Here is a 55,051-nt window from a genome sequence, read left to right as displayed (position 1 = left end):
GCCGCTGAGAGCGAGACCGAGATCGCGACCCCCAGCAAGGTGACGACGGTGGCCGCGCCGATCAGCCCGAGCAGCCAGAGCCGCGCCGGGCTCTGGTACCCCTTCTCGATCACGAGCAGGTCGTCGTGGCCGAGCACCCTGGCCACGGCCGCGAACTCGTCGTCGGTCGGCTCCCGCTCGAGGACGTACTGGGCCTGCAGGACCTGGACCGTGCCCAGCTTGTTCGCGGTCTCGGGACTGACCAACGACGCGAACCGCAGCCGACCGACGTCGGGCGGTGAACTCACCACCGCGCCCGGGAAGGGCTTGGCCAGCTTGCCCTCGTAGTCGGTCTCCGAGGTCAGCCGGGCCATCGAGCCCTTCAGCGCCGCCTGGTCCGGTACGACGACCTTGCCCTCCCGCAGCGCCGCGGCGGCCTTCGGCCCGTACTCCGGGAACCGGGCGATGTAGTCCGGATCGATGACGAGCACGGGGTAGCCCGACATTCCCTCCATGCCGGCCGGACCCATCGCCATCAGGCCCGGCGTGTAGCCGCCGCTCGACTGCTGCCCCCGCAGGGCCACCGCTCCGAGCTCGTACGTCGCCTTGGCCGGGATCAGTTCGGCCACCTTCCCGACCGTGGAGGCGGAGTACGGAACCTCGCCGCCGAAGTCGATGATCCCGTCGCCGGACAGGCTCTCCGGCCGGTAGTCGACCGCGTCCGCGGCGATGCTGTTGGCCGCGGCGAACGCGATCGCCGCGGTGGCCGCGACGGCCATCATGATCGCCGCGGTCGCCGGGCCGGTGCGGTGGCGGTGCCTGGCCGCGTCGCGTAGAGCGAGCCGTCCGCTCAACGGGAAGATCCTGGCGATCCCGGCCGTCTTGGCCACCAGGCCGGGCAGCAGCCAGACCAGCCCGATGATCGTGGCGGTGATCCCGAGCAGCACCAGCGCGATCGGCCCGGTCGGGGTGAGGGTCGTCCGGCCCGATCCCTCGGTGGCCAGCTTCTTCGCCGCCTCGAGCATGCTGGCCATCCAGCCGCTTCCGCCGACGGTCAGCACGACACCGGCGATCACCATGACCAGGGCGGGCCGGCGGATCCGGACCACCCCGGCGGTCACGGTGAACCGTCCCGCCAGCGCCGCCATCGGCATCTGCCGGCCGGCGCTGATCGCCGGTACGACGGCCGCCGCGAGCCCGGCGAGCAGACCGAGCACCGCGATCACCAGCAGGTTCGTCCACGGAACCTGGAAGCCGACGATGACGGAGTTGAGCATCTTCTCCCACAGCGGCTTGCCGACGACCATCAGCAGCAGGGCGATCACCAGACCGCCGCCGGCGCCGAGGACGCCCGCGAAGAGCCCCTGCAGCAGCACGATCCGGCGGACGTCGCGTGGCCTGCCGCCGGTCGCGGTGACGAGCCCGAGCTCGCGTGTCTGGCGGCGCGCGCCGACGGCGAACGCCGTACCGGCGAGCAGGACGATCTCGAGGATGCCGAACCCGACCACCAGCGCCATCACCGCGACCGCGCCGGCGTCGCCGGCCCCGCCGTACAGGGACGGCGGCGGGTCGATGATGTTTGCCCTAGGCACCAAGTACATGCCGTTGCGGAGCAGGTCGTTGCTGACCGCGTCCGGGTTCGCCGTGGCGGGCAGATCGACCAGGTAGTAGTACCTGGCATCGGAGTCGGCGTCGACCAGCCGGCTGTCCGGGGTGGTGAAGAGCGCTCTGGTGTCCGGGCCGAAGAGCGTGCGGGCAAGCCCGACGATGACGAGCTCTTGATTGTCCGCGGTCCGGACGGTGGCGCCGGGCTTCAGCTGCTTGCCGTCCAGCAGGGCGAGGAACTTCGCGAGCTCCGGCGACACGGCGACCTCGTTGGGCTTGCCGGGCATCCGTCCGCTGTCCAGCTTGAAGGTCCCGTCCAGCAGCTTGCTCTGGCCGTCGCCTGTCAGCAGCCGGACCGAGGTGTTCGTCTCCGGGCCGCGCACCTCGGTCGAGCCCATCTCGTACAGAGAACGGGCCGCCGTACTGCCAGGGGGCAGGTAGGCCAGCGGGTCGACCTTGGCGGCATCGCGCGACGCCACGACTCCCGGCGGCGGGGCGGGCTCGCCCCCGTTCAGCTGCGGTTCCTGCTGCTGCGGACCGTACTTCGCGTACGGCGACACCATCAGCTGGGCGTCCGACGTACCGATCGTCGTCTTCGCGAGGGTCTCCCCGGTCGGGCTCCCGGCGACGTTGGTCAGCCCGATCCAGGACGCGGCCAGCACCGGTACGCCGATCAGCGCGGCGACCAGCAGAGTTCTCCCCTTGGCGCGGCGAGCCGTGCGGACCGCGATCCGCAGCGGTGGTCCCCAGCCGCCCATCAGTGCGCTTCCAGCAGGATGTCGGCCTCGGGCAGCGGACCCGACTGGCCTACCAGGAGACCATCACGCAGGTAGACGACGCGGTCGGCCCAGGAGGCGTGCCGGGCGTCGTGGGTGACGAGGACGCCGGCGATCCCGTGCTGGTCGCACCGGTCGCGGAGGAGCTGCAGGACCGCTTCTCCGGTCTCGGAGTCGAGGGCGCCGGTGGGCTCGTCGGCGAGCAGCAGCCGCCGTTCGCCGACGATCGCCCGCGCGATCGCGACGCGTTGCCGCTGGCCACCGGACATCTCGTCGGGAAACCGGTCGGCCAGCTCCGCGATCGCCACCTCCGTCAACGCGGCCTCGGCGAACTTGCGTGCGGTCTTGGCCCGGGTGCCGTCCAGCTCGAGCGGCAGCATCACGTTCTCGGCCGCGGTCAGCGCGGGGATCAGGTTGAAGTCCTGGAAGACGTAGCCGATCCGCCGCCGGCGCAGGGCGGCGACAGCGTTGTTGCCCAAGGTAGCGAGGTCGTTCCCGTCGATCAGGATCTGGCCGGAGGTCGGCCGGTCGAGACCGCCCGCGCAGGTGAGCAACGTGGACTTGCCGGAGCCCGACGGGCCCATCACGGCGACCAGCTCACCGGCGGCGACGGTCAGGTCGACGTCGCGCAGCGCGTGCACGGCCTGCTCGCCGGATCCGTGCACCCGGCTGAGATTGCGGATGTCCAGAATGGTGTTCATCGCTTGGCCTCCGCCTGGTGGGTTCGATCGGGCTGCTCGGCCGGGGTCGCCGTACCGGAAGTGCTGTCGGTGCTCGGGGTGCGGCGGGCGCGGGACAGCATCGCCTCGCAGTGGTCCAGCCAGCGGATCTCCGCCTCGGCGGAGAAGATCATCGACTCCAGCACCAGCAGCCAGGAGATGTCGCCGTCGCGGCTGTTGCGCTTCAACCGGGTCAGCTCCTGCATCGACCGCATGGTCGAGCTCCGCTGCAGCTGCACCACGGCGGGCACGTCGACCCCTGGGACGGCCAGCGCCAGCGCCAGCTTGATCGCCAGCTCGTCACGCGGCCGCGACTCCCGGGTCACCGGTGTCGTGAACCAGCCGGCGAGCTCGGCCCGGCCGGCCTCGGTGATCGCGTACCGCGAACGCCCGTCGCCGTCGTCCTGACCCGCCTCGGCGACGACCGGCTGGACGAGTCCGTCCCGCTCGAGCCGGGTCAGGGTCGTGTAGACCTGCCCGATGTTCAGCGGCCAGGTCGAACCGGTGGCCGTCTCGAACTCGCCGCGCAGTTGGTATCCGTACTTCGGTTCGGCTCGGAGCAACGCGAGCAGACCGTGCTTGATCGACATGGATACTGAGTATGCATACCGAGTATGCGCCTGGTCAATCCGGCGCCGGGCTCAGGGGGTGAAGAGGCGGGCCAGGTGAGCGTCGAGGGAATCGGTCAGGAACCGCGCGCGCAGCGGCTCGGCCAAGGTGAGCGCCTGGACGACCAGGCCGTCGACGACCGCGAGCAGGAGGCCGGCCTCGGTCTCGGTGTCGGTGACCTCCGGCAGGGTGCCTTCGGCGGCGGCCGCGTCGAGCAGGCGGGCGAACGCGACCCGGAGCTCGCTGTCGGTGGCCGCCGCGATCTCCTTCAGGGTCGGTGAGATCGCGGCGGCCGCACTGAAGGCCAGCCAGACCCGGGCGTCACGGGCGCGGGCGGCGTCCAACGGCAGCCAGAGCTCGAGCGCTTCCCGCAGCACCTTGCGCGGCGGGCCGGACAGGTCGACCGTCGCCAGCTTCTCGTCGAACCGCTCGGTGACGTGCCGGAACGCCGACGCGACCAGTTCGTCCTTGCTGCGGAAGTAGTACTGCACCTGCGCGAGCGAGATCCCGGCCGCCGCCGCGACCGTCCGCATCGTCGCTGCCTCGAGGCCACGCTCGGCGATCACGTCGAGCACCGCGTCCAGCACGTGCGCACCGCGCCGCTGTTCCCCAGTCACCCCCTGACGGTAGCCCTTGGCAACGACATTCGGGGGTCAATTCATGTTACGAACCAGGTGCGTGACGCCGGCCGGGTTGGTGATCCAGCGCCCGTCGCTCCCCTCGGGCAACGGCTCCAACTCGTCCTGGGCCTCGATCCCGTGGCTCTTCAGGTGCTCCATCGCCGCGGCCACGTCCGGCGTCATGAGCTCCAGCCACAGGTCGGACCGCGCGTAGTTGTCCACCTGGTCGAGCCAGAGCGTCACGGGTCCGTACTTCAGCGACGCGCACCGCGGCACCGCGTCCACGACGTGCGGCCCGGACTCGTCGGTGACCTCGAACCCCAGGACGTCGCGGTAGAACGCGACCGTCCGCTCGAACTCGGCCTTGGGCAGTTTCATCGCGATGTTCAGTCCACCAGTGAATTCCATGCCTGGCAGTCTATATAAGTTGCGACTAATAGTCACGCGACAATCTGCGCACGAGTTGCGCGACGGCCGCGTCGACGTCGTACGGGTGTCCGACGCCAGGCGTCAGCTGGTCGAGCACCAGTCCGTCGATCGCGAAGTGCAGCAGCCGAACCTCCTGAGCGCCGCCCGGCAGCTCGGCGTTGACGTGGAACGCGACGTCGGCGTCGAACCCCTGCCGCAGCGTCCGGGTCAGGATCTCGTGCAGTCCCGGCCTTCGCGCCGCTTCGAGCCGAAGCTCGAACAGGGCCAGCGGAAGCTCGGGATTCCCGAGCAGCCGCTCGACGATGTACCGCACGTAGTCGACGACCAGGTCCGTCGACGGCTCGCGCGCGGCCAGCGGTCGCAGTCGATCGTCGGTCGGCGCGAGGCGCTCGAAGATCCGCTCGCCGAGCGCGCCCAGCAGGGCGTCCCGCGTACGGAAGTAGTTGGAGGTCGTCCCGGCGGGAAGTCCCGCGGTGGCGTCGACGGCGCGGTGAGTGAGGCCGCGGGCGCCGGCCTCGGCCAGGACGGTCAGGCCGGCGTCGGCGAGCTGGTCGCGGCGTTCCGGGTTTCTGGGCATGTTGACAAGGTTACAGCCATCCACTACAAATGTCGTACTCAACCACGACAGCTGTAGTAAAAGGAGACCAGATGCAACCCGCCGCCTTCGGCGCCACCGTCGTCACCGCCCAGCCCGCGCGGGTCGCCGCGTTCTACACGGAGTACTTCGACCTGGAGATCACCGTCGACCTCGGCTGGTTCGTCTGCCTGCGCCGCGGCGACGCGTCGTGGGAGCTGGCCATCTGCGAGCGCGGCCACGCATCGGTCCCGCCCGCCGTCTCGGCGACCACCGACAGCTCGAACGTCTTCGGCTTCGTCGTCGACGACGTCGACAAGCTCGCCGCTCGCCTCGTCGAGGGCGGCGTCGAGCTGGCGATCGACCTGGTCACCGAGCCGTGGGGACAACGGCACTTCTACGTCCGCGACCCCGAAGGCACCTGGCTGGACGTCATCCAGCTCGTCGCGCCCGACCCGGAGTGGATCGCCGCGAACACCCCGTCCTAAAGCGTGAGGAGGATCTTGCCGCTCTGCGTCGACTGCTCGAGCTCCTCGTGCGCCGTCGCGACCTGCTCCAGCGGGTAGGTCGCGTGCACGATGGGCCGGACCTTCTTCGCCTCGACCAGCGGCCAGACGTGCCCGACCACCTCGGCCAGGATCCGGCCCTTGTCCTCGACCGAGCGGCTGCGCAGGCCGGCCGCGGTGATCGAACCGCGCTTGGCCAGCAGCCGGCCGAGGTCCAGCTCGCCCTTCGCGCCGCCCTGCATACCGATCACGACGATCCGGCCGTCGTACGCGAGCGACTTCACGTTGTCGGTCAGGTACTTCGCGCCGATGATGTCGAGGATCACGTCCGCGCCGGCCTTGCCGGTCGCCTCCCGCACCACCGAGGCCCACTCGGCTTCCTTGTAGTTGATCGCGACGTCCGCGCCGAGCCGGGTGCAGAACTCCATCTTGTCCGCGCTGCCGACCGTGCAGAGCACCCGCGCGCCGTGCGCGACGCCGAGCTGGATCGCCATCGTGCCGATGCCGGAGGCGCCGCCGTGCACGAGCAGCGTCTCGCCGTCCTTGAGGTGCGCCTTCATGAAGATGTTCGACCAGACGGTCGCCACGACCTCGGGCAACGCCGCGGCGCTGACCAGGTCGATGCCCTCCGGCACGGGCATCACCTGCGGTGCCGGTACGACGACCTTCTCGGCGTACCCACCGCCGGCCAGCAGCGCGCAGCACTCGTCACCGACCGACCAGCCCTCGACCTGCTCGCCGACGGCGCTGATCCGGCCGGACACCTCGAGGCCGATCGTCCCGGGCGCACCGGGCGGCGGAGGGTAGTGGCCCTGCCGCTGCAGGAGATCGGCCCGGTTCACCCCGGCCGCGACGACCTCGATCACGACCTCGTCGACGTTCGGCGTGGGGTCCTCGATCCGGCCGATCGTCAGGACCTCGACACCACCGGCTCCTTCACACACCACAGCTCGCATACTCGCCACCGTACTGCGTCGGCTCAGCGCGCGACGCTCCGTGTGCCGAGGATCTCGGCGATGTCGCCGGCGATCGAGTCCAGGGGATCGGTCACGCCTATCAACGTGAACCAGTCCCATAGCTCGAGGGCGTGGTAGAGCCGGTACGTGGTGGTCCGCTCTTCCCAGTCGGCGGGGAGTTCGCCGTACCCGTCGAGCAGGCCGTCGAGCTTCGCGCGGTCGTCCTTGATCGAGTAGTAGAACGCCTTCGCCAGGTCGAGCAGCGGGTCCGCGGCGATCGCGTTCTCGACGTCGATGATCCCGTTCAGCTGCCAGGTCTCGGGATCGACGAGCAAGTTGCCCTCGTGGAAGTCGTTGTGGCACAGCACGGGCTCGACGTCCGGCGGCACGGGATGCTCGGCGACGTACTCGGTGATGCGTGCCTGCAACTCCGGATCGCCGCCGAGCTCCTCGAACTCCTTCAGTTTCTTCGCGAACTGCCGCGCCATGTACTGGTCGTTGGACGGAAGCGGCTCGAGCACCTGGTCCGTCAGATACCCGTACGCCGGCTGCGGGATTCGGTGGATCCTTGTCAGCAAGGCGCCCGCCTGCGCGTAGATCGGCCGGTAGTCCGCCGGCGTCACCTCCGACAACGGCACGCCGTCCACCTTCGACAGCACGGTGAACGCGTGCGTCTCACCCGCGGGCTCCGCGTGAATCACCGACGGCACCAGCTCCCCGAGCTCAGGCGTCAGTACGCCGTACACGTACACCTCTTTGGCCTGCTTCCAGGCCCACTCCGGGTCGTAGACCTTCACGATCACCGCCCGGCCGTCGACGCCCCGAACCTCGAAGACCGTCGACAACTGCCCGCCCGACCGCGGCAGAATCTCGGCCACGTCCCATCCCGGCAACGCCGTGCGCACCATCCCGGCAACGTCATGATCCATCCGGTCAAGGTAGGGCGCGGACGGCCGGTAAGCGACTGGTTATTCCCCGGTCGGGCGGACCTCGAGGACTGCGATCAGTCGCAGTACCCGGTGCCGTTGACGTGGAACCAGCGGGACCAGTGGGTGCGGTTACGGATCGCGTCGCCCTTCTGTTCGTACAGCTGGAAGCGGACGCACTTGTCCTCGACGTGGTCGAACTTGCAGACTCCCCAGCCTTCCGCGGCCGGCATCGCCTTGCAGGTCCTGTCCTTGAGATAGTTCAGCTGCACGTGGACGACAGCGGCCCAGCCGTTGGCCACCAGGTCCCTGATCCACTGGTCGTCGCCGTCGCTCTCGAAGCAGGTGTCGGCGAACGACGTGTTCCAGAAGAACGAGCACCTGACGCCAGGAGGAGCATCCCCCAGCGTGGCGACGGGCGCCGCGGTGGCGGTTGTCGCCGTACCGGCGACCAGGAGGACGGCGCTGCTGAGGACGGCGGTGAGGAGCCGGGCGAGTCTGTTCATGGAGTCCCTTTCGAGGCGGGCGGCAGGCAGTAGGCCGCAGCCTAGAAGCGGGCGGGCGGTCTGTGCCGATTCGCTCGGGATTGCTCAGAAGTCGCCTGGCTGCGGGACCGATTCGCCTGGATGGCGGCTCGGTGGCCGGTCGGTGGGCGCGGCGGTCGCCGGGTCGTCGAGGTCCGCCCACGAGTCGACGTCGCGACCTGCCCGCGTCGGCTCCGCCCAGCGCATCGTCAACGGCGCGAACGTCCTGCGGATCGACTGGTCGCGCGGGTCGCCGATCGCCTCCAGCGCCGCCGTCAGCGCGTCCCGCCGGTACGCCGCCGCAAGTGGTTGCTCTCGGCCCCCAATATCCCGGAGTCCGTGCCCGTCGTGCTCGCCGAGCCCGTCGACCAGTCCCGCGACGTCGTCGGAGGTCAACCACGGCAGGTCGCACGACACCAGCACCACCACCGGCGCCGTACCGCATCGCAACCCTGCCGCTACTCCCGCGACCGGCCCACCGGCCGGGGGATGTTCCTGCGTCCAGCTCACCGCGCGACAGGTCGTCCGCTCCGGCCCGACCACGACCGTCGAGGCCGCCGATTCAGTTGCCGTGAGCACCCGATCGAGCAGCGAAACCCCTTCCAGGACAAGCGTTGCCTTGTCCACCCCGCCGAACCGTCGCGAAGCGCCACCCGCCAGCACCACCACGTCGTACGCCGTACCGGCCTCGGCGCCTGGCGGTTGCTCGGCCATCAGCGCGGCGTCACCGTGAACCGCCGGTTGGCCAGCGACGGATTCTTCGTGCGTACCTCGGCCAACCGCTCACCCGAGATCTCCGCCGTCGCGAAACCGTCCGCCTCACCGACCGCCGCGACCGCGATTCCCTGCGGATCGATCACTTGGCTCAGCCCCGAGTACTTCCGCCCGTTCTGCGCCGCCGACGCCACGTACACCGTGTTCTCGACCGCCCGCGCTGTCAGCAGCGTCGTCCAGTGGTGCTCCTTCAACGGTCCCCGCACCCAAGCAGCCGGTACGACGAGCACGTCGGCCCCCGCATCCACCAGCGCCCGCGACAACTCCGGGAACCGCAGGTCGTAGCACGTCATCAACCCGAACTTCAGGTCCCCGATCTTCACCACCACCGGTGCGACATCGCCCGGCGTCAACTGGTCCGACTCCTTGTAGCCGAAGGCGTCGTACAGGTGGATCTTCCGATAAGCCCCCAGCAGTTCACCGTCCGCGCCGACCGCGAGCAACGTGTTGTACGGCCGGTGCTCGTCGCAACTCCGCTCGAACATCCCCGCCACGATCGCCGTACCGTGCTCGAGCGCGCACTTGCGCAACGTACTGACGAACTCCCCGTCCAGCGCCTCCGCCAGCGGCCCGACCGACCCGCCCTCGGCCGCGAAGTCGGCCATCATCGCCTCCGGCAGCACCACGAGCTCCGGCCCCGCGGCCGCCGCCTGCGCCACCCACCGGACCACAGCCTCCCGGTTGGCAGCCTTGTCGTCGGAACTCGCGCCCTGCACCACGGCGATCTTCATGTCTCCATGGTGCCGCATCCACCGCGCCCGCGTGGGGGGCCTGTGGATACTCCAGCCGGCTCGGTTCCTGGACAGGCGGGAGGAGCCCGACCGGCCGACAGTTAGCCTCCTCCCGTGGCTGTGGACGGATTCGACCTGGACCATCACGGAGATCTCGAGGTCGGCGACGGGCTGGTGGATCTCGCCGTCAACGTGCGCACCGGTACGCCGCCCGCCTGGTTGCTCGACGAGATCACCGCGAGCCTCACCGACCTCGCCGCCTACCCACGCTCCGACGCGGCGACGGCCGCGGTCGCTGCGCGTCACGACTGCGACCCCGACCAGATCCTCCTCACGGCCGGCGCTGCCGAAGCGTTCGTGCTGATCGCGCGCGCGTTCCGGCCGCGCCACCCGGTCGTCGTACACCCGCAGTTCACCGAGCCAGAGTCCGCACTCCGCTCCGCAGGCCACCTCGTCGACCGCGTGGTCCTGCGACCGGAGAACGGCTTCACTCTCGACCCGCGGGCCGTCCCCGCCGACGCCGACCTGGTCGTCGTCGGCAACCCGACCAACCCCACGTCGGTCCTCCATCCCGCCGACACCCTCCGCGAGCTGGCCCGCCCCGAGCGCATCCTCGTCGTCGACGAAGCCTTCATGGACGCCGTCCCCGGCGAGCCCGAGTCCCTCGCCGGCGCCTCCATCCCCGGCCTGGTCGTCATCCGCAGCCTCACGAAGACCTGGGGCCTCGCCGGCCTGCGGGTCGGGTACGTCGTCGCGGCCGCGGCCCTGGTCGAGCAGTTGGCCGCCGTACAGGCGCACTGGCCGCTCTCCACCCCGGCCCTCACTGCCGCCATCGCCTGCAGCACGTCCGAGGCGACGGCCGAGGCCAACCAGGCAGCCCAGGCCTTCGACAGCCAGCGCACTCACCTCCTCACCGGCCTCACTTCGTCACCCCGCGTCAGCTCGTACGGCGTACCGCGTGCTCCGTTCGTGCTCGTCCACGTCGACGGCGCCGATCAGCTGCGCGAGGAGCTGCGCCGGCGCGGTTTCGCCGTGCGGCGAGGCGACACGTTCCCCGGTCTGGGACCGGACTGGCTGCGCATCGCCGTACGGCCTGAGTCCGTCACCGACGCGTTCCTCAAGGTCTGGTGGGACCTGCTCGGCTGAGCCCTTCCGCTGCTCCGGCGGATCGCCGTAGAACTGACGAGAGCTTGTGATCCCCCCAGGGGTTTAGCACCGATCTACTGTGCGCACTGGGTGGGCACAAATCCTCTCGAAAGGAGCAGCATCATGGGTCTCAACGACGACGACATGACCACTTCGTCCGGCGACGGTGAAGGTCTGGCTGACGGGGGCGCGACCCCTGGTGCGCACGACGGCGGTGCGGACGGTGGTGCTGACAGCGGAGCCGGTGGCGAGGGCAACCAAGCCACACCCGGTGGTGGCTACGGCGGCGGCGAAGGCCCGGCCGACGGCGGCGCGGAGCCCGGTGCGCACGACGGCGGCGCCGACGGTGGCGCAGGTGGCGGCTACGGCGGCGCCGAGGGACCGGCTGACGGCGGGGCAACGCCCGGTGCGACCGATGGTGGTGCCGACGGCGGCGCGGAGGGCCCCGCGGACGGCGGCGCGTCTCCCGGTACGAGTGACGGCGGTGCCGACGGTGGCGCCGGTTCGGAAGGACCCGCGGACGGCGGTGCCTCGCCTGGTGTCAGCGACGGCGGCGCCGACGGAGGAGCCGACAGTGGTGCCGGCAGCGGCGAAGGTCCGGCGGACGGCGGAGCCGATCCGAACGCGACCGACGGCGGCGCGGACGGCGGTGCCGGCGGTAACTCCGGAAGTAGGTGAGCGCCGTGCCGGAGACCGGGCCGCTGCCGGACGGCCGCCCGGCTCTCCGGCGCTGCGTCGCCGGAGACCCTGAGGACTTCGCCACCAACTACTGGGGACGCCGGGCACTGCTGTCCCCGGCCGCGGAGCTGGCTTCCGACGCGGGTCCGGCTTTCGACGCGGGGCTGGCTTCCAACGCTGGGCCGGCTGCCTTCGCCGACCTGTTCAGCCTCGCCGCGGTCGACGAGTTGCTGTCCCGCCGTGGACTTCGTACGCCGTTCCTGCGCGTCGCCAAGAACGGGTCGGTGGTCGGCGACAACCAGTTCACCGGCTCCGGCGGCGTCGGCGCCGAGATCGGCGACCAGATCCGCGACGACAAGGTCGCCGCGCTGTTCGCGAGCGGGCACACCGTCGTACTGCAGGCTCTGCATCGCACCTGGCCCGCGCTCGTCGACTTCTCCACGCAACTGGCGTCCGAAGCCGGGCACCCGGTCCAGATCAACGCGTACATCACGCCGTCCGAGTCCCAAGGCTTCGCGGCCCACTACGACGTCCACGACGTGTTCGTCCTGCAGGTAGCCGGCGAGAAGCACTGGACCGTCCACGAGCCGGTCCACCTCGACCCCCTCCGCAACCAGCCCTGGACAGACCACTCCAAGGCCATAGCCGAGGCAGCCCGAGAGCAGCAGCCGGTAGTAGACGCCGTACTGCGCCCCGGCGACGCCCTCTACGTCCCCCGAGGCTTCCTCCACTCCGCCAAGGCCCTAGGCGGCGTCAGCGCCCACCTCACCATCGGCCTCCACACCATGACCCGCTACCTCCTCATCCAGGAGCTAGCCGCCCTGGCCGCCAACGAGGTCGACCTCCGCACAGCCCTACCCCTCGGCTTCAACCCAGGCGACCCAGCCCAACTGGCTCCCGAACTGGAAAAGGTCGTGGCCCTCTTCACCGACCACCTCCACACCGCAACCCCCGACGACCTCGCGGACCGCCTACGCCGCCGCACCTGGTCCGGCAACCGCCCAGCCCCACTAGCACCCCTGGCCCACGCAGCAGCCATCACCAACCTGCGGGTCGGTACGAAGCTCCGCCTACGCCCAGGCCTCAACCACCATCTGGTCCCGGGCTCTCCCTCCGCCGCCCCGGCCTCCGGCGGCACCCCAGTCCGCCTGCACCTCCCCGACCGCACGATCACCTTCCCCAGCGAAACAGTCGGCGCACTCGCAGCAGCCCTCACCGGCGCTCCGTTCGCAGTCGGCGACCTCCCCGACCTCCCACCCGAAGACCAACTGGTCCTGGCCCGCCGCCTCATGACAGAAGCGGTACTCGTCGAGAGCCCTGCATGACCCAACCCGCCCCACGCCCGCCGCAGCCGGGCACCCCCGCCGACGCTCGCCCACCAACCACCAACGCATCCCCAACCACCGCGAGCGCCACCGCCCCCACGCCGGCCGTACCAACCTCGAGTCCGACCGCCACTCCGCGGCCGGACTCGAACTTCGTCCCCCCACCCCGCTACCGCCCCGAAACCGGCTGCGCCGCCTCCGCCGACCGCCGCGGCGACGCCGTCTTCGCCACCGCCCCACCCGCCGAACGCTGGCTCCTCATAGAACTCAACGCCCCCTGGCCCCGCGTAGCCATCACAGCCCTCCGCCGTTCAACCCCCGACTCCCACCCTCCACAAGCCGATCCCGGCAGTCCCGCCCCACAAGGGGTCGTCGGCCACCCGGCCCCACAGCCCGCCCTCCACAGCTCCGCCCCACCAGCTGCCGTGCCCACCAACCCCGCAGACGACCTGCCCGCCCAAGTCGCCCAGCTCTGCGCCCGACTCCGCTGCCGCCCGGTCCTCATCCGCCGCCACGGCCGCACCCCCGCCGGTACACCCCGCCGCTGGTTCCTGGTCGACTCCCGCCCAGGCCACGAGTCCATCCGCACCGGCGAGCTCCCCACCGACGAGCACCTCCTCGCAGTCCTCTCCGGCGCAGACCAAGGCACCCCCACAACCGACCCCATCTACCTCGTCTGCACCCACGGCCGCCACGACGCCTGCTGCGCAGTCCGCGGCCGCCCAGCCGCCGCAGCCCTCACCGCCGCCTACCCCGACCAAACCTGGGAGTGCAGCCACATCGGCGGCGACCGCTTCGCCGCCAACCTGGTCTTCCTCCCCCACAGCCTCTTCTACGGCCACGTCCCCGCCGACCAGGCCGTCCCCCTCGCCCAGTCCTACACCGAAGGCACCATCACCCCCACCTACTACCGAGGCTCCGGCGCCCTCTCCCCACCAGCCCAAGCCGCCCAACACTTCGCCCGCCAAGCCGGCCACAGCCTCGCCCTCAACGCCCTCCACCCAACGACCATCAGCCAACCAACCCCAAGCCACTGGTCCGTAGCCCTCTCCACCTCAGACACCCAAACCATCACCGTCGAAGTCCAAGCCGAAATGATCACCGTCAACGGCCAAATGACCTGCGCCGCCAAGCCCCCAGGCCAGGTCCGCCAATTCACCCTCGCCGCCCCCATCAGCACCGCGACTCCTGCTCCACCGCAACCGCAACAGTCGCCACCGCCATAGCCGCCGTCGGCACCACCGCCGTCGGCACCACCACCGCCCTCGTCGCCGTCGTCATCGCGGTGAGCCCACCCAGGTCCGCAAGCCGTACTGTGCGTCCTACCCTGCACCGCTGCTGCGGTTGTTCGCTGACCGCCGGCGCCGAACGCTGACATCATCAGCGGGTGCCGCTGCCCTACGTCTACAAGGTGACGAAGTACAACCCAGCCGACTGGAACGACTGCGGCCGCTACACAGGTTCTGAGGACGAATCGAGCGATCACGGCACGAAGGAAGCCGCCTACCTCGCGGCCGTCGTGGCCTTCGCCGAGGAGAGCGGGATCGCGGAGCTCAGCATCCGCGAACCCGGTGTGACCGGTTTCGTGAACCTCGGGCTCGAAATGCCGGCCAACGGTCACGGCCTCGCCGGCCTGTTCGCACCGGACCTCAGCGACTACTACGACGGCGCGGTCGTCCCCATCACCACCGCTCTCGAACTCGTCCGCGTGATGCTGCGCGACGGCGGCGCCTGGTGCAGGCTCGAGGTCGAAGACCGGTTCACGGTCCACATCGGCTACGACCAGTACATGTACATCGGCAGCACATCCTGTGCGAGCAGGCCGTCGCTACAGCCGCCGACCTCGGCTTGTTCCCGGTGCGTCTGAAGCAGTCCCCGTACGACGACCTCGACGACGAACAGGGCCCGCCGCCGACGCCGCCTTCTGGGCCGAAGTCGGCAACCTCGTCGCCGAGCACGGCGCCGTCCTGCTTCGGGAGTCGCCGGCCCAGAACCTGCTGCGTTGGCATCGCCTCACGGCGGAGACGGCCGCGACGCCGCCCGCACCGAAGGCCGAGTCAACCGCCCTGCCGGCACGCCGAGTGCTTGCGACTCCGACTCCGGCTCCGGCAGCCCACCTGTCGGCCGAGGTGCCCAACTGCGAACCCGGCGCGCCCGCCAAGCTGGTCGAAAACCTCCACCTCGCACGACGCGCACGGCTGAGCGTCTGGCCCGATCTCTCGCCCGACGTCGAAGCCGCCCACGCAAGCATCGACGGCACCTGTGAGTACGTCTGGGAGAACCGGGCAGGCGAGATCCGCAGCGTGGTCGTACTCGATGCGGACGTCGACGACTTCCCCGACGACGTGATCGCGGCAGCCGCCCACCCCATCACCGAAGATGAGTACAACCCGCTGGTCGTGGGAGTCCTGCCGGATCCCGACGGCGTACTGCGAGCCCGCTGGTCTGCCATCTGAGGCAAACCCGGCCGGTAGGGCGGCAACGACCAGTAGCAAACCAATGGCAGGCAACAGCATCCACTGGTTGCTACAGGCAACTGAATAAACTAGCTGCTTGGATATTCCTCCACCAAGTGATCCTCCAGGTGTGAGCCGTAGTAGTCGGACTGGCGCGCCATGATGTCGCGCATCGGCGTGCCGCGCGGTACGCCGTACACGGTGCCGGGGAAGTCCAGCGGTTCCTGGACGGCCCAGAGTTCCTCGTGGCGGTCGGGGGAGAAGAGCTCGGCGGGGTCTCCGGCGGCGATCCAGCCGATCGGTACGACGGTGCCGGCGGCCAGGCGTGAGTTCACGTGGAGCACGCTGTTGATCCGGAGTTCGGAGCCGGTGCCGACTACCGAACCGGGGAACAGGGCGGCGCCCGTGGCGAGGAAGACTTCGTCCTCGACCGTGGCGCCGTTCACGTGGCTGTGCGGTCCAATGAGTACCGCGTCGCCGATCAGCGCGGGATGGTCGGCCCGGCCGCGGACCAGGGCGTTCTCCATCACCACACAGTTCGTCCCGAGCCGGACCTCGCCGTTCTCCGCGGTCAGGACCGCGCCGTGCAGCACCCGGCAGCCTTCTCCGAGCACCACCGCACCGCACAGGACCGCCGACGGCGCGACGTGCGCCGACTCTGGCACGACCGGTCTCCGGCCGCGATGTTCGAGCAGCATGAACTGTCCCCTCTCGTCGTCCACCACCTTCCCGCGTCAGTCTGCCTGCCGAAAGCCCTCCAACGCCCGGGGTCCTCACATCCCCGGGCGGCCATCGCCGCACCGGCCGTCCACATCGAAGGTGGGAGGTTCGGCCGCTCGGACGAAGGTCTGGGTTGGAAAGAGAGGTACCGCGCGCTGTACGGAGAATATTAGAACACATGTTCCCCAGGTTTGCATCGGCGCCCGACGGCAGTTGAAGACGCTTCTGTACCGATCGAAATAGAAGTATCGCCGACCCGGTTGGAAGCTTCACGGCGGTCACCACGACCAACTCGCGACGGCCGTCGCGCCATCAAGTACACAACCCCGGCAGGAGAGAGGAGGCGCCCGGTACCGATTCCCGATCAGCGCCGCTGAGCAGTCACATCCGGCAGCGCCCGGTCCAGCAGGACCAGCGTGATCGCAGCCCCTAGCGCCAGCCCCGAGATCACCAGCCAGGGCACCGCGTGCCCCACCACGAAGAGCTGCGCGAAGAACACCGGTACCAGCACGCTCGCGAAGGTGAACGAGTACTGCCAGTACGACAGGTACTTGCCCTGCCCCCGCTCAGGCGCCACAGCCGCCGCCAGCGCGTTCCCGGTCGCCGCGTGCAGCACGTCCCCCGCGGCAAAGAACACAGTCGCCAGCACCAGACCCGGTACGACGAGCGCAGCCGGCACGTGCAACAGCCCGGCCATCAGCAGCCCCCAGACCATCCACAGCAGCCCGACGAGCACCATCACGTTCATCTTCCGCCGGTGCTCGGTATGGCGAACCACCAGCGTCTGCCCGGTAGCCAGTACGACGGACACCGCCGCCAGCAGTACGCCGACCAGCCACTTGGGCGCCGGCAGCGCCTCGGTCACGTAGACCGGTAGCCCGACACCCATCAGCATCGTGCACAGCGCCAGGATGGTGTTGGCCCCGATCAGCACCAGGAACGGCTTGTCGCGCCGCAGCAACGGCATCGGTCCGGTGTCCTCGACCGAACGGGCGGTGTGATCCGGGTGGATCCACAGCATCAGTACGCCGGCGATGAAGAACGTCACGGCGTTCAGTCCGATCGCCAGCAGGAACGGCAGGTCCCCGTCGATCGTGAGCAGCACGCCGGCCGCCAGGGCGCCCAGCCCGAACCCAGCGGCCTGCATCATCCCGCCCAGCCCGAACCAGCGGTCCCGGTCGCCCTCGTCGGAGACATCCGCCAGCAGGCTGAACACCGACGACCAGAACACGCGCTGCCCGGTAGTGGTGAGCAGCGCGCACAGGAACAGCAGCCACATCGACCGCCCGAAGAAGAACCCGACGAACGCCACCCCCTGCGCGAACTGCGCGGCGGTGACCAGGTTGCGCGGCCCGACCCGGTCGATCACCAGCCCGACCGCAGCAGGCGCCGCGACGGAGAACAGGGTCGCGACGGTCAGCAGCACCCCCGCCGTACCGAGCGGGATGTCAGCGACCCGTACGAAGAACAACAGCAGCAGCGGCCCGGCACAGCCGCCGCCGAACGAATCGATCGCCAGTCCGACGAGGAGGGGGACGCGGCCGCGCACGTTGGGCAGGCCGAGGGACGTGGCTGTAGGCATGAGGAAGCACTCCGATCTCGGCGGATGAGCCTAACAACCCGGACCGCAGCCCTCCACAGCTTTAATCCGCCCGCACCCGCTATCCTCGACCCTCGGCGGGTCCGTACTGCGCACCCGCCTGGAGGGTTCGCATAGTGGCCGAGTGCGCTGGTCTTGAAAACCGGTATGGCGGGTGACCGTCATCGTGGGTTCGAATCCCACACCCTCCGCCTGGAGTGGTTACCTGAGCAGGGTCTCGAGGTCCGGGAGTCGGTGGAAGAGGTCGGGGAGGCCTCGTGCGCCGTTGCGGGCGGACTCGTGGGACAGGGCTAGGTCGGGGCCGGTGCTTGCCTGGGTGCCGGTGAGGCAGCGGAGGATGTTCCATCTGGTGTGGCCCAGCCAGCCGCCGATCAGGTACACGAACCAGCTGGGGCCCGCGGGCGGCAGCGTTCCGCCGGCGGCGACGTAGCCGTCTAGGACCGTGCGGAAGATGGCGGGTTCGAGGGTGTCGAAGCCTGGGCCCTTCGCGAGGCTGAGGGCGGTGGAGCCGAGTTCACCGGACAGGTCGAGCAGGCCTGAGAGTTCCCAGTCGAGTACGACCGGCCGGCCGTCGCGGGCGAGCAGGTTCCACGGCTGGATGTCCTTGTGGGTCAGTACGACGGGGCCCGGCCGTTCGCAGGTGTCGACGAAGTGGGCGATCGCGAGGAACGTGTCGACCTGGGCGGCGAGCTCGTCGGCCCACGGCTGTCCGGTCGACAGGGCCCGCTGGGCGAGCGCGGGCCAGTCCCGTGAGGCCGGCTCCTCGCTCGGCGCGTGGGTCCACTCGACGTCCAGCGCGTGGATGCGCGCGAGGAGCTCACCGATCTCGAACCCGTACGCCGCCGACACCGGTGCCTCGGGCACCTTCTCGCCCTCGACCCACCGGTGGACGAGCGTCTCGTGGTCGGCCGAGATCGGCTCGGGCATCGGAATGCCGGCCGCGAAGGCCGCCCGCTCGAGCCTGAACACGTCCTCGACCTGGTAGGCCCAGCGACGGTCGACGACGTTCAGCTCCTTCACCGCGAACGACCCCTGGTCGGTGTCGAGCCGGTACATCCGGTTGGCGAACCCGCCGTGCACGCGGACCAGCGGCCCGATCGGCGTACCGAGATGCGAGAGATCCACCCCACGCACTCTAGAACCCGGGCTTCATCGGGGCACCGAAATTCCCAGGCTTTCCACCACCAACTGGTGCAAGCTGAAGGCATGACGACGATCCGTACGGCGATCACCGATGCCGACTACGAGGGCTGGCGTGCGGTGCGGATCGCGATCATGCCGTACGAGCGTTGCCCGGCTGTTGCCGAGTTGCGTGAGGCGGATCGGCCCGGCCGGTTGATGCTGCTGGCCGAGGTCGACGGCGAGGTCGTCGGCAGTGGGCTGGCGGATCGCTCAGGTGATGGGCAACGGGCGGCGCTGATGCCGATGGTTCGCCCCGATTTCCGGCGGCGCGGTGTCGGGACCGAGATCCTGAAGGTGCTCGCCGACCATGCTGTTGCCGAGGGCTACGACATGGCGGGGGCGAGCGTCGACGACGAGGAGTCCCGGCTGTTCGCCGAGCGGTTCGGCTTCCGGGAATCGAATCGGCAGGTCGAGCAGCTGAGGCCGATCGGCGACGAGCCGAAGCCGGCGCCGCCGACGGCGTACGAGATCTTCTCGGTCGCCGAACGGCCGGAGCTGTGGACGGCGGCGTACCACCAGGTCGCGCTGCCGACGTTCCCGGACATGGACCATCCGGTTGCGTTGAAGGTGTCGGAGGACGACTGGGAGAAGGAGTGGATCAACGACCCGGCCGCGATGTTCGTCGCGGTGGCCGGTGACGAGGTGATCGGCGTGGCGGGGCTGATGCTCGACTCCGACCGCCCCGAGCGTGCGGAGGTCGCTTACACCGCCGTACGCCGGGAGTGGCGCGGCAGGTCGGTCGCCGCGACGCTCAAGCGCACCAGCATGGCGTGGGCCGCCGAGCACGGGATCACCGAGATCTACACCTGGACCCAGCGCGGCAACGAGTCCATGCGCCGCCTCAACGAGCACCTCGGCTTCACCTACGGCATCGTCAGCATCAGCCTGCGGGCGCCACTGCCGCTGAGCGAAAACCTCAGCCGAGACCCGAGCGGGCAATGACGTTCGTGATGCCGATGTGCACCGCGGTGAACCCGCCCTGCGCGAACGACTCGGCGAGGTCCTCGGCGGACTCGGAAGGGTAGTAGCGGCCGGCGATTCCCCTGGCGACGTCCTTGACGTCGGCCGAGACCCGCGCCCGCCCTTCGACGGAGACGAAGCTGTACGGCTGCTGCTCGTCGCTGACGCAGACCGCGATCCGCTGGTCGCGGGCCAGGCTGTTGCCTTTGACGCTGCCCGGCGAGAGCGCGAAGGCGAGCTCGTCGCCGTCGAGCACGAAGCACACCGGCGTGACGTGCGGCCGTCCGTCGGCGCGGGTGAGGGCCACGTGCGCGAGCCTCGTCCCCGCGGAGACGAAGGACCGCCACTCGGTCTCGTTCATGTCCGTCATGTCCTGCTCTCCTTCGCGTAGCGGTTGGAACAAGACGCTACGGTCCCGCATGCATCGTGAAAAGCGATGGTTTCCGATCAAGTCGATCACGTACGGCGATACTATGGCCGCGTGGTCGACGTCGAACTGCGCCACCTGCGCGCCATGGCCGCTGTCGCCGAGGAAGGAACCTTCGGCCGGGCAGCCGTGCGGCTCGGCTACACCCAGTCCTCGGTCAGCCAGCAGATCGCGGCGCTCGAGCGGGCGCTCGGCGGCGCCGTCTTCGACCGGCCCGGCGGTCCCAAGCCGGTGCGGCTCACGCCCCTCGGCGAGGTCGTCCTGACCCACGGCCGTGGGCTGCTGGCGAGGTCGGAGGCGCTGGCCGACGCCGTCGACCGCTTCCGGGCCGGCAGCGGCCGGATCGACATCGGCACCTTCCAGAGCGTGTCCAACCTGATCCTGCCGGCCGTCGTACGGCAGCTGCTCGACGAGCACCCGGGCTGCGACATCCGCCTGTCCGAGGTGGAACCGGCGGACCCGAAGATCGGGGATCTCGACCTGCTGTTCCACGACGGCCGGGTCGAGGGTGACGTCGAGCACGTCAAGCTGCTCGACGAGTCCTACCTGCTCGTGGCCGCTGCCGGGACGTTTCCCGAAGGGCCCGTACGGGTGGAGCTGCTCGACGACGCCCCGATGGTCGCCTGGCCTCCGACCTATCACCAGCGCTGGCTGGAGCGGACCCTCGCCGAGTACGGCGGCCGCCCGCGGATCGTGTTCCGTACCGGCGGCCACGAGACCATCCTGTCGATGGTGCGCGCGGGCATCGGTTCGGCGGTGCTGCCGTGGCTCGCCCTGCACGGCACCGATGCCGCGTCCGACGACCGCCTCAGCATCCACCCGCTCGAACCGTCACCCACGCGGGAGATGTACCTGCACTGGCCGGCCCACCGCACCCGATCTCCGTTGGCGAGCCGAGCCATCGACATCGCCGTCGAGGCCGCCGCCGAGCTGGCCGATCAGCAGGGTGATCGGCCCGACGAACCTGCGGGATGAGCAGCAGCAAGGCGATCCTGCCAGTCCTTGAACATCCCGCTGCTGCTACTTGGGCTGGGCCGCGCAGGCTAGGTCCTGCGCAGGGCGCTTCCCGCTGACCAGGTACGACGCCACCGCGTCCTTCGCGCAGGTGTTGGCGCTGAACGGGTAGACGCCGTGCCCGCCGCCGTCGACGGTGACCATCGTGGCGCGGTCCCCGAAGGCGCGTCGCAGCTTCTTCGCGCCGGCCAGCGGTGTGCCCGGGTCGCGCTCGTTCTGCACCAGGAGCACGTTCGACGGGCCCCGGTCGGTGATCTTCACCGGCGGCTCGACGTGCTGCTTCGGCCAGAACGCGCACGGTCCGATGCCGGCCGTGGAGGCACCCAGCATCGGGTACCTGATCCGGTCGATCGCGACGTTGCGCTGGTACTCCCGGACCGACGTCGGCCAGCGGCTGTCACCGCAGACGACGTACAGCCGAGCGGACATCAGGTTGTTGTTGTCGACCACCGGCGGGACCGTCAGCGGCTTTCCGGTGTCGATGTCCTGCCAGAGCTTGGCCAGCTCGGCCATGCCCGCGTCCGAGTAGAGCATCCCGAACGTCGCGGCGCGGAACCCCGTCTCGTCGATGTCCTCGAGCGGCCGTGCGCGCAGCTCCCGCGCGAGCTCGAAGAACTTGGCCTTCACCTGCTGCGGGGTTTTGCCGAGCCCGAGCTCGGGGCGCGCGACGACGTACTTCTGGAAGTCCGGGAACCGGTCCTCCAGCCCCCGGGCGAACATCCGCATCGCCGTCTCGTCGTACCCCTCGGGACCCAGGTTGCTGTCGAGCACGACCCGGTCGCTGGTCCTCGGGAACAGCGTCGTCCACACCGAACCGAGGTAGGTGCCGTACGACGCCCCGAGGTACGACGCCTTCTGCTCGCCGAGCGCGGCCCGGATCCGGTCCATGTCCCGCGCGGTGTTGGCGGTCGTGATGTAGGGCAGCATCGACGCGGTCTTCGAGGTGGCGCACTGGTTGGCGATCGTCCGTGCGTACGCCGCCTCGCGGGTGACGTCGGCCGGGCTGTGCGCGTACTGCGCGAAGGCGCCGCGCAGTTGCTGGGTCGGCGTGAAGTCGCAGCTCACCGGCGCACTGCGTCCGACGCCGCGTGGGTCGAAGCCAACCAGGTCGTAGGAGTCCAGCACCTCCTTGGACGCCCCCGCCCGGGCCAGCAGACCTGGGTAGTCGATGCCCGTGGCGCCGGGGCCGCCGGGGTTGGTCAGCAGGATGCCGCGGCGCTTCGACGGGTCCTTGGACGCCAGCCGGGACAGCGCGAGCTCGATCTGCCGGCCGTCGGGCTTGCGGTAGTCCAGCGGTACGGCGAGCTTCGCGCACTCGAGCGGAACGTACTGCACGACGTCGGGCGGGCAGGGAGCCCACTTCACGGTGCTCGCGGTCGTGGTCCTCGGCGGCGCCGCCGTCGACACCGCCGGTACGGCGACCGCCGCCATCGTGGTCGCGGCGAGGGCGAGGATCAAGGTCCTGTGCATCTGATGTCCTCCAGAGGGGCGCTCAGGGCGCGCCGGTACGGTCCCTCCGAAACTAGGTTTTCCACCGGGGCCACCACATCGCCCATGGGTTCCCGGTTCTCAGCCGATCGGATGACGACGGCAGGATCCAAAGGACGACCCCCGGCTACTGAGGGAACGCAGATGCTGGTGGATCAGCTTCCAGCCGTCGGGAGTGTGCTGGAAGACCCGCGTCGCCCTCGACCGGATCTCCGCGGCGTCGGCGGCGACACGGTCGCCCCAGGCAACGGCCAGGTTGTCACGGGCAACGATCGTGTGGCCGGGAGTGGTGAACTCGGCAGGCGTCTCCACGCCGGCGTCGGCCATCAGACCGTCCAGGTCACCGGCGTGCACCGCCGCGACCCAGCGCTCGATCAGTGGTGTCGAGCAGCTCGGCCAGCTCCCGCGCAGCGAAGGCCAGTACGTCGCGGAGCAGCAGCACTGCCCGTTGCAGCGGGGACAGCTGCTGCAACGACGCGACGAAGGCTCCAGCACCACAACACGCTCCGACGGGTCCAGTGACTCGGTCCACGCCAGCCGGTGCTCCGCCAACGCCTCCGTCACGGCGTCACCGACCGGCAGGTCCCGCCGTCCTCGCCGCTCGATCAGCGTCAGGCACCGGTTGGTAGCGATCTTGTAGAGCCACGGCCGCAGCCCACCGCGGTCCTCGAACCGGTCCAGCGGTCCAGCGTCGCTGCAGCGGCTCCGGAGTCGATCGCCGCGGCACACTGCTCCAGGCAGCTCTCCAGCGAGGGCCGACCGGGCAGAGTGCTGAGCGCAGCGGCCGCATTGAGTAGTACGACGTCCCGTACGGCGCCTCGCTCGCCGGCCAGCAGGCGCCGTACGACCGCCACCGGGTCGGCCGAGCGGAGGTCCCCCGCTGTGCACAGATCGATGCCGACCGAGCGTGGGTCGAAGACGGTCGAGCGCACGGCGCCGTCCCGGACCGTCAGCACGCGCGACGGCCCGGTGGTGGTGAGCTTGTCGAGCCCGTCCGAGCCGCGGACCACCAGGACCGAGCAGTCCCGCTCGGCCAGCACCGACGCGACCACGGGCAGCATCCGCTCGTCGGAGACCCCGACCAGGCCGTGCTTGGGGTCAGCCGGGTTGATCAGCGGGCCGAGCACGTTGAACGCGGTCGGCACGGCCAGCTCACGCCGTACTGCGCCTACGTGCTGGAGTGCCGGGTTGTAGAGCGGGGCGTGCAGGAAGGCGATCCCAGCCCGGCGTACCGACTCCGCTGGGGACAGGTCGAGCGGGACGCCCAGCGCCTCCACCAGGTCGGCCGAGCCGCTGGTGGTCGACGAGGCGGCACGACCGCCGTGCTTGACCACGGTTGCTCCGGTGGAGGCGACCACGATCGATGCCATCGTGGAGATGTTCACAGCGCCAGACCTGTCCCCGCCGGTGCCGACGATGTCGATCAGCGGGCCGGCGACCCGTACCGGCAACGCCTGTGAGCGCAGCACCGAGGCCAGCCCGGCGATCTCCGCCGGCGTCTCGCCCTTGGCGCGCAGCGCGACCAGGAAGCCCGCGACCTGGGCGGAGGTCGCCGTACCGGCCACCACTCCGTCCATGGCCCAGGCAGCGTCGTCCGGCGTCAGGTGGCGGCCGGTGAGCAGGTCCGTGATCAGACCGGACCAGGTACGTCGGGCAGTGAGTGCCATCAGGGTTCCTCGGTGGGTGCGGGGTCGCCCCGACGAGGAGATACACGAACGGCCGCCTCGATCGAGACGGCCGGTGAGCGCGCAGCGGAAGGGGCCGTCTAGGAGACGGGCCACCAGCAGCTCAGGCGCGCGGACATGCTCAGACTGTAGCAACCAGCCGCTCGCCCAACTCCCACAGGCGGGCGGCGTTGGCTCACCTCTGAGGCCGGGCTGTCACGCATGTCACCAGCAGGTGACCGGCCGAGTGAGACGGTACGGCGGGAGAATGGCCGGGTGGATCACCAGGACGACCTAGCGCGCCAGTTCGAGCAGGACCGCGCCCATCTGCGTGCGGTGGCCTACCGGATGCTCGGCTCGCTCAGTGAGGCCGAGGACGCGGTTCAGGAGGCCTGGCTGCGGCTGAGCCGGTCGGACGTGAGTGAGGTGGCCAACCTGACCGGCTGGCTCACCACTGTGGTCTCCCGGGTCTGCCTCGACCTGTTGCGGTCGCGCAAGTCGCGGCGGGAGGACTCGTTCGACTCCTGGGTGCCGGACCCGGTGGTGAGCCGGCTGGACCCGGAGGAGGAGGTGCTCCAGGCAGACGCGGTCGGGCTCGCCCTGCTCGTCGTACTGGAGACGCTGTCACCTGCGGAGCGGATCGCCTTCGTCCTGCACGACCTGTTCGCGGTGAGCTTCGACGAGGTCGCCACGGTCATGGACAAGAGCCCGGCCGCGACGCGCCAGCTGGCCAGCCGGGCGCGGCGGCGCGTCCAGGGGGCGCCGATCGGTGACGGCGACGTGGGCCGGCAGCGCCAGGCGATCGACGCGTTCCTCACTGCGTCCCGGGACGGCGACTTCGAGGCGCTGCTCGCCGTACTCGATCCGGACGTCGTCCTGCGGGCCGACGCCGGCCGGGTGCCCGCGGACGCGCTGGCGGCGTCCCGTTTCGTCCAGGGCGCGAAGGCGGTCGTCGAGCAGGCGCTGCTGTTCGCGCGGATGGCGCCGTACACGCAGGTCGCGACGGTCAACGGCGCTCCGGGCGTGATCACGGTGCTGAACGGCGAGCTGTTCGGCGTGATGGCCGTCGAGGTCCGCGACGGCCGCATCGTCGAGATCAACATCCTCGCTGACACCGAGCGGCTGCAGGCCCTCCCGAAATAGTTTCTCCGCGCCTGTCGATTTCGCGCTCCCTCGCTCGACTTACCTGTGAGACCAGGGAGAACGGAGTGCGGGATGAGCGTGCAGGTGCTGGGAGCGGTCGGCGCGGATGTCGTGGCAGGACTGCTGGGGAACGGGTTCAACGGCGCGATCCACCGGCCGGGGGACCCGCAGTACGACGAGCAGCGCCGCGCGTTGGTGCCGACCTTCGATTCGCGGCCTCTCGTGGTTGCCGAGGCGTTCGCACGCAGTGACGTGCAGGCGGCGGTGCGGACCGCCCGCCAGTACGGCGTACCGATCGCTGTGCAGGCCACGGGCCACGGCACGCGAGTGCCCGCCGACGGCGGGATCCTGCTCAAGACCTCGGCGATGACCTCGCTGTTGATCGATCCCGAACGCCGGATCGCCAAGGTCGGACCGGGCGTGCGCTGGGGCGCCGTTCTCGACGCGGCCGACGAGTTCGGGCTGGTGCCACTCGCCGGTTCGTCGCGCGATGTCGGCGTGACCGGCTACACGCTCGGCGGCGGGGTCGGCTGGCTGGCCCGCAAGTTCGGGTTCGCCGCCGACAGCGTGGTCCGCGCCGAGGTGGTCACCGCCGACGGCCGCGTCGTCACGGCGACCGCGGACGAGCACCCGGACCTGTTCTGGGCGATCCGCGGCGGCACCGGCAACTTCGGCATCGTCACGTCGCTCGAGTTCCGCCTCCACCCGGTCAGCGAGGTCTACGCGGGCATCCTCTACTTCGCCGCCGACACCGCGACGCTGAAGGCCTACCGCGACTGGACCACCACGATCCCCAACGACCTGAGCACCGCGATCACCCTGACGACCCGCAACGGCCGCCGCGTGATCGCCCTCAAGATCCTGTACGCCGGGGAAGCGGCGCTCGCCGAGCACCTGCTCAAGCCCCTGTACGCCGTGGCCGGCCCGGTCCTCGACGGCGAACTGCGCACGACCCCCTTCGCCCAGACCGCGATGGGCGGTACGGCGGCCCGCTACCTCGACCTGGTCGACGAGCTGCCCGACGACCTGCTCGACGCGCTCGCGGCGCTCGACGGCCCGACCGTCGAGATCCGCCACTGGGCCGGCGCGATGGCCAACCCGGGCCCCGGCGCGGGCCCGGTCGCCCACCGCGAGGCGCCGTACTCGCTGATCATCGACCAGGACGTTCCCGAGCTGGCCGAGGTGCTGCGCCCGACCGGGCGCACGTTCGTCAACTTCCTGGCCGACCCGGCCCGCGCCGCCACGGCGTACTCGAAGGACGACCACACCCGGCTGCGCGCGATCAAGCGGCGCTACGACCCGGAGAACCTGTTCCGCCTGAACCACAACCTCAGGCCGTGAACGCCGAAAGGGCCCGGACCCTCAGGTCCGGACCCTTTCGGCAGGGCGGTTCAAGGCCCCGAGCTGCTAGATCGTGCCCTCGCTGCCGTAGACGGTGACGTGGACGTGGTCGAAGTGGTTGGCGGTCGCGCCGCCCCGGTCCTCCATGCCTCGCCAGCCTTCGCTGCTGCGCTGCACGGTCCAGATCCGCTGCTGCCAGAGGACCTCGCTGACGCCGAGCTCCTTGGCGTGCGACTTCACGTACGCCGCGATCTCGTCGCCGGTCGAGCCGGACACCATGATGTCGAGCGCCCGGCCGGTGCCGTGCTCGCCGCCGTCGCCGGAGCGGACACCGCCGTACGACGAGACCGACGGGAACAGCGCGCAGACCGCCCGGTGCACCCGGACCGCGTCGGCGGACAGGCCGTCCTCGACGCCCGAGCCGGACTTGCAGGCCTTCGACGAGACGCCGCCGGCGACCTCCTCGACCGGCTTGGTCGCGGCCAGGTACTCGGCCTTGACCCAGCGGGCGACGCCGTCGCGAACGATCTGGGCCCAGACGCCCTGCACCTCACCGGTGACCGAGACCTTGCTGCCCTTGGACAGAACGGTCAGCAGGCTGCCCTTCTGCTCGGGCGCGGTCCAGACGTTCAGGTCCGTGGTGGTGAACTTGCTGCCGGTGATCTTCAGCGGCTGCGACTTCGCGGCGTCCGCGGCGCGGGTCTTCGCCGACTTCGTCGGGATCGGTGCCTGCTTCTTCAGGTGCTTCGCCGGCGGCGGCGTCTTCGGCTTCGCCGACGGCGGGGTGCTCGGCTTGAGGTCGAGCGAGGGGCGGTAGGCGTCCCGGCTGGTCTGGGTCTCACGCGCAAGCTGCAGGGGAGAGCTTGCGAGCGGGGTGTCGACCTGCGGGGCCTGGTCGGGGAACGCGACTGCCGACCCGGTGGCCATCAGCGCCACCGCCGCGCCAGGGATCGCGACCTTCACGATTCCGGTGCGGATCACCTTGGGGCGCGGTTGACGGTGCCGCGCCTGTCTATGCCGTCCTTCAGCCACTTGGATTCCCAATCTGCCGAGACCAAAACGTTATCGACCGGAGGAGTCAAGCACAGAAACCACTCGGTCTCCCAACTCCGGGCGAGTTTTAACGCATTACGAACGTGTCGCCGTCCGATGACCGCTGGGCGGAGTGTGATCTTGCAGGCGGCGGCGCGCCGTACGGTCTGTTTCACTGCGTGTCATGGATCAGGGCTTCAGGATCGTGACCGGTGAGGTGTCCCGGCTGGTGATCGACCGGGTCGACAAGCGCAACGCCCTGACCCGAGGGATGTGGGAGGCGCTGCCCGGACTGCTCGAGCCGCTCGCGGCCGACCCCGCCGTCAAGGTGCTGGTGGTCTCCGGCGCCGGGCCGACGTTCTCCGCCGGGGCGGACATCTCCGAGCTCGTCGCCGGCGCCGACCCGAACGACCCGATGGCCGAGATCCGGGCTGCGAACCTGCGCGCCCAGGCGGCGCTGCGGGAGTTCCCGAAGCCGACGCTCGCGGTGATCCGCGGCCACTGCATCGGCGGCGGGCTGGAGATCGCGGTCAACTGCGACTTCCGGTTCGCGGCGCACGGCAGCACGTTCGGCGTCACGCCGGCCCGGATCGGTGTCGTCTACCCGCCGGCCGCGATCAAGGTGCTGCTCGACCTGGTCGGGCCGGTGACGACGAAGTACCTGCTGTTCAGCGGTGAGCTGCTGTCCGCGGGCCAGGCCGAGCTGAAGGGCCTGGTCGACCGGGTGGTCGCCGCCGACGACCTGGATGTCGATGTCGACGCGTTCGCGGCGAAGCTGGTCGCCCGCTCGCAGCTGACGATCCGGTCGGCCAAGGAGACGGTCAACTCGTTGCTGGCCGGTGACGAGGCCTCAGCCGACGAAGCGGCGTACAAGCGGTACCAGGAGACGATCTCGAGCGGTGAGCTGACCGAGGGTGTGCGCGCGTTCACCGAGAAACGCACGCCGCGCTTCGGCTGGAACTGATCAAACGGTCGTTGGACGTTTGGACCCGCGGTGCCTTGGGGCACCAGAGTCGAGCCGCCACCCCCGCCTGGGCGGCGTCATGACTAAGGAGGCTTCATGCTCATCCTCGGACTGATCCTGCTACTGCTGGGATTCTTCCTGAGTGTCCCGATCCTGTGGACCATCGGGATCGTCCTGCTCGTTGTCGGAGCAGTGCTGTTCATCCTCGGCTCGACCGGTCGCGCTGTCGGGGGACGACGACACTGGTTCTGAGTTCCAGCAGCTGAGCCACGGGACCCCGCAGGCCTTCGGGCTTGCGGGGTCCCGTCTGTTCGTTAGCATCCCGAGGATGAAGTACCTCGTGCTCATCTTCGGGAACACCGACAACACGTGGACCGGTTCGGCCGAGGACGTCGCGGCGATCCGGTCCCTGACCGAGCTGAAGCACTCGCTGGCCGCGTCCGGCGAGCTGGTCAGCTCCGAAGGGCTGGACTTCCCCAGCTCCGGCAAGGTTGTGCAACTCCGCGACGGAGTCCGCGTGATCACCGACGGCCCGTACGGCGAGGCGAAGGAGCAGCTCGCCGGCTTCTTCATGATCGACACGGCCGACGAGCGGGCGCAGGAGATCGCGGCGCAGGTCGCCGCGATCATCGGTGACCGGGTTGAGCTGCGGGGGACTCTGCTCTCGGCTCCTTAGCGCGGGTCATCAGCAGAGCCGCGCCGACCAGTCCGACGGCCACGAAGGCCCAGCACGCTGCGAAGGCCACGCGGTAGCCGGCCGTCAGCGCGGCGGGCGTCGTACCGGTGGTGTGAGCAACAGCGACAGCAGACAGTACGGCGATGCCGACCGCGCCGCCGATCTGGAAGCAGGCGTTCTGCAGGCCTGACGCGACTCCTGCGTCGTCCCCGGTGACGTCGCTCAACGCGGAGATCGCCCCGGCGACCGTGCCTGCGCCCAGACCCGCGCCGAAGATGGCCAGACCCCAGAAGGCCAGCTCGAAGTAGCCGGAGTCGACCGTCAGCCTGCTCATTGCCGTAGCGCCCACACCAGTCAGCAGCAGGGACACGGCGGCCACCGGGCGCGTGCCGATCCGGGTGACGAGGTTCTGGCCGACCATCGAGCCGCAGACGGCAGCAGCGGCCAGCACCGACGACATCAGGCCGTACCGGATCGCCGAGAGGCCGAGCGCGAGCTGGGCGTACTGGGTGTAGACGAAGTTCAGCCCGAAGGCGCCGAGGCCGAAGGCGATCGTGATCAGGTTCCCGCCGACCAGTGCGCGCGAGCGGAACAGGCGGAGCGGCAGGAGCGGAGCGGCCGAACGCTTCTCCACCAGGACGAACAGGGCGAACAGAGCTGCGGAAACGAGCGCCAGCAGGGTGGTGCGGCCGGCGGACGACTCCGGCGCCTCGATCACGGCGTACACGAGCACGATCAGCGCAGCGGTCACGGTGACCGCACCGGTGAAGTCGAAGCCGCGCTTGCCGGGGCCACGGCTGTCCTGCAGCACTACTGGTGCCAGCGCGATCACCAGCAGGCACACGGGCACGTTGATGAAGAAGATCCACTGCCAGCCGAGCCCGTCGGTCACCGGGCCGCCGATCAGCGACCCCGCCGTACCGCCGACTCCGCTGGTCGCTCCCCAGATACCCAGCGCCTTGTTGCGCTCCGAGCCGTCCGGGAACGTGGTCATCACGATGGAGAGCGCACTGGGCGCCAGTACGGCGGCCGCGATCCCCTGCAGCCCGCGGGCCAGGACCAGCGCGTCACCTGACCAGGCGAAGCCGCAGAGCAGGGAGGAGCCGGCGAAGACCGCCAGACCGACGATCAGCACCCGCCGCCTGCCCAGCAGGTCGGACACCCGGCCGCCCAGCAGGAGCAGGCCGCCGAACATCAGCGCGTAGCCGCTCGGGACCCACTGGACGCCCCCGGACGAGAAGGTCAGCTCCCGCTCGATCGACGGTACGGCGACCAGCACGATCGAGGCGTCCAGGATGATCATGAAGCCGGTCAGGCAGAGCAGCGCCAGCGCGAGCCAGCGTTTCGGGTCCGGCATGAGGGTCCTCCAGTACGACGGGTGAGCTGTCGCAGGGGACGTCGGTCCGGCCGGCGCCCGCTCGACACTTCCGGACTGTCGATTCCGGCAGCTCGGTGACGACGTATCGGGTGAGAGGGGTTACAGGGACCTCGCAGACCGTCAGGATGGTGACCGTGAAGTACATGCTGCTGATCTACTCCAACCCGGAGAGCTGGGCGGGCCTGTCCGCCGAGCAACGGGAGGACCTGTCGCGCTCGCACCAGGGCCTGACCCGGGAGCTGACCGACCAGGGCCTCCTGGTCAGTGCGGCCGGGCTGGCCGACCCCATCACGACCCGGACGGTGTTCGTGAACGCCGACAACACCCGCAGCACCACCGACGGCCCGTACGCCGAGGCCAAGGAGCACCTGGCGGGCTTCTACCTGGTGGAGTGCGAGGACATCGACCAGGCGATCGACTACGCCGCGCGGATGCCGGACGCCAAGCACGTGGCGGTGGAGGTCCGGCCGGTGATGGATGCGTCCGGGATGGAAATGTGAGTGATTTCGAGCTTCTGCTGCGGGAGCAGACGCCGCAGGTGCTGAGTGCGCTGGTCCGGCACTACGGGCACTTCGACCTGGCCGAGGAAGCGGTCCAGGAGGCTCTGCTCGCCGCCTCCCAGCAGTGGCCGAGCGAGGGCGTTCCGGACAACCCGCGCGGCTGGCTGATCCGGGTCGGCTCGCGGCGCCTGACCGACCTGCTGCGCAGCGAGTCGGCCCGGCGCCGGCGCGAGGAGAACGCCGCCACGATGGCCCCGCCGGAGGAGTTCGTTGCCCCCAGCCCGGAGATCGACGACCCGGGCGGGCGCGACGACACGCTCACGCTGCTGTTCCTGTGCTGCCACCCGTCACTGTCGCCGGCCTCGCAGATCGCGCTGACGCTGCGCGCGGTCGGCGGTCTCACCACCGCGCAGATCGCGGCCGGCTTTTTGGTGCCTGAGGCAACAATGGCGCAGCGGATCAGCCGCGCCAAGCGGAGCATCAAGCAGGCCGGCTCGTCGTTCGAGATGCCGCCGGAGGCCGAGCGGGACGCGCGGATGGGCGCGGTCCTGCACGTGCTGTACCTGATCTTCAACGAGGGCTACACAGCGTCGTCCGGCGACGACCTGCACAGCGCGGAGCTGACCACCGAGGCGATCCGGCTGGTGCGCGGCGTACGGCGGCTGCTGCCGGACGACGGCGAGGTGGCCGGGCTGCTGGCGCTCATGCTGCTCACCGATGCTCGCCGGCCCGCCCGGACCGCGCCGGACGGCTCACTGATCCCGCTGGAGGAGCAGGACCGGTTGAAGTGGAACAGGCCGGCCATCGTCGAAGGCGAGCACCTGGTCTCGGACGCACTGGCCCGGACTCAGCTGGGGCCGTACCAGGTGCAGGCGGCGATCGCCGCCGTACATGGAACTGCCGAGCGGGCCGAAGACACCGACTGGCGGCAGATCGTCGCGCTGTACCAGGTGCTCGAGCAGATCTCGGAAAACCCGATGGTCCGGCTCAACCACGCGGTGGCGGTGGCCATGGCCACCGGGCCGAAGGAAGGGCTGGCGTTGCTTGAGCCCCTGGAGTCCGACGGCCGAATGAAGGACCACCACCGGCTGGAGGCGGTCAAGGCGCACCTGCTGGAGATGTCCGGCGACCTGGACGGCGCCCGGGCGAGCTACCTGCTGGCAGCTCGCCGGACGACGTCGGTGCCGGAGCGGAACTACCTGCAGTCCCGCGCCGAGCGCCTTACTTCTTGCTGAACTATTTCTTGAAGGCGTCCTTGGCCTTCTCGCCGGCCTGCTTCAGGTCGCTGACGCTCTGGTCGGCCTGACCCTCGGACTTCAGGTCCTCGTCACCGGTCACCTTGCCGACGGCCTCCTTGGCCTTGCCGGCCAGGTCTTCCGCGGCGTTCTTCGCCTTGTCTGCCAAGCTCATGGTGCTTGTCCTCTCGTTGGGTGACGGTCCGCCGGCACCCCCTGCGGCCACCGGCGAACCGTGGGCGGCGCCCCCCGTCCGAAGCGCCGCTTACCAAGTTCGTCGGACCGGGCAGCGGATCTGTCACGCCGGGGTGACCCACCTCACGCCGTACGGCGGAGTCGCGGTGGTCGGTGTCATGTGTCAGGTTGGGTGTGTGGACCTCACCAAGGCGTCACTGCTGCGCGAGATGCTGACCGGCACCGAGCTGGGCAGCCGCACCACGTCGTTCGCCCACTCGCTGCGGCGCTACACGACGCGCAGAGGCGGGCTGATGCTGTTCGGCCCGCCCGAGGACGAGCCGTGGCACCTGACCGCGCACCTGGACGACGAGCTGCACCGGGCCGGGGTGGAGGACGTCAGGCCGTCGCTGGTCCGCTGGGCTCCGCCGCCGGACGCTCCGCCCCACCTGGCGATCGGGCTGGACCGCCTGCGCGAGTCCGGCAAGGGCGAGTCGCTGCTGATCGTCTCCGAGGCCAACCCGGCGGACACGCTGCTGGAACGCATCGAGGACGTCCGCCGCCGCGGTACGACGATCTTCAGCATCGACAACGGTAACCGCGATCTGGCGTCGCTCTCCCACGAGTCGCTGGTCCCTGAACTGCTCGTCCCGAGTGGGCTCGGCAGCTGGACCACTCGCCCGGTGGTCCCCGACCGCGGCGACGAAGTCCTGGCGGACCGGGAGCCCTTGCCCGAGGAGACACTCACCGCCCTGCAGGAGGCAGTCGCCGGCTTCGAGATGACCCAGCACCTGGTCAGCCTCGCCGCCGCCGACCCCGACGCGGGCCAAGCCGGCTGGCGCCGCTCGCTGCGCACCTTCATCGAACGCATCGGCGGCGAACCGGCTTAGTCCTGCAGATACAGGGCTGCCAACCGCGGGAAGCGCGACTCCAGCTCACCCTTGTCGTCGAAGTCGAACTCCTCACCCGCCGGCACGTCCGGCGAGTCCGGCGTCCCCGCGTCGACCGCGGCCCAGAACGCCTTCTCCGACCCCGCGACCGCGCTGTAGGCCTCCGCCCCGACCGCGAGCACCGCCTCCCCGTCGAACAGCTCGCTGGTGTCCTCCAGGTCTTCGTCGACCACGTCGGCCAACGAGTCCGGATCAGCCAGCGCGGCCTCCCAGACCTCCCGCCCCTGCACCACCAGCCACCCCCGGAAGTGGTCGAACGAGTCGTCCCCCATCCCACCGTTGAGCAGGAACGACGCCCCCCACAGATCCCACCGGTAGGCCTGGCTCATCAACAACTCGAACCGCACGCCGAACCCGACGATCTCCTCCGCCGCCAGCCCACCCAACCCTTTGATCAACGCATCCGCGACCCCGTCCGGATCCACGACCGTGTCATCAACCTGCCCCCGGGCCGCATCCACCAGCCCCCAGAACCCATCGCTGTCCACCCTCAAAGCGTGGCACGAAACCCGCTCCCCAGAGGAGCCCCTGGGGCCATCGTTCTGCTCACCAAGCCGCGTTCAACTGGCTGCGGACGTCGGTGGGAAGAACCAGGCGGGCGCCGGACAGGGCTTTGGCGAGCTGGGCTTGGGCGCTGACGCCTACGACCGGGGTGACCGCGGGGGTGCCGCCGGTGAGCCAGGCCAGGACGACCTCGCTGCGGGTGACGTCGAGGTCTGCGGCGCCCTGGGTGAGGGCCTCCAGGCGACGGGTGGTGCCGGGGTGGTCGAAGGCCTCGTGGAAGGGGCGGTCGGGGCGTTCGTAGCTGCCGGTCATCAGGGGCGTGTAGGCGAACAGCTCCTGCTCCGGGTTCTGGTCGGCGTAGTCGAGGACCTCGTCGGTGATCCAGCCGAAGCGGTGGTCGTGGATGTGGCCGCGGACGAACGGGCGCGGCTGGAGGTACGAGTAGCGCAGCTGCAGCGCGGTCGGTGCGGTGACACCAAGGCGCTCGGCGATGCCACGGGCGCGCTCGGCTCGCCAGAGGGCGTAGTTGGACAGGCCGACACGGCCGATGGTGCCTGCGGCCGCGTGCTTGCCGAAGGCGGCGACGGTCTCCTCCAGCGGGGTCTGCCGGTCGTCGCGGTGCGCCAGGTAGAGGTCGACGTGGTCGATGCCCATCCGCCGCAGCGACGTCTCCAGCGCCTCGTCGATCGCCTTCGCGGACAGGCCTTCCGAGTGCTCCGGGTAGCTGCCGGGCCACAGCGGCTCGCAGCCGACCTTGGTGGCCACCTTCACTCGGTCCCGTACGCCGGGCCGCTGCGCGAACCAGCGCCCGAGCAGCTCCTCGCTCTGCCCGCCGCGCCCGCTCGGGTGCTCCCAGAACGCGTAGCAGTCGGCCGTGTCGATCCACACGCCGCCCGCGTCGACGTACTGGTCCAGCAGGGCGAACGACGTCCGCTCGTCGATCGTCGTGCCGAACAGCATCGCGCCGAGCGCCATCTTCAGATCAGTCATGCCCGCTACGATCTGACCTGGAGTTCGCTCCAGGTCAAATCTATTACTCGATGGATGAGACAAATAGTTTCACATCATGGACACCACGTGCCAGACTCCAAGCTGTGAACGACTTCCTGGCCTCCGACGCGGTGATCGACGCGACCCACCCGGCCATCGCCGAGACCGCCGCCCGCCTGCGCCGCGACCACCCCGGTACGACGGACTTCGCGCGCGCCGCCTTCGAGTTCACCCGCGACGAGGTGAAGCACTCGATGGACATCGCCGATCCTCGGCCGACGGTCGCCGCGTCCGAAGTCCTCGCGCACGGTGCCGGCTTGTGCCACGCCAAGGCCCATCTCCTGACCGCGCTGCTGCGCGCCGAAGGCGTCCCGGCCGGGATCTGCTACCAGCGTCTGGCCGACGGCAAGGGCGGCTTCTTCCTGCACGGCATGACCGCCGTACAGCTGGACGGCACCTGGTACCGCCAGGACCCGCGCGGCGACAAGCCTGGCGTCACCACTGAGTTCTCCCTGACCGACGAGCGCCTCGCTTACAAACCCGACCCGTCCCAGGGCGAAGCCGACCTCCCGGGCGTGTTCGCCACGCCCGACCCTGGTCTGGTGGCAGCGCTCCGCTCCACCGACGACGTCATCGCCCTCGTCGCGAACGGCGGTCTGCCCGGCAACCTCAGCTGAGCCCTTGCCCCGCGGTCTTCCCGCGCGTAGAAGTCCGTACGACGAGCTCCGGCGTGAAGGTGACTCGCTGGTGCTCGTGGTCGGGGTTGGACGACTCGTCGAGCAGCAGCTCGGCGGCGGTCTTCCCCAGCAACTGACGCGGCTGCCGCACGGACGTCAGCGGCACGGCGGCGGCCGCTGCGAACTCGATGTCGTCGTACCCGACGATCGCCAGGTCCTCCGGCACGCGCAGCCCGAGGCTCACGCACTGCTGCAGAAGCCCCAGCGCCAGCAGGTCGTTCGCGCAGAACGCAGCCGTCGGCCGCCGATCCGCAGGGAGCCCGGCCAACCGCTGCCCAGCACCCCGACCCTCGGCGACGGTCAACGCCGCGGTCGTGAGCTCGACCAGGTTCTCCGCGGGCAGACCCGCGTCCTCCAAGGCGTTCCGGGCTCCTTCGAGTCGGTCGGTGACCTGGCCGATCGTGTTCGGCCCACCGACAAAGGCGATCCGCTCGTGACCCAGCTCGATCAGGTGGCCCAGTGCGACCTCTCCGCCGAGCACGTCGTCCACGGCGACCGAGCAGTGCATGCCCTCGTCGAGCGAACGGTCGACCACGACCACCGGCGTACCGCGCATCGGCAGCGTGGTGATCCGCGGCGTGTGCGGGTCGATCGGCGTGATCAGAACGCCCTGGACGCGCTGCTGCTCGAGCAGGTCGAGGTAGTCCGCCTCGCGCGCCGCGTCCTCGTTGCTGTTGCAGAGGAAGACCGACAGGCCGGCCTCGCGCGCCGCCTCCTCCACGCCCTTGGCGACGTCGGTGAAGAACGGGTTGCCGGCGTCGAGCATCAGGTACGCCAGGATCCGGCTGCTGCCCGCCCGCAGCTGTCGGGCCGACTCGTTGCGGACGAAGCCGAGCGACTCCATCGCCGCCTCGACCTTGGCCCGGGTCGACGGGCTGACCATCTCCGGCCGGTTCAGCACGTTGGACACGGTCCCCAGCGACACTCCCGCCGCCGCGGCCACGTCCTTGACCCCAGCCGCGCCCCGTCCCCGCCCGCGCCCAGCCACCCGAGCGGCAGGCGTCGCAGCCTCACCCGGTACGGCGGCAGCCGGGATCCGCTTCACCGGGACGCGCGGCGTCCTCCCCGTACGAGGTGCAGGCGTTCCGCCTCGCGAGGGTGACGCACCGGTCCTCGGCGTGGCCGCTCCACTACGTGGCGCTCCGGCCCGTGGCGCGGCGGAACCTGTCCGCACTGCGCCCGTACGGGGAGTGCTGGGGCGTGGCGCAGGCGACCCGCTCCGCGGCGTACCGCCACCGGCTCGCGGAGACGCGCCGCGCGGAGACGCCCCGTTGCCCCCGCGCTCGGAGGCAGGATCCGGCGCTCCGGCGCCTCCTGCTGCGCTGGGTGGTGGCACGTGACCTCCCCGCTTGAAACGTGATAGCCCACGAAGCGTACCTGCCCTGACTGTGGATGTCCGCAGGGTCCGCCTGCGGACATCCACAGACTTCACCTCTGGCCCTTGACGCCCGGCCTTGCTCTCGGGCAATCTTCTTGAAACCTTTCAGCAACGACCGATCGAGACACGCGGAGGTGGGGATGGCGACGGACGCTCCGGTGCTACGGGTGCGTGAAGTTTCCAAGTCGTTCGGCGCGGTCGCCGCCGTCCAGAACGTGTCCTTCGACCTGTACGGCGGGGAGGCGCACGCGCTGGTCGGGGAGAACGGCGCGGGCAAGTCCACGCTGGTCAAGATGCTGGCCGGCGTGCACCGCCCCGACTCCGGCACCCTCGAGCTGGACGGTGCCCCGATCGAGCTGTCCACCCCCGCCGACGCGAAGGCGGCCGGCATCGCGGTGATCTACCAGGAGCCGACGCTGTTCCCGGACCTGTCCGTCGCGGAGAACATCGCGATGGGCCGGCAACCGCTGGGTCGTTTCAAAACCATCGACCGGGCCGCGATGCAGCGCCAGGCCGAGCAACTGTTCGCCCGGCTCGGGGTGTCCATCGCGCCGAACCGGCCGGCCCGTGGCCTGTCGATCGCCGACCAGCAACTGGTGGAGATCGCCAAGGCGCTGTCCGCCGACGCCCGCGTGGTGGTGATGGACGAGCCGACCGCGGCGCTGACCGGCGTCGAGGTCGAGCGGCTGTTCGCGGTCGCCCGGTCGTTGCGCGACGACGGGGCGGCGCTGGTGTTCATCTCGCACCGGTTCGAGGAGATCACCGCGCTGTGCGGGAAGGTGACGATCCTGCGCGACGGCAAGCACGTCTCCACCGATCCGCTGGCAGGGCTGAGCGTCGACGAGATGGTCCGCCGGATGGTCGGGCGTGATCTCGACGCGCTGTTCCCCAAGCAGGAGGTCACACCGGGTGCGGTGGTGCTGTCGGTGCGCGGGCTGCGGCGCGACCCGGTCTTCGTCGACATCGACTTCGAGGTCCGCGCCGGTGAGATCGTCGCGCTGGCGGGCCTGGTCGGGTCCGGCCGGTCCGAGGTGGTGCAGTCGATCTTCGGCGTCGATCCCCGCGACGGCGGCACGATCGAGGTCAGCGGGCGCAAGCTCAAGCCCGGCTCGCCGCGGGCCGCGATGGCCGCCGGGGTCGCGCTGGTGCCGGAGGACCGTCGCCAGCAAGGCCTGCTGATGGACCTGTCGATCGAACGCAACGTGACGCTGCCGCGGTCGAGAGCCCTGTCCCAGCTGGGTTTTCTGACCGGCAGCAGCGAGCGTCGGTCGGCGAAGGAGTGGACCACGCGGCTGAAGACGAAGTACGGACGGCTCAGCGACGAGGTCGGCACGCTGTCGGGCGGCAACCAGCAGAAGGTCGTGCTGGCGAAATGGTTGTCGATGGCACCGAAACTGCTGATCGTCGACGAGCCCACCCGCGGTATCGACGTCGGCACGAAGGCCGAGGTGCACCGGCTGATGTCCAGCCTCGCCGCGGAAGGCGTCGCCGTCCTGATGGTGTCGTCGGAGCTGCCGGAGGTGCTCGGTATGGCCGATCGCGTGTTGGTGATGCGCGAGGGTCGGCTGGTCGCCGCGCTCGACCGGGCCGACGCCACCGAGGAGTCCGTGATGTACGCCGCCACCGGTGCGGAGGTGACCGTATGACGGCCGTCGGGCTGCCCGGCGTGACCGCGCGCAGGTCCTCGCTCGACCTGGTGCTCCGGGCCCGTGAGCTGGGCATCGTGCTCGCGCTGGCCCTGCTGGTCGCGGTGACCGCGATCTCCAACCCGCGGTTCCTGTCCGGCCAGAGCATCCGCGACATCCTGCTCGGCACCGCGATCCTGGCCGTTCTGGCGGTCGGCCAGGCCGTGGTGGTGATCACCCGCAACATCGACCTCTCGGTGGGCTCGGTGCTCGGCCTGAGCGCGTTCACCGTCGGCACGCTGCTCCGGGACAACCCGGGTCTCCCGGTCGTGGTCGCCCTGCTTGTCGGCGCCGTGGTCGGAGGGATCTGCGGCGCCGCCAACGGCGTCCTGGTCCGGTACGGCAACGTCCCCGCCCTCGTCGTCACCCTCGGCACGCTGTACGTCGTCCGTGGCATTACCTACTTCTGGGCCGGCGGTCAGCAGATCAACGCCGACGAGCTGCCCGCCGGGTTCCTCGACTTCGGCAACGCGACGCTGCTCTCGGTGCCGTACCTGGTGCTGATCGCGCTGCTGGTCCTGGTCGTCACCGGCGTGGTCCTGCGGAACTACCGGGCTGGTCGGGAGCTCTACGCGATGGGCTCGAGCCCGCAGGCCGCCAAGCTGGCCGGGATCGCGGTCGGGCGACGTACGGTCGCGGCATTCCTGGTCAGCGGGGCGTTGGCCGGCCTGGCGGGCGTGCTGTTCGCGGCCCGCTTCGGCACGATCGACGCCGCGGCCGGGACGGGGTACGAGCTGAACGTGGTCGCTGCCGTGGTCGTCGGTGGCGTGGCGGTCTTCGGCGGCAGCGGGTCGGTCTGGGGCGCGGCGCTCGGCGCGTTGCTGCTGACCACGATCGGCAGTGCGCTGGCCGTTCTCGAGATCAACCAGTTCTGGCAGCAGGCGATCGTCGGCGCGCTGATCCTGCTCGCGATCGGTGCCGACCGGCTGGTCGCGGCGCGGGTCGCCGCGTCGTTGAAGAAGCGAGGCTCCCATGTCAGCTGAGACCGCGGCGATCACCGACCGCCCGGGCACCCTGGCCGGCCGGTTCGCGAACTGGAACGTCGCGATCATCGCCCTGACCGTGCTGGTGCTGATCGTGGCGGCGGCGAGCGTCGACAACTTCGGCACCTCGCAGAACTTCGGCTTCCTGGTCCTCGACCTGCTGCCGATCGCGCTGGTCGCACTGCCGATGACGCTGGTGATCGTGACCGGCGAGATCGACCTCTCGGTGGCCAGCACGCTCGGCCTGTCGAGCGCCCTGATGGGTTACCTGTGGAACGCGAACCAGCCGATCGAGACGATCATCCCGGTCTGCCTGCTGCTGGGCGCGGTGCTCGGCGCGGTGAACGGCTTCTTCGTCACCGTGCTCGGTCTGCCGTCGCTGGCGGTCACGATCGGGACCCTGGCGCTCTACCGCGGCCTGGCGTTCGTGGTGCTCGGTGACAGCGCGGTCGCGGACTTCCCGGCGCTCTACACCGACTGGGTCACCGGGACAATCGGTGGCACCTCGATCCCGAACGTGCTGATTATCGTCGTCGTGCTGGCCGTCGTGTTCGGGGTGGTCCTGCACGCGACGCCGGTCGGCCGCGCGGTCTTCGCGGTCGGAGCCAGCGAGCAGGCAGCCCGCTTCGCCGGGGTCCGCCCCGGCCGCCTCAAGTTCTGGCTGTACGTCGTGAGCGGTCTGGTCGCGGGCCTGGCCGGAGTGCTCTGGACCCTGCGGTACTCCAGCGCCCGCGCGGACAACGGTGGCGGCCTGGAGCTCGCGGTGGTTGCCGCCGTGCTGCTCGGTGGTGTGTCGATCTTCGGCGGCAAGGGCGCGTTGCCCGGAGTGATCGCCGGCGTGGTCCTGCTCGCCTCCCTGCAGAACGCGCTCCGCCTGTCGGACGTCTCCAACGAGGCGCTCAACGTCGTCACCGGCGTGCTGCTGATCGCCTCCGTGCTCGCCCCGAACCTCGCCAACGCCGTTCGTACAGCGGTGCAACGCCGCCGGCACCGCACCGAACCGCCCACCGGGTCGCCGTCCAGAAAGGACCACTCATGACCTTCCGCCTGTCCCGCCGTACGGCGGTCCCGCTCTCGACGGTGGCCGTCCTGTCCCTCGCGCTGACCGCCTGTGGTGGTGGCACGACCAAGGAGAGCACCGCGGGCGACGCGACCGCGGCGCCGTCCTCGTCGACGTCGGCCGCGGCCGACCCGAACGCGCCGCTCAAGGAAGGCCTGAAGATCGCCTACCTGCCCAAGCAGCTGAACAACCCCTACACCGACGTCGAGGTCGGCGGCGGCGAGGTCGCGGTCGGCGAGATCAAGGGCGAGTACAAGCTGGTCGGGCCGAACGATGCGAGCGCGTCGTCACAGGTCAGCTACATCAACACCCTGATCCAGCAGCAGCAGGACGTGATCGCGATCGCGGCCAACGACCCGAACGCGGTCTGCCCGTCGCTGAACCAGGCCCGCAAGGCCGGCATCAAGGTGGTCTCCTTCGACTCCGACGCGGCCAAGACCTGCCGGGACGCGTTCATCAACCAGGCCACCACCCAGGGCATCGGCGAGAGTCTGGTGAAGATGGCCGGCGAGCTGGCCGGCGGTTCCGGTGAGATCGCCGTCCTGTCCGCGACGCCGAACGCGACCAACCAGAACGCCTGGATCGAGGTGATGAAGACCGAGCTGGCCAAGCCCGCCAACCAGAAGCTCAAGCTGGTCAAGATCGCCTACGGCAACGACGACGACCAGAAGTCCTTCACCGAGGCCCAAGGCCTGCTCCAGACCTACCCCAACCTCAAGGTGATCGTGTCGCCGACCACGGTCGGCATCGCCGCTGCCTCGCGCTACATCAGCTCGTCCAGCTACAAGGGCAAGGTGGCGATCACCGGCCTCGGCCTGCCGAACCAGATGCGCAAGTTCGTCAAGGACGGCACGGTGAAGAAGTTCGCCCTCTGGAACCCGGCCGACATCGGGTACCTGGCGGCCTACGCCGGTGCCGCGCTGAAGTCCGGCCAGATCACCGGTGCCGAGGGCGAGAAGTTCAAGGCCGGCAAGCTCGGTGACTACACCGTCGGCGCGGCCGGCGAGATCGTGCTCGGCCCCCCGACCGAGTTCACCGCCGCCAACATCGACAAGTTCGACTTCTGACCCCGGAGCACCCGTGAACCGCTACTGCTTCTGCCTCCAGGTCAAGCCCGACCGGCTGGACGAGTACGTCGAACGGCACCGTGACGTGTGGCCCGACATGCAGGCCGCGCTGCGCGACTCCGGCTGGCACAACTACTCGCTCTTCCTCCGCGACGACGGCCTCCTGATCGGGTACGTCGAGGCCGACGACCTGGAGGCGGCGCAGCAGGCGATGGCAGCGACCGAGGTGAACGAGCGCTGGCAGGCCCAGATGACCGACTACTTCACCGGGATCGACGGGCGTCCGCCGGACGAGTCGTTCCTGCTGCTCCGCGAGATCTTCCACCTCACACCTGCGAAGGACTGACCTATGACGACCGAAGCCGTGAAATCCGCCCTGCGCCGGCAGGAGATCGAGCTGCCCTCCTGGGCGTTCGGCAACTCCGGCACCCGGTTCAAGGTGTTCAGCCAGCCGGGCGTGCCGCGGTCGCCGGAGGAGAAGATCGCCGACGCGGCGGTCGTGCACAAGCACACCGGTGTGGCGCCGAGCGTCGCGCTGCACATCCCCTGGGACAAGGTCGACGACTACGGCGCGCTGACGGCGTACGCGAAGGACCAGGGCGTGCGGCTGGGGGCGATCAACAGCAACGTGTTCCAGGACGACGACTACAAGCTCGGCAGCGTGACCAACCCGGACCCGAGCATCCGGCGCAAGGCCACCGACCACCTGCTGGAGTGCGTCGACATCATGGACGCGACCGGCTCCCGGGACCTGAAGCTGTGGTTCTCCGACGGGACCAACTACCCGGGCCAGGACGACATCCAGGACCGGCAGGACCGGCTGGCGACCGCGCTCAAGGAGGTCTACGACCGGCTCGGCGCCGACCAGCGGATGCTGCTGGAGTACAAGCTGTTCGAGCCGGCCTTCTACACCACCGACGTCCCGGACTGGGGTACGTCGTACGCGCACTGCCTGGAGCTCGGGCCGAAGGCGACAGTCTGCATCGACACCGGGCACCACGCGCCGGGCACCAACATCGAGTTCATCGTCGCGTTCCTGCTCCGGGTGGACAAGCTCGGGGCGTTCGACTTCAACAGCCGCTTCTACGCCGACGACGACCTGATGGTGGGCGCGGCCGACCCGTTCCAGCTGTTCCGGATCATGAACGAGATCGTCCGCGGCAACGCGCTCGACCCCGAGCGCGGGATCGCCTTCATGCTCGACCAGTGCCACAACATCGAGGCGAAGATCCCGGCCATCATCCGCTCAGTGATGAACGTCCAGGAGGCCACTGCGAAGGCGCTGCTGGTCGACCGCGACGTGCTGCGCAAGGCCCAGCAGGAAGGTGACGTGCTGGGCGCCAACGCGGCGTTGATGGACGCCTACAACACCGACGTCCGGCCGCTGCTCGCCGAGCTGCGGAGCGAGCAGGGGCTCGACCCGGACCCGGTCGCGGCGTACCAGCGCAGCGGGTACTTCGAGCAGATCAGCAAGGACCGAGCCGACGGCCAGCAGGCCGGATGGGGAGCGTGACAGTGAGCGAGACCGCGACCGAGCTTGTTGCTCGTAGCAACAGACTGGGTGCCGATCCGCGCAACACCAACTACGCCGGTGGCAACACGTCGGCGAAGGGGACGGCGACCGACCCAGTCACCCAGCAGCCGGTCGACCTGGTCTGGGTGAAGGGCTCCGGCGGCGACCTCGGCACGCTGACGGCGGCCGGCCTGGCCGTGCTACGGATCGACCGGCTGAACGCGCTCGTTGACGTGTACCCCGGCGTCGACCGCGAGGACGAGATGGTCGCGGCGTTCGACTACTGCCTGCACGGCAAGGGCGGAGCGGCGCCGTCGATCGACACCGCGATGCACGGACTGGTCGACGCTCCGCACGTCGACCACCTGCACCCGGACTCCGGCATCGCGCTGGCGACCGCCGCGGACGGCGAGAAGCTGACCGCCGAGTGCTTCGGCGAGCGGGTGGTCTGGGTGCCGTGGCGGCGGCCCGGGTTCCAGCTCGGCCTCGACATCGCACAGACCAAGCGGGAGAACCCGCAGGCCATCGGCGTCATCCTCGGCGGGCACGGCATCACGGCCTGGGGCGACACCTCGGCCGAGTGCGAGGCGAACTCGCTGGAGATCATCCGGACGGCCGAGCAGTTCCTGGCCGAGCGCGGCAAGCCGGAGCCCTTCGGTGCCGTCGTCCCGGGATTCGAGGCCCTGCCGGCCGAGCAGCGACGGCAGCGGGCCGCGGCGCTCGCGCCCGTGATCCGTGGTCTCGCCTCGACCGACAACCCGCAGGTCGGGCACTTCGACGACGCGGACGTCGTCCTGGAGTTCACCGCCCGGGAGAAGCTCGGTGAGCTGGCCGCGCTCGGGACGTCCTGCCCGGACCACTTCCTCCGGACCAAGGTGCGACCGCTGGTGCTCGACCTGCCGCCGACCGCTCCGCTCGAGGAAGCAGTGACACGGCTGAAGGAGCTGCACCTGCAGTACCGCGAGGACTACGCGGCCTACTACGACCGGCACAAGGAGCCGGACAGCCCGCCGATGCGCGGTGCGGATCCGGCGATCGTGCTGGTGCCCGGCGTCGGCATGTTCAGCTTCGGCAAGGACAAGCAGACCGCCCGCGTGGCCGGCGAGTTCTACGTCAACGCGATCAACGTGATGCGCGGCGCCGAGGCCGTCTCGACGTACGCGCCGATCGACGAGCGGGAGAAGTTCCGGATCGAGTACTGGGCGCTCGAGGAGGCGAAGCTGCAGCGGATGCCGAAGCCGAGGCCGCTCGCGACTCGGGTCGCCTTCGTCACCGGCGGCGGGTCCGGCATCGGCAAGGCGATCGCGCACCGGCTGGCGGCCGAGGGCGCGTGCGTGGTGGTCGCCGACCTCGACACCGCGTCGGCGGAGGCGGTCGCCAAGGAGATCGGGACGACGGACAAGGCGATCGCGGTCGGGGCCGACGTGTCGAGCGAGGCCGCCGTGGCCGCGGCGTTCGAGCAGGCGGTGCTGGCGTTCGGCGGCGTCGACCTGATCGTCAACAACGCGGGCCTGTCGATCTCGAAGCCGCTGCTGGAGACCACCGAGCACGACTGGGACCTGCAGCACGACGTGATGGCGAAGGGTTCGTTCCTGGTCTCCAAGGTGGCGGCGAAGATCCTGATCGACCAGGCCATCGGCGGCGACATCGTCTACATCTCCAGCAAGAACGCGGTCTTCGCCGGCCCGAACAACGTCGCGTACGGCGCGGCCAAGGCCGACCAGGCCCACCAGGTCCGGCTGCTCGCGGCGGAGCTCGGCGAGTTCGGGATCCGCGTAAACGGCATCAACCCCGACGGTGTGGTGCGCGGCTCCGGGATCTTCGCGAAGGGCTGGGGTGCCAAGCGTGCCGCCGTGTACGGCGTACCGGAGTCGGAGCTGGGCGCGTTCTACGCGCAGCGGACCCTGCTCAAGCGCGAAGTCCTGCCGGAGCACGTCGCGGCCGGCGTGTTCGCCCTGACCGCTGGGGACCTCTCGCACACGACCGGGCTGCACGTGCCCGTGGACGCCGGCGTCGCCGCGGCGTTCCTCCGCTGAGGAATCCACGATGCCCGACCTGCTGTTACCCCACTTCGCCCCGCACGTCGAGGTGCTGCCCGGCCTTGCCCCGGCTCGCGTCGAGGCGCTGCCGGGCCTCACCCCGCCCCACGGCGAGCCGCTGCCCCGCCCCACCCCGTTTCACATCGAGGGGTCGCTGGGTGGGGCTCGAACTTTTCTCGAGGAGGACGACCATGTGGAGTACTGATCCGGCGCGGTCCGTCGACGGCGGCGGTGTGCTGCCGTGGGTCGAGCCGCGCAAGACGCGGATCGGACTGGTCGCCGGTGGGCTCGGCGCGTACTGGCCCCAGTTCCCGGAGCTGCTGCCGCAGTTGCAGGCGTCGGCGCGACGGGTGGCGGAGCGGTTCGGGGAGTTCGACTGCGAGGTCGTCGACGTCGGCTTCATCTCCGACGCGCAGGAAGGCGCCGCGGCGGCGGAGAAGCTGCGACTGGCCGACTGCGACCTGATCGTCGGGTTCCTCACGACGTACATGACCGCGTCGATGCTGGTGCCGGTCGCGCAACGCTCGGGTGCACCTGTGCTGCTGCTCAACCTGCAGCCCACCGAGGCGATGGACCACGCGTCGTTCGACACCGGCGCCTGGCTGGCGTACTGCGGTGCCTGCCCGCTGCCGGAGATGGCGAGCGCGTTCGAGCGGTGCGGTATCGACTTCCGGTCGGTCTCCGGGTATCTCGAGGACGAACGCGCCTGGACCAGGATCCACCGCTGGCTGAAGGCGGCCGGCGTACGGGCCGCGTTCCGGCACGGACGGCACGGTCTGCTCGGGCATCTCTACCCAGGCATGATGGACGTGATCACCGACCCGACCCTGGTCTCCGCGCAGCTCGGCGGGCACGTCGAGATCCTGGAGATCGACGACCTCCGGGTCCGCGTCGAGAAGGTGACCGAGGCCGAGACCGAGGCCCGGATGAAGGTCGCCCAGGACGTCTTCACGCTCGACGACTCGGTGGTCGAGGACGACTTCCGCTGGGGTGCGACGGTGTCGGTCGCCCTGGACCGGCTGGTCGAGGACTTCCAGCTCGACACCCTGGCGTACTACCACCGCGGCCTCGACGGTGAGGCGCACGAGCGGGTCGCGGCCGGGATGATCCTCGGCGCATCGTTGCTCACGGCAAGGGGTGTGCCGGCGGCGGGGGAGTACGAGCTGCGGACGTCGCTGGCGATGCTGGTGATGGACAAGCTCGGCGCGGGCGGTTCCTTCACCGAGCTCCAGGCGCTGAACTTCAACGACAACGTGGTCGAGATGGGGCACGACGGGCCGGCGCACCTCGCGATCAGCTCGGCCAAGCCGCTGCTGCGTGGGCTCGGCGTCTACCACGGCAAGCGGGGGTGGGGCGTTTCGGTCGAGTTCGACGTGGCCCACGGTCCGGTCACCGCGCTCGGTCTCGGGCAGCTCCGCGACGGTACGTTCAAGCTCATCGCCTCCGAAGGCAAGGTCGTGCCCGGCCCGCTGCTCCAGATCGGCAACACCACCAGCCGCGTCGACTTCGGCTGCGACCCCGGCGAGTGGACCGACGCATGGTCAGCCTCCGGCGTAGCTCACCACTGGGCCTTGGGCACCGGCCATCAGACCGCCGACCTCAAAGCAGTCGCCAGCCTTCTGCACCTCCCCTTGGAGGTCGTCAACCCGACCTGAGCCCGGTAGTCCTTCGCTGTCTCCGACCCCAGCTGAATCGCCTGCCTGCACCACTCGCCCCAGAAGGAGCTTCGCCCCATGACTCTTCGGTTGGCCGCGGTCGATCTCGGTGCGTCCAGCGGACGCGTCATGGTCGGCGACGTCGGCGCGGGCACCCTCGAACTGACCGAGGTCCACCGCTTCTGGAACGGCCCGGTCCAGGTCCACGGCACGCTGCACTGGGACATCCTGCACCTCTACCGCGAAACCCTCGTCGGCCTCACCAAAGCCGCCGCCGGCGGCACGATCGACGGCATCGGTATCGACTCCTGGGCCGTCGACTACGGCCTGCTGGATCACGACGGCCGCTTGCTGGGCAACCCGATCCACTACCGCGACTCCCGAACCGACGGCGTGATGGACGAGCTCCTCCGCACCATCCCCGCCGAAGACCTGTACGCCGTGACGGGCCTCCAGCAACTCCCCTTCAACACCATCTACCAGTTGGTCGCCGAGCAGTCCCTCGACCAAGCCCACCAGCTCCTCCTCATCCCCGACCTCCTCGCCTACTGGCTGACCGGCATCCCCGGCGCCGAGGCAACCAACGCCTCCACCACCCAGCTGTACGACGTCCGCACCCGCACCTGGAGCAAGGACCTGGCCACCCGCGCAGGCATCCCCCCGACCCTCTTCCCCACCCTCCGAGAACCAGGCCACCTCATCGGCCCCCTACTCCCGGAGCTAGCTCAGGAAACCGGCCTGACCCCGCACCCATCGCCGACGCAGCCGACCACCCCCATGAGCACCGACACGTCGGCCGCCAGTCCCACCACGACGACCAACCCCGCGAGCGTGGGCACCGGGACCACCAGCACCTCGAGCGCGGGCGGTGGCGCCTCCGCCGCGGGGTGGGCAGGTCTGCGGGTACCGGTGATTGCTGTCGGGTCGCACGACACTGCTTCCTCGGTGGTTGCTGTGCCAGCCGCGGAAGGCGAGAACTTTGCCTACATCTCCTCGGGGACCTGGTCGTTGGCCGGCTTGGAGCTACCGGAGCCGGTCCTGACCGAAGAGGCGCGCGAGGCCAACTTCACCAACGAAGGTGGGGTCGACGGCCGGACCCGCTTCCTGAAGAACGTCATGGGGCTGTGGATCCTCCAGGAGTGCCTGCGGACCTGGGGGACCGACGACCTCGACGGCCTGCTCGAGCAGGCCGTCGAGGCGCCGGCGTTCGGCGTACTGATCGATCCGGACGATCCGACTTTCCTTGCCCCAGGCAACATGCCCACCCGGATCGACGAGTTCTGCGCGAGAACCGGCCAGGACAAACCGGCGACCCGCGCAGCAACCGTCCGATGCATCCTGGAGAGCCTCGCGCTCGCCTACCGGCGGACCCTGCGCAGTGCGCGGGAGATCGCCGGTCGCGAGATCGACGTCGTGCACGTGATCGGTGGAGGTTCGCAGAACGAGCTGCTCTGCCAGTTGACTGCGGACGCCTGCGGTGTACCGGTGCTCGCCGGTCCCGTCGAGGCGTCCGCTCTGGGCAACGTGCTGGTCCAGGCACGCGCCCTGGGGGAACCGTTGCCGGACCTGGGCGCGATGCGCGCGCTGGTCCGTGCGACCCATCGTCTGCGGCGGTACGCGCCGCAGGGTAGACCGGCCGACTGGGACGCCGCCGAGTCCCGGGTGTTCGGAACCAGGTGATCCGATGACCGCCCTGCACAACGAAACCCTCACCCACCCTGACCTGAGGGACCACCACCTCCTGCCACCCTCGCCGTGCGGCAGGGCCTGCGCAACCGCCCCGGCAGTGCTGCCGCGGGGGATCAACCACGAGGACCTGCGCCTCTTCCGCCTGATCGCAACCGGACTACCGATCGAGGCAGTGGCTCGCCGGCTGGATCTGTCCGAACGGACCGTACGCCGCCGAACCCGCGCCGCCTGCGACCGCCTCGGCTTCGGCACCGCCATCGAAGCCATCGTCTGGGCAGCCCACCGCGGCCTGATCTGACCCCAACCACCCAACCCACCCCAGAGCCACCGCTCAACCCTCCCAGAGCCATCGCCCAAGCCGCCACGGCGCCATCTGCCGAACCCTCCCTCGCGCCAACTACCCGACCCGACGCTCCGCCGGGGCGCTGCCGGCCAACTCAACGCGGCGCAGGCCGCCCAACCTGGCAGCAGCGCCAATCCCCAGCCCGTCGCCGCACCAACCAACTCGACCGCCGCAGCGTTGGCTGCCTGACCTACAGCTGCGCCAACCCGCTAACCCGCCAACCCGCCGTAGCGGCGCCGTTCAAGGCGTCGCGGACCACTGCATCACCCGTACGACCTCTCCCCTGTAGATCGCCCCGTCTCTGTGAGGAGTCCGCCCATGTCTTTCCGCTCTCGACTCGGCCCACTGGTGGCAGCCGTGCTGCTGCTGACCCCGCTGGTCCCCGCGACCGGCTCGCAGCCCGACCCGAAAGGTTCCGTCATCCAGGTCCAGAACCTGAAGACCAACAACCTCACCAACCCCCTCGGCGTCCCCGGTACGCCGCCACGCCTCAGCTGGCAGCTCGACGGCCAGCGCCGCGGCATCACCCAGACCCGATACGAGATCCACGTCTCCAAGGACCCGGCCAAGAGCTCGGCCGCCCTAGCCTCAGAGCACGCGGGCGACGCCTCTGGCTCTGCCGCTCCGGCCTCGTCCGGTGAGGACTCTGGTCCGGCCGCCCAGGCCTCAGATCTCACCAGCGAGGCTTCGGCTCCGGCTGCCCCCGCCACAGAGCTCACCGGTGACGCCACGGATCCGCTCGGCGACACCTCCACCACCGCCGACAAGAACTCCCGCCCGGACGTCTGGGACAGCGGCGTGGTCCGGTCCGGCCAGTCCGTCGAGGTCCCGTACGGCGGTCCCGCACTCACCGCCTACACGGCGTACAAGTGGACCGTCCGCGTCTGGGACGACCGCGGCCGCGCCTCCGCCTGGTCGCCGGTTGCGACCTTTGAGACCGGTCCGTTGCAGCCGGCCGACTGGCAGGGCGACTGGATCGGCGCTGACAACCAGCCGGGCGCCGAGTGGACCGATACGACGATCGACGCGGACGTGACCCTGGTGAAGGACGCGCTCGGCGTCTTCTTCCGCGGCCGCGCCGGTCTCGGGTACATGTGGCAGCTCAACCAGCTCACCCCCGACAAGCCCGTGCTTCGCCCGCACGTCCGCCAACCCGGCGGCGGTTACGAGCTGCTCGGCGAGATCCCGCTCCCCGCGGGCACCAACCTGAAGCAGCAGCACAGCCTCCGCATCACCACTGCCGGCCAGACGATCATCACCTGGCTCGACGACATCCAGATCGACACCCGCGAGCGCTCCGACCACAACGCGCCCGGCGTGGTCGGCTTCCGCACGAACGGCGAGGAAGACGGCATCGTCCACAGCCTCAAGGTGACCAGCACCGGTGGCGAGGTGCTCGTCGACACCAAGTTCGCCACCGGCGACCAGACCTTCCCCGACGGGACGGTCCGTCCGCAAGGCGGTCTTCAGGTCAAGGGCAACACCGACCTCTGGCTGCCCGGCCAACCGCTCCCGGTCTTTCAGAAGCAGATCTCCTTGCCCAAGGCAAAGAAAATCCGTAGCGCCCGGATCCACGCGGCCGCGCAGGGTATCTACGAGCTCAGCCTCAACGGCCGCAAGGTCGGCGACCAGGAGCTCGCCCCGGGCTGGACGGACTACGTCCGCCGGATCCAGTCCCAGAGCTACGACGTCACCAAGCTGCTGAAGTCCGGCGCGAACACCTTCGGCGCCGAGGTCGCGCCGGGATGGTACGCGGGCAACCTGGCGATGTTCGGCGCCAACAAGTACGGCAGCGACACCGCGTTCATCGCCCAGCTCAGGGTCACCTACACCGACGGTTCGACCGAGGTCTTCGCGACCGATTCCAGCTGGCAGACCGCGCCCGGCGCCGTACGGGTTGCTGATCTGCTCAACGGGGAGAGCCGGGACGCACGGCGTACGTCGTACGAGTGGACGCCGGTGCAGGTCCGTCCGAGTGCGACGAGCAAGCTGGTGCCGCAGACGGATCAACCGGTGCGGGTCACGCAACTGCTGAAGGCCAAGGCGATTCCGTCGCCGACGACCGGGGTCTACCTGTACGACCTCGGGCAGAACATGGTCGGCGTCTCCCGGCTGACGCTGCGGGGATCACCGGGGCAGACCGCCAAGATCCGGTACGGCGAGGTGCTCAACCCCGACGGCACGCTCTACACCGACAACCTGCGCTCGGCGAAAGCGACGGATCACTACACGTTCGCGACCAACCGGCTCGAGACGTACCAGCCGCGCTTCACCTTCCACGGCTTCCGGTATATCGAGGTGAGCGGTCTCGGCGCGGCCCCGCCCGCCAGCGCGATCGTCGGTGTGGTGCTGGGCACGGACGGCGAGCAGACCAACGAGTTCACGACCAACTCGGCGCTGGTGAACCAGCTGCACAGCAACATCGTCTGGGGCCAGCGCGGCAACTTCCTCTCGATCCCGACCGACACGCCCGCGCGGGACGAGCGGATGGGGTGGACCGGCGACATCAACGTGTTCGCGCGGACCGCCGTCTACAACCTCGACTCGCAGGCGTTCCTGAAGAAGTGGCTCCAGGACCTGCGGGACTCGCAGCGCGCGGACGGCGCGTACGCGAGCGTCGCGCCGACCGTACCGAACTCCTTCGACGGCGGCATGGGCAACGCGGGCTGGGCCGACGCCGGGGTCAACGTGCCGTGGACGCTCTGGCAGGCGTACGGCGACACGTCGGTGATCGAGGCGCACTACGACTCGATGACCCGGTACGTCGACTACCTGGTCGCCAGTTCGAACGGGCTGATCCGGGGCGGCGGCGACTACGGCGACTGGCTGAACCTCGACGACCCGACGCCCGGCGAGCTGGTCGGTACGTCGTTCGTCGCGAAGGGCGCTCGGCAGCTGAGCCAGATGGCGGCGGCGATCGGGAAGACGGCGGACGCGACGAAGTACCAGCAGGTGTACGAGGACGTGCGGACGGCCTTCGCCGCGCGGTTCGTCGCGGCCGACGGGAAGGTCGGGTCGGACAGCCAGACCGGATACATCCTCGCGTTCACGAGCGACCTCGTACCGGACGATCGGATCGCGGCCGCCGGGGAGCACTTCGCGGCGACCATCCTGCGCAAGGACACCCACCTGTCGACCGGGTTCCTCGGCGTCGACGGGCTGCTGCCGGTGCTGACCAAGATCGGGCGCTCGGACCTGGCGTACCGGTTGCTGCAGAACACGTCGTACCCGTCGTGGGGCTACGAGATCGGCAAGGGCGCCACGACGATCTGGGAGCGGTGGAACTCGATCAACCCCGACGGGACGTTCAACGACGTGGGGATGAACTCGTTCAACCACTACGCGTACGGTGCGGTCGGCGAGTGGATGTATCGCACACTCGCGGGCGTTTCGGCGGCGGAGCCCGGCTATCGCAAGGCGCTGATCGCGCCTACGCCTGGGGACGGGATCACCTCGGCGGAGCTGAAGCACCAGACGCCGTACGGGGTGGTGGGGAGCCGGTGGAAGCAGGAGCCTGACGGCCGGTTCACGCTGGAGGTGCGGGTCCCGGCCAACACGACGGCGACCGTCAAGCTGCCTGGTTCGGCGGATCGGGTGACCGAAGGTGGTCGCGCTCTTCGTCAGGCGGAGGGGGTCAGCGGTGTCGTCGACGGAGCCAGTACGACGCTGACTGTCGCCTCCGGCAACTACCGGTTCAGCGTGCGTCCCTGAGGGGCGCGGGCCGTGTCCGGGACGGTGGGTTAGTCCTGGCACGGCCCGGGTACCGGTCACGGCGGATATCCGAGCCGAGGAGGAGCTATGGACGGAATGACCGTCCTGTGGATCGTCGTGGCCGTGGTCGTCGTACTGATCCTGCTCGCGCTGTTCACGGGTGCTGCCAAGAAGTCGAAGCAGCCCAACAACGAACAGCCCGCCCAGGACCAGCCTCAAACCGCGCCGGCTACCGCAGAGGATTCGCAGCCTGCGGACGAGCCGCAGCCCCAACCCGCAGCGGCTGACGCACCCGTCGGCACCCCGTCGAGCGCCGAGCCGACCCGCACAACAACTCCCCACACCGCGACGTGGGGCGCCGACAGTGGTGCTCCTGCCCGCGCCTCCAGCGGTCCTCAACCCAACGACGTCGCTCCGGCCACCGACGAGCAGGGCGCTGAGCCTCAGTCCGAAGCGACTTACTCGGCCGCCGACGAGCAAGATGCTCTGCCTCAACCCGGTGCGACCTACCCGCCCGACGGGCAGGAGGCTCCTCCTCAGGCCGACGCGACCTACCCGGCCGCCAACGAGGAAGGCGACGGCTGCCCCGCCGACATGGACTCCGAACACTTCGCCGGCGACGGTGTCCTACCGTCCGAACGCCGTCCCTGACGAAAGCCCTCCCAGGCCGCACCACTGAGCTTGCCTTCGGATCACCAGCACGATCAGAGGCACGTTGGACATCGGTCCCGCCGGAGCAGGTCCACCGGCTTCGACCGGAAGCGAACCCCGCTCCCGCGGGACCGATGCACACAGCCCCCGGGAAACTCGCCGACAAACAGACCCGGCCCCGATGCACACAGCTCCCGGGGAGGTCGCCGACGGATACACCCGGCTCCGATGGCCCCGGCCCGATGGCCCGGCGCCGAAGACCCACGCTCTGACGAGCCCTCAACCTGCCGCAGGCGCCAAGCACCCGCGCCTTCGCGTTCGCGTTCGCGTTCGCGTTCGCGTTCGCGTTCGCGTTCGCGTTCGCGTTCGCGTTCGCGTTCGCGTTCGCCCCAGGGTCCGCAGGCGGGGATAGCCCCGGGGCATTCGGCAGGGACCTGCAGCCCCACCGGCCCGGCGGTCCGATGGTGCTCACCCCGCGCATGGGTCCGCCCGACCAGCGCAAGGCGGCTCCCCGGCTGCCCTGAACCGCTGCTACGGAGACGGCGGTGCCCGAGGGCACCGAGGGCTACGACGGCCAGCCGCCGTCCGGGCAGGCCCGCCGTCCAGGCAGGCCCGCCGTCCGGGCGGACCCGCCGCTCGGGCAGGCCCGCCGTCCGGGCAGGCCCGCCGTCCGGGCGGACCCGCCGTCCGGGCAGGCCTGCCGTCCGGGCGGACCCGCCGCTCGGGCAGGCCTGCCGTCCGGGCGGACCCGCCGCTCGGGCAGGCCCGCCGTCCGGGCGGGCCCGCAGCCCGGGTGAGTCGCGCTGGCTGCTGCTCTGCTGGCGCTTCGGATGATCGGGCTTTGGAGGCAACGCCGCGGGGATGGGCGGGGCTCAAGTGGATGCCGGGTGTGGAGCAGAGCGGGGCGAGACCTCGCGCTGCAGGTAGGCAGCGCGGCCGGTGACCGTCGGCTGCTGCTGGGCTGGTGCTTCCGGTGATCGGGCTTAGGGCGCCGCTGCAGGGGTCGGCGGGCCCGGGCTTGGGTGGGTGCAGGCGTGGGCCGGTGGCTGCCGATGCTGCGCGGGCTAAGGAGGGCAAGGCGGGTCCGGCGCCGCGCAGGCGGCGAGGGCCGATGGCTGCTGCTCGGCTGGTGCTCCGGGTGGTCGGGCTCGGAGGCGATGCTTTCCGGGTCGGCGGGCCCGGGCTCGGGTGGGTGCAGGCGTGGGCCGGTGGCTGCCGATGCTGCGCGGGCTAAGGAGGGCAAGGCGGGTCCGGCGCCGCGCAGT

Annotated in this window: 57 protein-coding genes and 1 tRNA gene (1 of these 58 only partly in view); 33 read left to right on the top strand and 25 right to left on the bottom strand. The window is 70.1% G+C overall.

Annotated elements, in window-relative coordinates; all coding sequences use genetic code 11:
* The 6 genes in view from ACLQ2O_RS01630 to ACLQ2O_RS01605 are tightly spaced (at most 51 nt apart) and all read right to left on the bottom strand, a layout consistent with a single transcriptional unit that may run on beyond the window.
* Positions 1-2,342: the 5' portion of an FtsX-like permease family protein gene (locus tag ACLQ2O_RS01630; protein ID WP_425826357.1), read on the bottom strand. Its footprint begins 289 nt before the window's first position; the window shows 2,342 of its 2,631 coding nt (coding positions 1-2,342); its start codon is at positions 2,340-2,342; its stop codon lies off the left edge, out of view.
* Positions 2,342-3,061 (bottom strand): ABC transporter ATP-binding protein, encoded by a 720-nt coding sequence (locus tag ACLQ2O_RS01625; protein WP_425826355.1) that lies wholly within the window; start codon positions 3,059-3,061, stop codon positions 2,342-2,344. Before ACLQ2O_RS01625 ends, ACLQ2O_RS01630 begins: the two co-directional genes overlap by 1 nt.
* Entirely contained in the window at positions 3,058-3,669 is a 612-nt protein-coding gene (locus tag ACLQ2O_RS01620; RefSeq protein ID WP_425826353.1) for a PadR family transcriptional regulator, read from the bottom strand. The genes ACLQ2O_RS01625 and ACLQ2O_RS01620 overlap by 4 nt, the downstream gene beginning before the upstream one ends.
* Before the next feature lie 51 nt (positions 3,670-3,720).
* Entirely contained in the window at positions 3,721-4,305 is a 585-nt protein-coding gene (locus ACLQ2O_RS01615; protein WP_425826351.1) for a TetR/AcrR family transcriptional regulator, read from the bottom strand.
* A gap of 36 nt (positions 4,306-4,341) precedes the next feature.
* Entirely contained in the window at positions 4,342-4,716 is a 375-nt protein-coding gene (locus ACLQ2O_RS01610; protein WP_425826349.1) for a VOC family protein, read from the bottom strand.
* A gap of 25 nt (positions 4,717-4,741) precedes the next feature.
* On the bottom strand, positions 4,742-5,314 hold the full coding sequence (locus ACLQ2O_RS01605; RefSeq protein WP_425826347.1) for a TetR/AcrR family transcriptional regulator: 573 nt from the start codon (positions 5,312-5,314) through the stop codon (positions 4,742-4,744).
* A gap of 71 nt (positions 5,315-5,385) precedes the next feature.
* On the opposite strand from ACLQ2O_RS01605, the gene ACLQ2O_RS01600 reads away from it, so the two are divergent.
* The gene (locus tag ACLQ2O_RS01600) at positions 5,386-5,799 is read left to right on the top strand and encodes a VOC family protein (RefSeq protein ID WP_425826345.1); all 414 of its coding nucleotides are present in this window, start codon (positions 5,386-5,388) and stop codon (positions 5,797-5,799) included.
* On the opposite strand, the gene ACLQ2O_RS01595 is transcribed toward ACLQ2O_RS01600, so the two are convergent.
* The 5 genes from ACLQ2O_RS01595 to ACLQ2O_RS01575 form a co-directional block, all read right to left on the bottom strand.
* Entirely contained in the window at positions 5,796-6,773 is a 978-nt protein-coding gene (locus tag ACLQ2O_RS01595) for an NAD(P)H-quinone oxidoreductase (RefSeq protein ID WP_425826343.1), read from the bottom strand. The genes ACLQ2O_RS01600 and ACLQ2O_RS01595 overlap by 4 nt on opposite strands.
* Before the next feature lie 23 nt (positions 6,774-6,796).
* A complete protein-coding gene (locus ACLQ2O_RS01590) occupies positions 6,797-7,702 on the bottom strand; it encodes a phosphotransferase family protein (protein WP_425826341.1) in 906 nt (301 codons plus the stop codon).
* A gap of 74 nt (positions 7,703-7,776) precedes the next feature.
* Complete coding sequence (locus ACLQ2O_RS01585) at positions 7,777-8,205, bottom strand: hypothetical protein (RefSeq protein WP_425826339.1); 429 nt, start codon at positions 8,203-8,205, stop codon at positions 7,777-7,779.
* 84 nt (positions 8,206-8,289) lie between these two features.
* On the bottom strand, positions 8,290-8,937 hold the full coding sequence (gene mobA, locus ACLQ2O_RS01580; protein WP_425826337.1) for a molybdenum cofactor guanylyltransferase: 648 nt from the start codon (positions 8,935-8,937) through the stop codon (positions 8,290-8,292).
* On the bottom strand, positions 8,937-9,728 hold the full coding sequence (locus tag ACLQ2O_RS01575) for a carbon-nitrogen hydrolase family protein (RefSeq protein ID WP_425826335.1): 792 nt from the start codon (positions 9,726-9,728) through the stop codon (positions 8,937-8,939). Before ACLQ2O_RS01575 ends, mobA begins: the two co-directional genes overlap by 1 nt.
* Before the next feature lie 114 nt (positions 9,729-9,842).
* On the opposite strand from ACLQ2O_RS01575, the gene cobC reads away from it, so the two are divergent.
* The 6 genes from cobC (at position 9,843) to ACLQ2O_RS01545 (ending at position 15,333) form a co-directional block, all read left to right on the top strand.
* Complete coding sequence (cobC, locus tag ACLQ2O_RS01570) at positions 9,843-10,874, top strand: Rv2231c family pyridoxal phosphate-dependent protein CobC (protein WP_425826333.1); 1,032 nt, start codon at positions 9,843-9,845, stop codon at positions 10,872-10,874.
* Between the two features lie 123 nt (positions 10,875-10,997).
* The gene (locus tag ACLQ2O_RS01565) at positions 10,998-11,552 is read left to right on the top strand and encodes a BatC protein (protein WP_425826331.1); all 555 of its coding nucleotides are present in this window, start codon (positions 10,998-11,000) and stop codon (positions 11,550-11,552) included.
* A 5-nt stretch (positions 11,553-11,557) separates the two neighbouring features.
* Positions 11,558-12,877, top strand: coding sequence for a cupin domain-containing protein (locus ACLQ2O_RS01560; RefSeq protein WP_425826329.1), 1,320 nt, complete (start codon positions 11,558-11,560; stop codon positions 12,875-12,877).
* 425 nt (positions 12,878-13,302) lie between these two features.
* Positions 13,303-14,103, top strand: coding sequence for a sucrase ferredoxin (locus ACLQ2O_RS01555; protein WP_425826327.1), 801 nt, complete (start codon positions 13,303-13,305; stop codon positions 14,101-14,103).
* 161 nt (positions 14,104-14,264) lie between these two features.
* Positions 14,265-14,744: a hypothetical protein gene (locus tag ACLQ2O_RS01550; protein WP_425826325.1), complete on the top strand. Its 480-nt coding sequence runs from the start codon at positions 14,265-14,267 to the stop codon at positions 14,742-14,744.
* Between the two features lie 214 nt (positions 14,745-14,958).
* A complete protein-coding gene (locus tag ACLQ2O_RS01545; RefSeq protein WP_425826323.1) occupies positions 14,959-15,333 on the top strand; it encodes a hypothetical protein in 375 nt (124 codons plus the stop codon).
* A gap of 89 nt (positions 15,334-15,422) precedes the next feature.
* Here the strand turns inward: ACLQ2O_RS01545 and ACLQ2O_RS01540 are convergent, their stop codons facing one another.
* Both ACLQ2O_RS01540 and ACLQ2O_RS01535 read right to left on the bottom strand, forming a co-directional pair.
* A complete protein-coding gene (locus ACLQ2O_RS01540) occupies positions 15,423-16,055 on the bottom strand; it encodes a gamma carbonic anhydrase family protein (RefSeq protein ID WP_425826321.1) in 633 nt (210 codons plus the stop codon).
* Positions 16,056-16,417: 362 nt separating this feature from the next.
* Entirely contained in the window at positions 16,418-17,635 is a 1,218-nt protein-coding gene (locus ACLQ2O_RS01535; protein ID WP_425826319.1) for an MFS transporter, read from the bottom strand.
* A gap of 120 nt (positions 17,636-17,755) precedes the next feature.
* On the opposite strand from ACLQ2O_RS01535, the gene ACLQ2O_RS01530 reads away from it, so the two are divergent.
* Positions 17,756-17,844 (top strand) — tRNA-Ser (locus ACLQ2O_RS01530).
* A 10-nt stretch (positions 17,845-17,854) separates the two neighbouring features.
* Here the strand turns inward: ACLQ2O_RS01530 and ACLQ2O_RS01525 are convergent.
* Positions 17,855-18,778, bottom strand: a complete 924-nt coding sequence (locus ACLQ2O_RS01525; protein ID WP_425826317.1) for a phosphotransferase family protein — start codon at positions 18,776-18,778, stop codon at positions 17,855-17,857.
* Positions 18,779-18,859: 81 nt separating this feature from the next.
* Between ACLQ2O_RS01525 and ACLQ2O_RS01520 the strand changes: the two genes are divergently transcribed.
* Positions 18,860-19,777, top strand: coding sequence for a GNAT family N-acetyltransferase (locus ACLQ2O_RS01520; RefSeq protein ID WP_425826315.1), 918 nt, complete (start codon positions 18,860-18,862; stop codon positions 19,775-19,777).
* Here ACLQ2O_RS01520 and ACLQ2O_RS01515 read toward each other — a convergent pair.
* Positions 19,752-20,165, bottom strand: a complete 414-nt coding sequence (locus tag ACLQ2O_RS01515) for a PPOX class F420-dependent oxidoreductase (protein ID WP_425826313.1) — start codon at positions 20,163-20,165, stop codon at positions 19,752-19,754. The two genes, ACLQ2O_RS01520 and ACLQ2O_RS01515, sit on opposite strands and share 26 nt — an antisense overlap.
* Before the next feature lie 111 nt (positions 20,166-20,276).
* Between ACLQ2O_RS01515 and ACLQ2O_RS01510 the strand changes: the two genes are divergently transcribed.
* Complete coding sequence (locus ACLQ2O_RS01510; protein ID WP_425826311.1) at positions 20,277-21,197, top strand: LysR family transcriptional regulator; 921 nt, start codon at positions 20,277-20,279, stop codon at positions 21,195-21,197.
* A 45-nt stretch (positions 21,198-21,242) separates the two neighbouring features.
* Here ACLQ2O_RS01510 and ACLQ2O_RS01505 read toward each other — a convergent pair whose 3' ends face one another.
* From ACLQ2O_RS01505 to trpD, 4 genes are all read right to left on the bottom strand, one after another.
* On the bottom strand, positions 21,243-22,706 hold the full coding sequence (locus ACLQ2O_RS01505; protein WP_425826309.1) for an alpha/beta hydrolase: 1,464 nt from the start codon (positions 22,704-22,706) through the stop codon (positions 21,243-21,245).
* Between the two features lie 99 nt (positions 22,707-22,805).
* Positions 22,806-23,078, bottom strand: a complete 273-nt coding sequence (locus tag ACLQ2O_RS01500) for a nuclear transport factor 2 family protein (protein WP_425826307.1) — start codon at positions 23,076-23,078, stop codon at positions 22,806-22,808.
* Positions 23,065-23,166, bottom strand: coding sequence for a hypothetical protein (locus ACLQ2O_RS01495; protein WP_425829049.1), 102 nt, complete (start codon positions 23,164-23,166; stop codon positions 23,065-23,067). Before ACLQ2O_RS01495 ends, ACLQ2O_RS01500 begins: the two co-directional genes overlap by 14 nt.
* Before the next feature lie 169 nt (positions 23,167-23,335).
* A complete protein-coding gene (gene trpD, locus ACLQ2O_RS01490) occupies positions 23,336-24,391 on the bottom strand; it encodes an anthranilate phosphoribosyltransferase (RefSeq protein ID WP_425826305.1) in 1,056 nt (351 codons plus the stop codon).
* Positions 24,392-24,664: 273 nt separating this feature from the next.
* Between trpD and sigJ the strand changes: the two genes are divergently transcribed.
* A complete protein-coding gene (gene sigJ, locus ACLQ2O_RS01485) occupies positions 24,665-25,531 on the top strand; it encodes an RNA polymerase sigma factor SigJ (protein ID WP_425826303.1) in 867 nt (288 codons plus the stop codon).
* A gap of 72 nt (positions 25,532-25,603) precedes the next feature.
* Positions 25,604-26,872 (top strand): FAD-binding oxidoreductase, encoded by a 1,269-nt coding sequence (locus ACLQ2O_RS01480; protein WP_425826301.1) that lies wholly within the window; start codon positions 25,604-25,606, stop codon positions 26,870-26,872.
* A gap of 66 nt (positions 26,873-26,938) precedes the next feature.
* On the opposite strand, the gene ACLQ2O_RS01475 is transcribed toward ACLQ2O_RS01480, so the two are convergent.
* The gene (locus ACLQ2O_RS01475; RefSeq protein ID WP_425826299.1) at positions 26,939-27,853 is read right to left on the bottom strand and encodes an SH3 domain-containing protein; all 915 of its coding nucleotides are present in this window, start codon (positions 27,851-27,853) and stop codon (positions 26,939-26,941) included.
* A 235-nt stretch (positions 27,854-28,088) separates the two neighbouring features.
* On the opposite strand from ACLQ2O_RS01475, the gene ACLQ2O_RS01470 reads away from it, so the two are divergent.
* The 3 genes from ACLQ2O_RS01470 (at position 28,089) to ACLQ2O_RS01460 (ending at position 29,544) form a co-directional block, all read left to right on the top strand.
* Complete coding sequence (locus ACLQ2O_RS01470; protein WP_425826297.1) at positions 28,089-28,868, top strand: enoyl-CoA hydratase/isomerase family protein; 780 nt, start codon at positions 28,089-28,091, stop codon at positions 28,866-28,868.
* A 96-nt stretch (positions 28,869-28,964) separates the two neighbouring features.
* Positions 28,965-29,120 carry a DUF6131 family protein gene (locus tag ACLQ2O_RS01465; RefSeq protein WP_425826295.1) on the top strand — a complete coding sequence of 52 codons (156 nt, stop codon included), beginning with the start codon at positions 28,965-28,967 and terminating at the stop codon, positions 29,118-29,120.
* A gap of 76 nt (positions 29,121-29,196) precedes the next feature.
* The gene (locus ACLQ2O_RS01460; RefSeq protein WP_425826293.1) at positions 29,197-29,544 is read left to right on the top strand and encodes a YciI family protein; all 348 of its coding nucleotides are present in this window, start codon (positions 29,197-29,199) and stop codon (positions 29,542-29,544) included.
* Here the strand turns inward: ACLQ2O_RS01460 and ACLQ2O_RS01455 are convergent.
* On the bottom strand, positions 29,495-30,901 hold the full coding sequence (locus tag ACLQ2O_RS01455) for an MFS transporter (RefSeq protein ID WP_425826291.1): 1,407 nt from the start codon (positions 30,899-30,901) through the stop codon (positions 29,495-29,497). The genes ACLQ2O_RS01460 and ACLQ2O_RS01455 overlap by 50 nt on opposite strands.
* A gap of 164 nt (positions 30,902-31,065) precedes the next feature.
* Between ACLQ2O_RS01455 and ACLQ2O_RS01450 the strand changes: the two genes are divergently transcribed.
* Together ACLQ2O_RS01450 and ACLQ2O_RS01445 are read left to right on the top strand one after the other, a co-directional pair.
* Positions 31,066-31,422 carry a YciI family protein gene (locus tag ACLQ2O_RS01450; RefSeq protein WP_425829047.1) on the top strand — a complete coding sequence of 119 codons (357 nt, stop codon included), beginning with the start codon at positions 31,066-31,068 and terminating at the stop codon, positions 31,420-31,422.
* Positions 31,419-32,657, top strand: a complete 1,239-nt coding sequence (locus ACLQ2O_RS01445) for an RNA polymerase sigma factor (protein ID WP_425826289.1) — start codon at positions 31,419-31,421, stop codon at positions 32,655-32,657. The genes ACLQ2O_RS01450 and ACLQ2O_RS01445 overlap by 4 nt, the downstream gene beginning before the upstream one ends.
* Before the next feature lies 1 nt (position 32,658).
* On the opposite strand, the gene ACLQ2O_RS01440 is transcribed toward ACLQ2O_RS01445, so the two are convergent.
* Positions 32,659-32,832 carry a CsbD family protein gene (locus ACLQ2O_RS01440; RefSeq protein ID WP_425826287.1) on the bottom strand — a complete coding sequence of 58 codons (174 nt, stop codon included), beginning with the start codon at positions 32,830-32,832 and terminating at the stop codon, positions 32,659-32,661.
* A 196-nt stretch (positions 32,833-33,028) separates the two neighbouring features.
* Between ACLQ2O_RS01440 and ACLQ2O_RS01435 the strand changes: the two genes are divergently transcribed.
* Positions 33,029-33,721 carry a hypothetical protein gene (locus ACLQ2O_RS01435; protein WP_425826285.1) on the top strand — a complete coding sequence of 231 codons (693 nt, stop codon included), beginning with the start codon at positions 33,029-33,031 and terminating at the stop codon, positions 33,719-33,721.
* On the opposite strand, the gene ACLQ2O_RS01430 is transcribed toward ACLQ2O_RS01435, so the two are convergent.
* Together ACLQ2O_RS01430 and ACLQ2O_RS01425 are read right to left on the bottom strand one after the other, a co-directional pair.
* The gene (locus ACLQ2O_RS01430; RefSeq protein WP_425826283.1) at positions 33,718-34,269 is read right to left on the bottom strand and encodes a DUF4240 domain-containing protein; all 552 of its coding nucleotides are present in this window, start codon (positions 34,267-34,269) and stop codon (positions 33,718-33,720) included. The genes ACLQ2O_RS01435 and ACLQ2O_RS01430 overlap by 4 nt on opposite strands.
* A 58-nt stretch (positions 34,270-34,327) precedes the next feature.
* Positions 34,328-35,275, bottom strand: a complete 948-nt coding sequence (locus ACLQ2O_RS01425; RefSeq protein WP_425826281.1) for an aldo/keto reductase — start codon at positions 35,273-35,275, stop codon at positions 34,328-34,330.
* Between the two features lie 104 nt (positions 35,276-35,379).
* Here ACLQ2O_RS01425 and ACLQ2O_RS01420 point away from each other — a divergent pair, with 104 nt between their 5' ends.
* The gene (locus ACLQ2O_RS01420; RefSeq protein ID WP_425826279.1) at positions 35,380-35,952 is read left to right on the top strand and encodes a transglutaminase-like domain-containing protein; all 573 of its coding nucleotides are present in this window, start codon (positions 35,380-35,382) and stop codon (positions 35,950-35,952) included.
* Here the strand turns inward: ACLQ2O_RS01420 and ACLQ2O_RS01415 are convergent.
* Positions 35,945-37,057 carry a LacI family DNA-binding transcriptional regulator gene (locus ACLQ2O_RS01415; protein ID WP_425826277.1) on the bottom strand — a complete coding sequence of 371 codons (1,113 nt, stop codon included), beginning with the start codon at positions 37,055-37,057 and terminating at the stop codon, positions 35,945-35,947. The genes ACLQ2O_RS01420 and ACLQ2O_RS01415 overlap by 8 nt on opposite strands.
* A gap of 500 nt (positions 37,058-37,557) precedes the next feature.
* Between ACLQ2O_RS01415 and ACLQ2O_RS01410 the strand changes: the two genes are divergently transcribed.
* The 14 genes from ACLQ2O_RS01410 to ACLQ2O_RS01345 all read left to right on the top strand — a co-directional run bounded on the left by ACLQ2O_RS01410 (position 37,558) and on the right by ACLQ2O_RS01345 (position 54,583).
* On the top strand, positions 37,558-39,036 hold the full coding sequence (locus ACLQ2O_RS01410) for a sugar ABC transporter ATP-binding protein (RefSeq protein ID WP_425826275.1): 1,479 nt from the start codon (positions 37,558-37,560) through the stop codon (positions 39,034-39,036).
* On the top strand, positions 39,033-40,058 hold the full coding sequence (locus tag ACLQ2O_RS01405; protein WP_425826273.1) for an ABC transporter permease: 1,026 nt from the start codon (positions 39,033-39,035) through the stop codon (positions 40,056-40,058). Before ACLQ2O_RS01410 ends, ACLQ2O_RS01405 begins: the two co-directional genes overlap by 4 nt.
* A complete protein-coding gene (locus ACLQ2O_RS01400; protein ID WP_425826271.1) occupies positions 40,048-41,097 on the top strand; it encodes an ABC transporter permease in 1,050 nt (349 codons plus the stop codon). Before ACLQ2O_RS01405 ends, ACLQ2O_RS01400 begins: the two co-directional genes overlap by 11 nt.
* Positions 41,094-42,185, top strand: a complete 1,092-nt coding sequence (rhaS, locus tag ACLQ2O_RS01395) for a rhamnose ABC transporter substrate-binding protein (protein ID WP_425826269.1) — start codon at positions 41,094-41,096, stop codon at positions 42,183-42,185. Before ACLQ2O_RS01400 ends, rhaS begins: the two co-directional genes overlap by 4 nt.
* 13 nt (positions 42,186-42,198) lie before the next feature.
* Positions 42,199-42,531 carry an L-rhamnose mutarotase gene (locus ACLQ2O_RS01390; protein WP_344177188.1) on the top strand — a complete coding sequence of 111 codons (333 nt, stop codon included), beginning with the start codon at positions 42,199-42,201 and terminating at the stop codon, positions 42,529-42,531.
* Between the two features lie 3 nt (positions 42,532-42,534).
* Positions 42,535-43,698, top strand: coding sequence for an L-rhamnose isomerase (gene rhaI, locus ACLQ2O_RS01385; RefSeq protein ID WP_425826267.1), 1,164 nt, complete (start codon positions 42,535-42,537; stop codon positions 43,696-43,698).
* Between the two features lie 2 nt (positions 43,699-43,700).
* Positions 43,701-45,734: a bifunctional aldolase/short-chain dehydrogenase gene (locus ACLQ2O_RS01380; protein WP_425826265.1), complete on the top strand. Its 2,034-nt coding sequence runs from the start codon at positions 43,701-43,703 to the stop codon at positions 45,732-45,734.
* Between the two features lie 10 nt (positions 45,735-45,744).
* Complete coding sequence (locus ACLQ2O_RS01375; protein WP_425826263.1) at positions 45,745-45,942, top strand: hypothetical protein; 198 nt, start codon at positions 45,745-45,747, stop codon at positions 45,940-45,942.
* Positions 45,929-47,392: an arabinose isomerase gene (locus ACLQ2O_RS01370; protein WP_425826261.1), complete on the top strand. Its 1,464-nt coding sequence runs from the start codon at positions 45,929-45,931 to the stop codon at positions 47,390-47,392. The genes ACLQ2O_RS01375 and ACLQ2O_RS01370 overlap by 14 nt, the downstream gene beginning before the upstream one ends.
* Before the next feature lie 78 nt (positions 47,393-47,470).
* Positions 47,471-49,072 (top strand): rhamnulokinase, encoded by a 1,602-nt coding sequence (locus ACLQ2O_RS01365; RefSeq protein WP_425826259.1) that lies wholly within the window; start codon positions 47,471-47,473, stop codon positions 49,070-49,072.
* Positions 49,073-49,076: 4 nt separating this feature from the next.
* Positions 49,077-49,379 carry a helix-turn-helix domain-containing protein gene (locus ACLQ2O_RS01360; protein ID WP_425826257.1) on the top strand — a complete coding sequence of 101 codons (303 nt, stop codon included), beginning with the start codon at positions 49,077-49,079 and terminating at the stop codon, positions 49,377-49,379.
* A gap of 363 nt (positions 49,380-49,742) precedes the next feature.
* Entirely contained in the window at positions 49,743-53,135 is a 3,393-nt protein-coding gene (locus ACLQ2O_RS01355; protein ID WP_425826255.1) for a family 78 glycoside hydrolase catalytic domain, read from the top strand.
* A gap of 87 nt (positions 53,136-53,222) precedes the next feature.
* The gene (locus tag ACLQ2O_RS01350) at positions 53,223-53,786 is read left to right on the top strand and encodes a hypothetical protein (protein ID WP_425826253.1); all 564 of its coding nucleotides are present in this window, start codon (positions 53,223-53,225) and stop codon (positions 53,784-53,786) included.
* A 545-nt stretch (positions 53,787-54,331) separates the two neighbouring features.
* Complete coding sequence (locus ACLQ2O_RS01345) at positions 54,332-54,583, top strand: hypothetical protein (protein ID WP_425826251.1); 252 nt, start codon at positions 54,332-54,334, stop codon at positions 54,581-54,583.
* Positions 54,584-55,051 lie beyond the last annotated feature (468 nt).

Source organism: Kribbella sp. DT2 (assembly GCF_049844575.1).
Taxonomy (GTDB): domain Bacteria; phylum Actinomycetota; class Actinomycetes; order Propionibacteriales; family Kribbellaceae; genus Kribbella.
Note: the sequence above shows the minus strand (reverse complement) of the source record. Positions and strands in the feature narration are given on the sequence as shown.

Coding starts and splice junctions, on each gene's coding strand:
- ACLQ2O_RS01625 (WP_425826355.1), bottom strand. CDS start 3,061: ATGAACACCATTCTGGACATCCGCAATCTCAGCCGGGTGCACGGATCC.
- ACLQ2O_RS01620 (WP_425826353.1), bottom strand. CDS start 3,669: ATGTCGATCAAGCACGGTCTGCTCGCGTTGCTCCGAGCCGAACCGAAG.
- ACLQ2O_RS01610 (WP_425826349.1), bottom strand. CDS start 4,716: ATGGAATTCACTGGTGGACTGAACATCGCGATGAAACTGCCCAAGGCC.
- ACLQ2O_RS01605 (WP_425826347.1), bottom strand. CDS start 5,314: ATGCCCAGAAACCCGGAACGCCGCGACCAGCTCGCCGACGCCGGCCTG.
- ACLQ2O_RS01600 (WP_425826345.1), top strand. CDS start 5,386: ATGCAACCCGCCGCCTTCGGCGCCACCGTCGTCACCGCCCAGCCCGCG.
- ACLQ2O_RS01595 (WP_425826343.1), bottom strand. CDS start 6,773: ATGCGAGCTGTGGTGTGTGAAGGAGCCGGTGGTGTCGAGGTCCTGACG.
- ACLQ2O_RS01590 (WP_425826341.1), bottom strand. CDS start 7,702: ATGGATCATGACGTTGCCGGGATGGTGCGCACGGCGTTGCCGGGATGG.
- ACLQ2O_RS01585 (WP_425826339.1), bottom strand. CDS start 8,205: ATGAACAGACTCGCCCGGCTCCTCACCGCCGTCCTCAGCAGCGCCGTC.
- mobA (WP_425826337.1), bottom strand. CDS start 8,937: ATGGCCGAGCAACCGCCAGGCGCCGAGGCCGGTACGGCGTACGACGTG.
- ACLQ2O_RS01575 (WP_425826335.1), bottom strand. CDS start 9,728: ATGAAGATCGCCGTGGTGCAGGGCGCGAGTTCCGACGACAAGGCTGCC.
- ACLQ2O_RS01565 (WP_425826331.1), top strand. CDS start 10,998: ATGGGTCTCAACGACGACGACATGACCACTTCGTCCGGCGACGGTGAA.
- ACLQ2O_RS01535 (WP_425826319.1), bottom strand. CDS start 17,635: ATGCCTACAGCCACGTCCCTCGGCCTGCCCAACGTGCGCGGCCGCGTC.
- ACLQ2O_RS01520 (WP_425826315.1), top strand. CDS start 18,860: ATGACGACGATCCGTACGGCGATCACCGATGCCGACTACGAGGGCTGG.
- ACLQ2O_RS01515 (WP_425826313.1), bottom strand. CDS start 20,165: ATGACGGACATGAACGAGACCGAGTGGCGGTCCTTCGTCTCCGCGGGG.
- ACLQ2O_RS01505 (WP_425826309.1), bottom strand. CDS start 22,706: ATGCACAGGACCTTGATCCTCGCCCTCGCCGCGACCACGATGGCGGCG.
- trpD (WP_425826305.1), bottom strand. CDS start 24,391: ATGGCACTCACTGCCCGACGTACCTGGTCCGGTCTGATCACGGACCTG.
- ACLQ2O_RS01480 (WP_425826301.1), top strand. CDS start 25,604: ATGAGCGTGCAGGTGCTGGGAGCGGTCGGCGCGGATGTCGTGGCAGGA.
- ACLQ2O_RS01470 (WP_425826297.1), top strand. CDS start 28,089: ATGGATCAGGGCTTCAGGATCGTGACCGGTGAGGTGTCCCGGCTGGTG.
- ACLQ2O_RS01465 (WP_425826295.1), top strand. CDS start 28,965: ATGCTCATCCTCGGACTGATCCTGCTACTGCTGGGATTCTTCCTGAGT.
- ACLQ2O_RS01460 (WP_425826293.1), top strand. CDS start 29,197: ATGAAGTACCTCGTGCTCATCTTCGGGAACACCGACAACACGTGGACC.
- ACLQ2O_RS01455 (WP_425826291.1), bottom strand. CDS start 30,901: ATGCCGGACCCGAAACGCTGGCTCGCGCTGGCGCTGCTCTGCCTGACC.
- ACLQ2O_RS01450 (WP_425829047.1), top strand. CDS start 31,066: ATGCTGCTGATCTACTCCAACCCGGAGAGCTGGGCGGGCCTGTCCGCC.
- ACLQ2O_RS01440 (WP_425826287.1), bottom strand. CDS start 32,832: ATGAGCTTGGCAGACAAGGCGAAGAACGCCGCGGAAGACCTGGCCGGC.
- ACLQ2O_RS01425 (WP_425826281.1), bottom strand. CDS start 35,275: ATGACTGATCTGAAGATGGCGCTCGGCGCGATGCTGTTCGGCACGACG.
- ACLQ2O_RS01405 (WP_425826273.1), top strand. CDS start 39,033: ATGACGGCCGTCGGGCTGCCCGGCGTGACCGCGCGCAGGTCCTCGCTC.
- ACLQ2O_RS01400 (WP_425826271.1), top strand. CDS start 40,048: ATGTCAGCTGAGACCGCGGCGATCACCGACCGCCCGGGCACCCTGGCC.
- rhaS (WP_425826269.1), top strand. CDS start 41,094: ATGACCTTCCGCCTGTCCCGCCGTACGGCGGTCCCGCTCTCGACGGTG.
- rhaI (WP_425826267.1), top strand. CDS start 42,535: ATGACGACCGAAGCCGTGAAATCCGCCCTGCGCCGGCAGGAGATCGAG.
- ACLQ2O_RS01375 (WP_425826263.1), top strand. CDS start 45,745: ATGCCCGACCTGCTGTTACCCCACTTCGCCCCGCACGTCGAGGTGCTG.
- ACLQ2O_RS01370 (WP_425826261.1), top strand. CDS start 45,929: ATGTGGAGTACTGATCCGGCGCGGTCCGTCGACGGCGGCGGTGTGCTG.
- ACLQ2O_RS01365 (WP_425826259.1), top strand. CDS start 47,471: ATGACTCTTCGGTTGGCCGCGGTCGATCTCGGTGCGTCCAGCGGACGC.
- ACLQ2O_RS01360 (WP_425826257.1), top strand. CDS start 49,077: ATGACCGCCCTGCACAACGAAACCCTCACCCACCCTGACCTGAGGGAC.
- ACLQ2O_RS01355 (WP_425826255.1), top strand. CDS start 49,743: ATGTCTTTCCGCTCTCGACTCGGCCCACTGGTGGCAGCCGTGCTGCTG.
- ACLQ2O_RS01350 (WP_425826253.1), top strand. CDS start 53,223: ATGGACGGAATGACCGTCCTGTGGATCGTCGTGGCCGTGGTCGTCGTA.